Consider the following 42,209-nt stretch of genomic DNA (forward strand, 5'->3'; position numbering starts at 1 on the left):
AGGCGACGGCCACCACGAAGTAGACCCACTCAACAGACCGGGGTCGGTCCCATTACATGAGCCGACCCCGGGAACATTCCGTGAGCGCCCACAGCAGCTCGGAATCGGACCCGACAGCGCGGCGGCCCTGCTGATCACTGCAGGCGACAACCCAGAACGGCTGGGCAGCAAGGCATCCTTCGCCGCCCTGTGCGGTGTCAGTCCCGTCGAGAAGTCCTCAGGGAAAAGCCAACGCCGTCGGCTCAATCGCGGCGGAGACAGGCAGGCCAACGCCGCACTGCACCGCATCGTGGTCACCCGCATGAGACAAGACGAGCGCACCCGTCTCTACCTCGAGCGACGCACCGCCGAAGGAAAGGGAAAACGTGAGGTCATGCGCTGCCTCAAACGCTGCGCAGCCCGCGAGCTATGCCACCTGATCCGCGCCGACATGATCACGCGCCACCAGCAGCCCGATGCTTCAGCGACCCTGATGACGGCAGCTTGACGAACATAGGGGCATCAAACACCGAAGGCACGGGGTGGTCCAGGTGATCACCGATCCCGGAGGCTGGCTGTTGTGGCTCTCACCCGCACTGCCGGGCCGGCCTCACGACCTGACCGCTGCCCGCACCCACCGCATCTGCGAGCACCAGGGCGTCCCCATCCTCGCCGACCTCGCCTACCAGGGCGGCGGCCACTGGGTGACCACAGGCATCAAACGCAAGCCCCTGCGAGAACCTCTCCCTCACCAAGGCGACCGTCAATCGAGCCCTGGCTGCCGCACGGGCACCGGTCGAGCGCGGCGTCGCGCGCCTGAAGCCCTGGCGCATCTTCCGCAGATCCCGATGCACTCCAAACCGCATGACGTCAATCGCCAAGGCCATCCTCACCCTTGAGCGGCAACGCTGAAGAAGCTCATTGAATTCGCGATCCGCAGCCCACCTAGCCGTCGACCGCGATCATCCTCACTCTGGCCTTGCCTCGCCCCTGGACGAGGGGGCGGCGTTTTGGCTTGGAGATACGCGCTGATCGCCGCGTCCCTCGAGTCACCATCCACACGCTGTGGCAAGGGGCACACGGTTGAGGAGTGTGGCTCCGGCGGCAGCCGCATACGCGGACGCCAGCGCAGCCAAGCGCACCCAGAACACGCTGAAGGCATCCGTGATTACGCACCGATGGCGATGAACGACCGAGTCCCCGGTCAGCACCGCCGAGACGGCTGCGCACAGCAACGCGAGGGCCGGATACCGCAGTCCTCGCGCATCGCGGGGACAAGTCACCAGAATCGCGAAACGTCTCAGGTCGGCGACGTCACTTGAGGCGAGAGAATCGGTCTCATGAATCGGCGAAGCGGAACGGTCTCAATCGCGCGATGCCGCGAGCGTGCCCCGCACCGAACAGTCGGTCTCTGTGCGGGGTACGCCGAAACGTCATGTATGGCTGATGACATTCATGAGTGCCGGGGAGAACATGCCCTCGAGATCCTCGCGGTGCCGCACATGCAGCTTCCGGTAGATGCGTGTCAAATGCTGTTCCACCGTGCTGGAGGTGATGTATAGGCGCTTGGAAATCTCTCGGTTCGTGTGCCCTTGGACCGCCAGGAGGGCAACGCGTTGCTCGGCCGAGCTCAGTGCAGCGAACTCCTCGTGGTGCTCGTCGGTGCTCTTCCTCTGGGTGACCTCGGAGATCGCGTCCATGGTGATGCGTTCCTGGAGCATGCCTGCCTTGCACTGCTGTGCCAAGCGCTGGGCTCGCCTCAGCGTCGTCCGGGCGAGGCCCAGCTCTGTGGTCTCCCGGTAGGCGCAGGCGAGTTCGGACAGGGTGTAGGCCAAATCCAGCCAATGGTTGGTGTGCTCCAACATGTCAGCCGAGTTCTTCAGGAGCGGAATCCGCTGGTCGGGTTCGCTGGTCATCGCGAGCAGGCGAAGCGTCACCCCGCGCGCCGGCGTTTCTCTTCCGAGGAGCTGGCCGTCGTACTCGAGCAGAATCTTCCGGGCTTCATCCACCCGCCCGCTGCGCAGGTATGCCTCGGCGAGTGCACATTGCCAGCGTGCGGACAGGTGGAAATCGGTCTCATGGCAGGTCTGTAGGTACCGGCAGTTCTCGAACTCGGCAATCGCGGCGTGAACGCGGTTCATGGCCATGTGGTGCCGCCCACGAGCGAGTGAGTACAGCAATCCGCCGATTCCCTGTAGAGATGACGGGGGAACCTGACAGTCGAGAACTGCTGCCGCTTCCTCGTGCCTGCCCATCTCCGTGAGTGTTTCCACCTGGAGTGCCGCGAGGAACGCGACGTGCCCGCCCCACTCCTCCCAGCGCTTGTGCGCGAGCGCCTCACCGAGCAGCCTGTGCGCAGCACCCAGATCGCCGAGCTGGAAGGACACCTTGGCCTTGACATAGGACAGCACGGCCTTCCACGTCGGCGACGGGTGGGCGTCAAGAGAGTGGGAGAGCCTGGCACACCATTCCTGAGCCTTGGACAGCGAGTTTGTCGTCAGCAGAAGCAGGGAGGCCACGAGGAAGGGTTCGGGCCCCGATGACTTCACCCGGATGGTCTCGAGTATCTGCTCCGCCGCGAAGACTGCTCCGGCCGGGTCGCTCTGTTTGAGGAGATCGGGAACCTTGTCCAGGGCCACACGGAGCCACGGCACCTGGCTGCTCACCCTGAAGGCATGGGACTCGTCCGTACCCCGGAAGACCAATTGGGCGTGCTGCCGCGGTACACCATGCCAGACGCAGTACAAGATCCGCGCGAGGAGCACTTCCGCCCAAGCATCCGCCTGCGGCGGCACATCTCGGATCAGGTCCATCAACTCGCCGGCCCGGTCCGAGAACCCGTGCAGGGTCAGCGCCCGGGTCAGAAAGGCCATGTCGGACACCTGAAGGGCGCCGCGACGTGCGGCGGCAACGAGCGGCGGCATCAAGGAGGCAGCCAGTGCGGGGTTGGTCAGCCATTCCGTGCGCAGGAGGAGCATGTCGATCGCTGAGCGCTCGGCAGCCGTCGTGTCGGAGGACTGCGCGACCCGTAGCAGCGCTTTTGCGGCGTCATGGTTGCCCTTCTCCAGTGTGCGGCCGACGAGTTCCATCACCAGGGGCAGGTCCCACGGCGCGCGGATCCTTCCCGCAGCTGTCAGATGTGCCGCGATGTGCTCCACGGCAACGCCGTCGTCGAACAGGACGCGGGCCGCGTTGAGGTGCAGGTCTGCTCGCTCGATGAACGCCGGGTCGTCGATGAGTGCCTGCCCTACGTGATGCCGAAGGTGATCGCCTTCTGTCATGCCAAGTTCCTGCAGGGCCCGCAGGACCCGGTCGGCCTGAAACGGGTCCCCGTCGAGCAGTCGACTCAACCGATATGGAGAACAGAGTCGGCCGAGTACGGCGGCTGCCCGTGCGCCCTTCGTGAACCCGGGCAGTTCCACGCCCTTTACCTGGGCACGGACAGTCTCGTGGAAGTTCGCGCCGACGGCCCATTCGTCGCGGCCCTGAACGGCCGCGTCACGGTAGTTCGACAGCAGGAGTTGTACCAGAGTGATGTTGCCTCCGCTGATCGTGTACAGCTTTCTGCCGATCTCACTGGTCGGCGTGTCCGTGCGGCGGTCGTCGAGCCCGGCCGTCATCTGCCCGACGTAGTCGGTGATTTCCTCCAGCGACAGCGGGCCCAGTCGGGCCACTCTGGTGTACGGCAGCCGACGAATGTCCGTGACGAAGTCGTCGCAGTAGGAGACGGTCTGACCCGTACGGTAGGTCAGGACAAGCCTGATGTGCGTACCCCTCAACCGCCGTGCCAGGAAACGCAGTGCATCCTGTGAGGCCAGGTCGGTGTGATTGATGTCGTCGACCGCCAGGAGGAGGGGGCGCTGCTCGGCCATCTTGACAAGGCAGCGGTACAAATCGTGGTGGCCTAGAGGAGCGCGCCATGGGTTGTAGAATCCGCTATCCCGGTTCAGAGCCCTGCTGCCCGGATGCGTAATCAAGTCGTCCGCTCCGTCCGCTTGGCGAAGAAGTTGCGTCAGGACCCCGTACGAGGAGAGATGTTCGCCCGGCCAGCCGGTTGCGCCCAGAACCCGTGCCCCGGAAGCGGAAGTTCTTTCACTGATTGCGGAGAGCAGGGCTGTCTTGGCCGTGTAATGCGGTCCTTCGATAAGTAGAACACCATCGCCTCCGGGCCATTTTTCCAATTCGGAGACAAGTACGTTGCGGGGAAGTTTCGTGCCAGCGTCTGTAGTCACGTGTGGGGGTTCTTTCTCGCAGGTGACATGCAAAGGCGGTCAGGGGTATGCCGGTCGCACCGCAGGTGGTCAAGTAACACCCTGGCCTGGGGGGGCAGGCCAACTGTGGTTTGGTCAGCAACACTTCTTCACAATGGTCCGGTGGCGGGCCGTGCTGCAATGCCCCGACAGGCGGGCGGTTTTGTGATGGCTCTTGTGCTGTTTCGCTCGAAAGCTACACGCTCGGGGATGGGCCGGGGGTGGGGTGCGCATGCTTCGCCAGGGGCCCCGGAAACCCGAGATCGTGACGGGCTTGTCTTCATGCATCATCTTCATTGGCTTCAGTGTTCGTCAAGTGTAAGTTTCAAGTAGGTCGCCAAATGTACTCAGTGAGCGTTTTCAGCTCGGGCCCTCCCGCTGTGACCAGCCCGAGAGGCCTCGTGTTGCGTTCACCCCGGATCGTTGGAAGTCGTTCCTGAGGCCAGAGAACCCGCTTCATAGCCAGGTGTCCGGCAAAGCATCGCTAGGGTTGCGTGCCGCGCGCCCATTTGTCTGCGGGCTGGGTCAGTCACGCGGCCAGCGGCGAGGGCTGACCCGCCGACGGCCGATTTCGCGGGGTGAGCCGGTTCGAGGCTCTGCTTGTTTCGCCTCATTCGAAAACCATCAATTCTCGGCGTCGGCGTATATACGGCACCCTGGGAGCTCCGCGTGCGCAGGCTCCACCTCCGCTACCTGTCCGCGGGGTTCCGTGAGCGCGCATGGGGATGCTGCCTCCTTGGCGCACGTGACTTGTGGTAGCGCGGGTGCCCGGGAAGGTCCGAGAGGGTCGCGCACAGTAGTACGACAGGGCCGGCCCAGACTCGGCATCGCTGACGCGCTGTGTGTGCGTGTGGCGGTGAATGGCGGCCAGTAGCGCCGCCCTTGGTAGAACAGACTGACGGTTCGTCAGCCCCCGGCCGTCGGGTACGGCAGCCCGATCGGCCCCGCTTCGACTTGACGGACAGGGCGCGGCACGCCACACCGACGAGATGACGGTCCTCGTCCTCCTCCTATTGATTGATCATTGTTGCCAATTTGACGCGTGATGAAATGTTCAATTTGCGATATATGTTCCGTAGGTGGAAATTCACGGTGTGGGGTGATATGGACATTTGCTGGGCCGTCTCTCGGTTCGTCATTCCCACGGCGACGAGCCGGGCGATGGCGCGCTCGGTTTCCGTGAGAGCAGTCCAACCGGTCAGGCTCCGCTCGGCGTAGTTCCAGTGGCGGCGGCGCACGCCGTGCTCGCGCAGGCGGTGCCGGACTCGGGCAGCTTCCCTCGACGCCCCGGCGCGTATGTACGTCTCGGCGGCCGCTTCGAGATCCGGTATGGCCGTCTGCCACTCCTCGGCGGTCTGGCCCAGGTCTTCCTGCGCCTGGGCCACGGACCAGGTGTCCTCGTGGTGTTCTGCGGCGCTGCGGAGCGCGTCGGCATCGCCCTCCAGCAGTCCTCGGGAATGCCTGGCAGTCACGGTGAGGAGCGGGCAGTCGGTGTTGTCCTTCGCGAGCCGCTCCGCCGCGAGCACCACCTGGACGGCGAAATCGCGGCGGTGGGCGGCCAGCGCGGTGCGTACCAGCCAGGGCGCGGCGTAAGGGGCGTGCAGCAGCATGCTCGACCGGCTCATGCCTGCGGCCAGCAGCTCTTCAGCCAACTCCACGGAGGCCTGGGGACCGTCATTGGCCTCCGTGACCATGAGTAGGGCCCATAGTGCGGCGGGCGCCACAGCCGGGTTGGGCGGGATCGCTCCCAGCGGGGTACAGAGGGCGGCATGCTCGATGGCGGCCTTCATGTCCGTGCGTCGTAGGGCGACCACAGCCAAAACCGCGTGGGCCAGCGGCGAGAGGGCGCCGGTTCCGTGGCGGTGCGCCAGGGCGAGCGCCGCCGTGGCGGCCGCCTTGGCGGTCTCTGGGTCCCCTCGCTCTAGGGCGAGCAGGGCACGCAGTGCCTCCGACAGCGAGTGCCAGTTTGGGCGCCCGTCGGCGTCGATCCAGGTCGTTAACGTACGCAGCTCGGCCTGGGCCTCGTCGAACCTACGCATGCTCACCAGACACTGGATGCGAGTCGCCCGGGAGATCGATTCGTGCAGTCGGCCGGATTTGATCGGCACAGCACAGAAGTCGTTGACCGATCGAAAGGTCTCCAGCGCCTCAGTCACTCGGCCGTCATACCAGGACCGGAAGCCAGACAGGAGCCGGGTCGAGAGGGAGCCGACGGCCCCGACGGCCTCCCCGGTGCCCGCCCATGGCATGGCAAAAATTGTGTCCCACGAGTCGAAGAACTTCTGAAGCAAGGCAATCCCGTTGGGAGCGCCCGATGGACCGTCCTGGTCGTTGGCGATCTGCTGGGCCTCCAGGAGCACGCTCGCCGCGTCGCCACTGCAGATGTGCACACACATGAGCATGGTGTGGAGGGTCTGCGCCGATTCCTGGCTCAGCGGGCGCTTGAGTCCGTCTTTCAGGCACGTGGCCGCCTCGGTCATCCGCCCCTCGAAGGACAGTCCGCCGGCTTGGACACACAGCATCTGGACGTAGCTCTTCTCGTCCAGGAGTGGCAGCTGTAGCACCGCCGTGGCGAAAGTCAGGGCGCTGCGGATGTCGGTGCCCGCGTGTCGCGTCACAGCTTCCGGCAGGCTGGCGGCCGCGCTGCGGTCCCCGCCCCAGGCCGCGCGTAGCAGGCAGTCGGAGCCGAAGGCGTCCGCTCCGCCGGAGAGGAGGATCTGATGGCCGACATCCCTGAGGATGGCGGTCTGTATAGGACCGGGCACGCTCTCCCGGACGGTCTGCCATATGAGCAGGTCGCTGAACTCCGAACGGGAGGCGTCTTTGACCAGTACTTCCGCTTCCTGCGCCTCCCGAATGGCGGGGAGAAGGCTGAGCGAGGTCTGGCCGAGGACCTGGGAGAGAGCTTCCAGGTCGAAAGACCTCCCGATCACTGCGGCGATGTCCAGGATCCGGCGAGTGCCGTCGGACAGACCCGTGAGCCGCTCCCCCGCGAGGCCCCGGATTTCCAGGGGCAGCAGCTGGTGGGGGGAGGGCACTGCGGCGCCGTCCGGTCCGCAGACGATCCCGGCCTCCAGCAGGCCGTTCAGGATGGGCAGCAAACGGCCGGGTATGCCCCGGGCGTGGCCGCAGATGTTCAGGATCTCCAACCCCGGTGTTATTCCCAGCAGGTCGGTGGCGAGTTGCTCAACCGCCTCCTGAGGAAGCGGCAGCAGACGGCATGAAACGACCCCATCCAGTTCCTGGACGTGGTGTGGGGACACCGGGTTGATCGCGGGAGGTTTGACGGTGACGTTGCTCGGGAGACTCAGCACCATGACGAGGGGACGGCGTAGGCGTCGCGCGACGTTTCGGAAGATACTCCACCCCGTCCTGACCGAGGCGCACCAGTCGACGTCGTCCATGGTGATCACGGCCAGTCCTGCCGGCCTGCGGGCCGGGGCGTAGAACTCGACCCAGTCCGACCAACGGTGGGCGAATTCCTTGAGGTTTCCGGCGGACAGATCCTCGAGGAAATAGCGGAGCGAAATGCCAGACAGCCCCGCACCGTTGATCTGCACAACTTCTAGCCCATCATTCGCAGACAGTCGTGAGGCCGTACCCAGAAGTCTAGACTTTCCCATGCCCCGGTCACCGGTGACGATCATCAATTCCGCTTGTGCGGGACTCGCACGAGCTTTTAGATTCTCTAGAATTCCAAGTTCTTTATTGCGTCCGTACAGTCCAGCCATCGAAATCTCCTTGCGCCCCAGGGGCGGAATCGCGTTTCAGGTCGTTCGTATGGGCGAAGCGCGGCCTTCCTTTTGTCGGCACGGCGCGTGATCGGATTCCGGCCAGTCTGTGGGCGGGGGCCGGATCTAACGCAACAGGACGGCGAGGACCAGGCCGAGCACCGGCGACACTGGGGCCGGTCTGAGGACAGAAAACCGTTTTCTAGCCAACAGTTTCACCAGAAGAGCATCACCATATCCGGCGCGGTCGGCAGCACGCTGCCCCATGAAGGAGTGGGTCGAGCGGTTGATTGCGCTGATGGGTTACCCGTCCTGCGTGCGCGTGGCCGCGACGTCGGCCGGCTAGTCCGGTCCGAACGCTTGGACGACGCTCCACACCACAAACATGGAGAGGACGCGGAGGAGAATCTACGCCGCGACGGTCCGGTTGCTTGGGAGGGCGAGGCAGCGCTCGAACTCGAACGGTGGGCCCGTAGCGGCGGTGGGTTACATCGTCATCAGCGGGAAGGCGACCATCCGTTGGGCATGTTTCCGCTCGGCCGGCGACTCGTTCATCGGGCTGTGGAACCGCAGTGCCATCAGCGCCAGAGGGCCGTAGACGGTGCCGAACCGTTCGGCCGCCTCCCGGGCCAGGCACTCGCTGATCAGTGTGGTGCCCTCTGCGTCGGGCCCGAGGTCGACGACCGGGTTGTCGAGCATGGGGCGCGTGGGTGCGGAGGGTCGGCCGGTGCGGGCGGTGAGTCGGGTTGACGAGAGCCCGGTCGATGCCCGGGACGGGTGTTGCGGACCGCTCGGGACCGTGCCTTGCTGTCATCGAGCAAACCCCCTGAGAGATACCGGATTCGTGCCGCCCCGTCGCTTCGGGCCGACCGGACGCAGTTCTCATCAGGAACGGCACCCACTGCGAACGTGATCGCCGCGCCTGGGCCTGATGCTCAATATCGCATCCACGCTACGTCGCCGCACCGCTCAAATGATCATTACTCGCTGGTAGGTCAATGGTGCGAAGTCTGTAGTACCGGCTTGTGCGGCGTTAGTCGGCCGTGGCGTCTACCGCACACTACTCGGTCGCGCGGTGTGCCTCAGGTATCTTGACCGACCCCTGACTCGCCAAGCACGGCATCAACGAGCAGGCCGTCGCCTGGCCCGATGGCACGCCGCTCTGGTTCTCCCACGTGACGCCGGTCCGGACCCACGACCTGACCGCCGCCGGCCCGGGAACTCGCCGCCGGCGATGATGCCGGTCCCCGACAACCTGGTCGTCGAGTATCCCTGTGCGGACACGCCACGCTCGCTGCGGCTTACGTCCTGACTCACACGGGGCGAGACGTGGACACCGTTCGGTTTGGGCAGGACGACTTCGTTTTGCGGCACTGCCTCTAGAGATCGTCTTTAAAGGTGATCAGGTGATGAGAGATCATGCTGGCCATGGTGCGTCGTCATGAGCTTTCGGATGCCGAGTGGGCTGCGTTGTCGCGGTTGTTGCCGAGTTCGGGGACTGCGGGGCGGCCCCGTTCGGACGACCGGCTGGTTCTGAACGGCATTGTGTGGAAGCTGCGAACCGGATCAGCCTGGCGTGATGTGCCGGAACGCTATGGCTCCTGGCAGACCTTGTACACGCGTTTTCGCAGGTGGGCACTGGACGGGACGTTCTCGCGCATGCTGCGTGCCGTCCAGGCGCACAAGGACGCGGCCGGGGACATCGACTGGCTGGTGTCGGTCGACTCCACCATCGTTCGGGCCCACCAGCATGCCGCCGGCGGCAAAAGGGGGCAGTCGACCGGGACGAAGCGGGTGATCACGCCCTTGGCCGATCCCGGGGTGGACTGAGTACGAAAGTCCACCTGGCCTGCGACGGGCGCGGCCGCCCTCTCGGCTTCGTCTTATCGGGCGGCAACGCCAACGACTGCACCCGCCTCGAGCAGGTGATGAACTCGATCAGCGTGCCCAGAGTCGGGCCCGGGCGTCCACGCACCCGGCCCGACCATGTGGTCGCCGACAAGGGCTACAGCTCCCGAAAGATCCGCGCCTACCTGCGACGACGCGGCATCCCGCACACGATCCCCGAACGCGTCGACCAGATCCTGGGCCGACTGAACCGCGGCACACGCGGCGGACGGCCGCCCGGCTTCGACCGCTGCGTCTACCGCCGCCGCAACGTCGTCGAGCGCTGCTTCAACCGCCTCAAGCAGTGGCGCGGACTGGCCACCCGCTATGACAAGACCCGCGAGTCCTACCAGGCGGCCGTCACCATCGCCTCGATCCTGCTCTGGATCTGACCTTTGAAGACGATCTCTAGGGCCTGTCTGATAATTGATCTTGTGGTGGGTCGTGGTGAGTTGACGGATGCGGCGTGGGAACGGATAGCGCCGTTGTTGCCGGGTGTTGACGGTCGTGGGCGGCCGTGGAGGGATCACCGGCAGGTGATCAACGGGGTGTTGTGGCGGTTGCGGACTGGTGCTCCGTGGCGTGACCTGCCGGAACGCTACGGGCCGTGGCAGACGGCCTATGAACGGTTCGCCCGCTGGGAAGCGGACGGCACCTGGGCCCGTCTGCTCGAGCAGGTCCAGGTCCGCGACGACTCCGTCGGAGCCGTGCAGTGGACGGTGTCGGTTGACTCCACGATCAGCCGGGCCCATCAGCACGCCGCCGGCGCCCGCAAAAGGGGGCGGAGCCGGGGGACGAGGAAGATCCGGAACGCCCGTCGGCTGGCCAGGCGCTCGGCCGCTCCCGCGGCGGGCTGACCACGAAGATCCATCTCGCCTGTGACGGCCGGGGTTTGCCCCTGGCCGTCGTCGTCACGCCCGGCAACGTCAACGACTCCACCGTCTTTGACACGGTCATGGACGAGCTGAGAGTGCCCCGGACCGGCGCCGGGCGCCCCCGCCGCAGGCCCGACGCGGTCATCGCGGACAAGGCGTACTCGACCCGGGCGATCCGCCAGGTCCTGCGCGGGCGAGGCATCCGGACGGTGATCCCGGAACGGGCGGACCAGAAGGCCAACCGCCTGCGGCGAGGGAAGGCCGGCGGCAGACCGCCAGCCTTCGACCGCGAGCTCTATAAGGCCCGCAACGTGGTCGAACGCTGCTTCAACCGCCTCAAGCAGTTCCGCGCGATCGCCACCCGCTTCGACAAACTCGCCGCCCGCTACAAGGCCGGAGTCCACCTCGCCTCACTCATCCTCTGGCTCCGCGAGTCCATCCAAGATCCTTTGTCAGACAGGACCTAGACGCCCTCAAGGAAGCGGCCGTACGCGGCGGCAACGTGTTCGCCGTCCTCATGGACGCCTCGCGTCTGCTCGCTGGAGCGGATCACCGAGGCCTTCTTCGAGGTCGGCGGCCAGTACCGCCGCAACGTCTGACGTCACACCCGGCAGCCACGCGCGCTTTCCCGTACAGATCGGATCTCGAGTGAAAACCATCACCCGTCTCGGCGTAGTCGGCTCTGGCCTCTTGGGCGCTGGCATCGCCGAAGTCGTCGCCCGCCACGGCTTTGGCGTCCGCGTCGCCGAAGGCACACCCGACGCCGCAACGGCAGGCCGCCGCCGTATCACTGCCTCACTCGACCGAGGCGTGCGGCGCGGCAAGCTCACCGAGGAGCAGCGGGACCAGGCGCTGGCCAGGCTCTCCTTCACCAACGATCGAGGCGAGATGGCCGACCGTCAGTTCGTCGTCGAAGCCGTGGCCGAGAACCGCGACATCAAGACCGACGTTCTGCGTGCCCTGGACAAGGTGGTTGCGTCACCCAGCTCACGGGTACGGCGTGAGCTGCCCAGTGGCAGGGCGCCGATCGCGGCGGGATGGTCCACGATCGACAGGACCGGCCGAACTTGGCGGCGAGCTTGTCGAACACGGCGCGCAGTTTCGGTTCGCTGTTGGGCAGCGGCTTGTCGAAGACCTTCTTGCCGGCCGAGGTCAGTCCGTGGCCGTGGTGGGCGGTGTTCCGATGTCCAGGCCGAGGAAGACGTCCACGCCGCCGGTGTTGAACATCGCGCTCTCAACTCCTTTTGCGCGGCTGGCATGGGCATCGGTGTCGTACGCGCGCATCCACGTCATGCAGACCTGCCGTCCGCGAACTGTCCGGCATTGCGCCGGACCGGACGGTGGCCGGACCTCTGACTTGTTGAATCGGACCCAGACGCATGGTCTGCAGCCGTAGCGTCTAGGATCCAGACCGGCACAGGCTCGCGTGACCTCATGCCGCCCCAACTCGGGCTGGCTCATGATGAGTTTGCCGCCGCCGGTCGATGCCCGCGCGGTGTGGCTTGATCCTCCTGCAAGGGCGAGTGATTTGCCGCCACATCTTCAAGATCCTTGAACACGCTCACCCACCGGAACCGACTTGGAGACGCCGAAGAACTCGCTCAAGCAGGTTGACGCGACATAGCAGCCTCGGGGGCCGGGCACAACAAGCTGCCATGAGTCGCCGAACCTCCGTCATATGCCTTGTCGGGACCGGCCCATCCCTCACCCTGACGACTCCATGAGTCAAGCTCTGGTCACAAAGGCGATCCCGATCCGGCCCGCTCCTCGGTATCGAGGTGGTGGATCATGTGGACGGCGTCGGCGGGATCGATGCGGACGCCGACCTCCTTGTGCTTCGTTCGTTCAGCACCTGGAGGATGTGCCGGTAGGGTCGGCCGACGGCGCGGGTCATGCCGAGCTCGCAGGCGCGGTTGCACGAGACGTGCAGGGTGGCCCCGGACTCCCGGACCTCGGCGGCCTGGCGGCGGGTCGCGCTGTCGGTGAGTTCCGGGCGCAGGAGCCCACGGTCGCCGGCGAACGCGCAGCATCCCCATGAAGGGGGGATGAAGACGCGTGCGCTGAGAGCGTCGGCGATGATCTTCAGACTGTCGTCAGTGTGCATGCGGACCGACGAACAGGTCGGGTGCAGGGCAAGCACGTCCGAGGTTCGCTCGATGTCTACCTGCGGCAGGATGGCGCGTGCGGTGAACTCGGTGGCGTCCTCGAGACGCATGCCGGGCGGCAGTGTTTTGCGAACTCCCTCGGTACACGACGACGCGTCGACAACGACCGGGACGGCGCCCTCGTCGCTGGCTCGCCGGAGCGCGGCGTGGAGACGGCGGCTCATCACCTCGGCGCCGTCGGTGAGTCCTTTGGAGGACCACGGCATTCCACAGCACAGGCCAGCCACCTCGTCGGGCACGGCCACCCGGATGTCGGCTTTCGCGCACAGCGCCAGGAACGCGTCCGCCGTGGACACCTCCTCGGCGCTGCCGAACATCGCCCCTGTACAGCTGGGCAGGAACACGATGTCGGGAAGGGGTGTCGGCCTGCCGGACCTCGCGCGGCCGCCGCGGGGCAGCTCGGGTGACCACTGCGGTACGGCCTCCGTCGGCAGGACCTTGCGCGCGGCACCGGTAGCCGCCGCGGACACGGTCGGCAGTCGGTGGGCGGCGGTGAGCCCTGCCGCCGCGGCTTTCGTCGCGCCGGCCCAGTGGCGGGCGGCCGTGCGGCCGATCGCCTGGACGGTCTTGCCGCGGCCTTCGGCGCGCAGCCGGCGGACGAGCGCGCCGGTGTCGATGTCGACCGGACAGGCTGTCTGGCACATTCCGTCCGCCGCACAGGTCTGCACGCCCGAGTACTCGTAGGCGCGGGAGAGTTCCGTGGCGGTCGCATCGTCGCCGGACTGTCGCGCGGCGGCGATGGCGCGGCGGGTGACGATGCGTTGCCGCGGGGTCAGGGTGAGGTCCTTGCTGGGACAGACGGGTTCACAGAAGCCGCACTCGACGCAGCGGTCGGCTTCGGCTTCGATCGGTGAGGTCGTTTTCAGGTGTCGCAGGTGGATGGCAGGGTCGTCGGTGAGCAGGACGCCGGGGTTGAGGATCCGGCGGGGGTCGCACAGGCTCTTGATCTGCCGCATCACGTCGTAGAGTTCGGCGCCGTACTGGCGTTGGACGTATGCCGCCATGACCCGGCCGGTGCCGTGCTCGGCCTTGAGTGTGCCGCCGCGTCCCAGCACCAGTTCGACCATGTCCTCGGTGAAGGCCGCGTACCGGTCCACCCCGGCGGAGTCCTGGAACTCGGCGCTGAGCAGGAAATGGACGTTGCCGTCCTTGGCGTGCCCGAAAATAACGCTGTCGTCGTACCCGTGCTTGCCGAAGAGTCGGGTCAGTTCCGCGCAGGTGTCCGCAAGGGCGGGGGGAGGGACGGCGATGTCCTCCAGGAGAGCGGTCGTCCCGGCCGCCCGGGCGCCGGCGACGGCTGCGAAGAGTCCCTTTCGGATCTTCCACAACGCGGCCCGTGTCGCGGGGTCCGTCGTGAGCTCGTCGCCCCCGCCCGAGGTCCATTCGAAGCGTGCTTCCGCCTCCTGGAGGAAGTTCTGTAGCTGCGGGACCGTAGGCGCCTGGTATTCGACGAGGAGCGCGGCCTGTCGGGAGATGGGCAGGGCGCGCAGGCGTTCGGTCGCGTCCTTGTCGGCGGCGGCGACACGCAGCGACTGGGCATCGAGCAACTCGATCGTCGCGGCGCCGCTGTCGATGAGCGCGGGCAGCACCGAGGCGGCCGACACCAGATCAGGCAGAACCAGCAATCCGGTACCGGTGTGGGGAAGTACCGGCACGGTCATGAAAGTCGCCGAGGCGATGAAGGCGAGTGTGCCTTCGCTGCCCACGATGAGGTGGGCGAGGATGTCTGCGGCCGTGTCGAAGTCGAGGAAGGCGTTGACCGCGTAGCCCATGGTGTTCTTGATGGCGAACAGTTCCCTGATCCGGGCCACCAGAGCCGGGTTTCCTCGGACCTGGTCACGGAGCAGCAGCAGTCCCCGATGCAGATCCGGCTCGAGCGCGTGCAGGCGGGCGTCGGCGTCGGCGTCGCCGGTGTCGACGAGGGTGCCGCTGGGCAGGACGAACCGCAGCGAACGAAGGGTGCGGTACGGGTTGGCGTGCGTGCCGCAGGTCATCCCGCTGGAGTTGTTCGCGACGATGCCGCCGATGGTGCAGGCGGACTCACTGGCTGGATCCGGGCCGAGCTTCGTGCCGTAGGGTCGCAGAGCGGCGTTGACGGCGCTGACGGTGGCTCCCGGCTCCACCCGCACGGCGCGGCCGTCGTCGAGCACCTCGATACCCCGGAAGCCTCGGCGGGTGTCGACCAGAACGGAGTCGGTCACCGCCTGTCCGGACAGGCTGGTCCCGCCGGCGCGAAACGTCAGGGCGACATCGGCCCGGCCGGCGGCGGTCATCAGCCCGGCGACGTCCTGCGTGCTCCCGGCGACCACGACGGCCTGTGGCGTGAGCAGGTAATGGGAGGCGTCATTCGCCTGGGCGACCCGGTCCAACAGGCTGTCGCTGGCGCCGCCTCCCTGCCACCCGTGCGCGCGGAGGCGATCGAGGGACTTCACTGCGTCACCTCCTCGACCAGCAGCTCGAAGGTGACGGCGACGATGTTCTCTTCATCGAGGAACTCTCCGCGGTGGACATTCCCGAACCTGTCGATCGCCATCCCGCTGATCCAGGAGAACGGTGCGGCGGGATCGCGCAGGTCGAAGCGGCCGATGAGAGAGGCTTCGGTGGCCGGCCCGTCGACGATGAACGCACCACCGTCGCGCCGGAGGACGGCACCGACCAGGCTGCCTACGCTGCCCGCGATCGACGCACGCTCGAAACCGTTCTCCCGCATCACGTCGCGGACGGCAGTGGCAAGCCGGACCCCCGGTGCGACACGGGACATGGCCGCCCGCACCGCCCCGCGCCCGTTCACGCCGCCGGGCTTGGCCGGACGGGGCGTGAAGACGGGCAACCGGGTCTCGGCGTCGGTGTCGCTGATGAGTTCGGCCTGTCCCAGGGCATGCACGACAGCGTGGACGGGGCCAGGACCGATGACGGTCTCCGGCCACACATGCCCGCCTCTGACCTCGCCGTACGCATCGAACCAGGCGGCGTGACAGTGGGCGAAACGCTGCCCGTGCCTGAACCCGACCGTGGCCGACCCGGTGATCAGACGCGCGGGTGCCACGGCTTCCCTGGTGGAGCTGAAGGTCACCGCGGTCGTGCCATCGTGGCACAACGCGGGGACGCAGTAGCTGACCCGGGACAGTGACCCGTCGAGCAGCTCGACCTGACCGGAGCTCGCACCCAGGGCCTCGATCTCGTGGGCCATCGCGTCGACGAGGCGCGCCCCGGCGGGCAGGGTCACCCGGGCCGGTGTGCTGGTGGTCGGCACGGAGACGCGGCGCTGCGCCGCGACGGCTCCGGGATGACGGAGGGGCTGTGCCCAGCGACCCGACGTCATGACGGCCAGCCCTGCTCGATCAGCAGCTCGCGGACCGTACGGCGCACGATCTTGCCGTACCCGGACCGTGGCAGCTGGTCCCAGAACACGACATGCCGCGGCACCTTGTAGCGTGCCATGCGGTCGGTCAGCCACTGCCGGACCTCCTCACCGGTCACGGACGAGCCGTCGGCGAGGACACACACGGCCACACCGACCTCACCCCATGTCGCGTCCGGCATGCCGAGCACGATCGCCTCGCTGAGCGCCGGGTGGCTGAGGATCTTCTCCTCGATCTCCCGGGGGTGGATGTTGGATCCACCGGAGATGTACATGTCGGACAGTCGGCCGGTGATGTAGAGGAAGCCCTGCTCGTCGAGCATCCCGACATCGCCCGTGTGGAACCAGCCGTCGCGGAAGGCGGCCTCGTTGGCCTCCGGGTTGTTGAGGTATCCCCGGAACACGGCCGGCCCCGCGGCACAGATTTCCCCACTCTCGCCCGGTGCGACCTCGTTGCCCTCCGCGTCCTGGATGCTGATCTGCATCCCGGTGCGCGGGTAGCCGCAGGTGCTGTACGCGACATTCGCCGGGGGCTCGTGGTCGTGCCGGTGCGGCGGCAGGACGGTGATGTTGCCCGTCACCTCGGCCAGCCCGTAGTACTGCACGAGGACCTCTCCCAGCGTCGCCCGAGCGTGCTGCTGATCCCGACGGGGCATCGGGGCACCGGCGTAGACGACATGACGCAGCGACGAGTGGTCGCGCTCACGCACCGAGTCGTGTTCGGTGAGGCGCTTGAGGATGGTCGGGACGGTGAAGAGGTTGGCGATCCGCTCGGATTCCACCAGCTCCCACACCTCGGCGGGATCCAGGCTCGTCGAGACCGGGATGACGGTGGCAGCCCCGCGCGCGACCTGGGGCAGCAGGTGCACGCCAGCGCCGTGCGACAACGGAGCCACGACCAGGGACCGGTCGGCCTCGGTCATGCCCGGCATCAGATCGGCGATGTGGTTGGTGATCACGTAGCCGAGCTGGTCGTGGGTGAGCACCGCCGCCTTCGGGGAGCCGCTGGTGCCCGAGGTGAAGAAGTACCACGCGGCGTCGCCGGCCCAGACCCCGTGATCCGGCACTTCCCGCTCCGGGTCGTTCAGCGAGCCGAACTCCTCCAGCCACAAGGTCACCAGCCCAGGACCGACCACCGCTTCGACCGCGCTCACGTGCGAAGCGGCCGACTTGTGCGCGATCATCACGACGGGCTCGCACACCGAGGCGATGGGCACGAGTTCGCTGTCGTGCGAACGCGCGTTGACCGGTGCGAGCACCGCCCCGACTCGCCACACGGCGAACATGGCCTGCACGTACTCCGGCTGGTTCGGGCCGTCCAGAATCACGCACTGGCCGGGCCGCACTCCGAGATCGAGCAGGCGAGCGGCCAGCGCCGAGACCCGCCGGTCCAGCTCCCGCCACGTCCAGCGCGTTCGACCGTGCACCAGCGCGCAGGCATCGGGGGAACGGCGGGCGGTCTGCGTCAGCAGGTGGGCGAGATTGACCGCCCGGTGCCGCGGTGCTGCGGCCTCGCAGGCGAATTCCGCGTTGTCTCGTGCGTCGGCGATGGTCATCGTGCCCGCTCCAGGACGGTGGCGTAGTTGGCGACGGCGGCACCGCCCATGTTGAACACAGCCGCACGGTCGACGGTCGACAGCTGCAGCTCTCCGGCTTCGCCGACGAGCTGCATGGCAGCCATGACGTGTTGGGACACGCCGGTGGCGCCCAGCGGATGTCCCTTCGCCTTCAGGCCGCCGGACACATTGACGGGCAACGTCCCGTCACGCTCGGTGGCACCGCTTGCCAGTACCTCGGCGGCCTTACCGGGCGCGGCGATACCGAACGCCTCGTACTGCAGCAGTTCGGCAATCGTGAAGCAGTCATGGGTTTCGAGCAGATCAAGCTCCGTCAGCCGGGTTCCGGCCTCGTCCAGCGCACCGTGGAACGCCGCGGCAGCGCCGACCAGGGCGAGGGGATCGGGCCTCGCGGCGACCGCCAGGTGGTCGTTGGCTTGCCCACGGCCACGCACCGTGACCGCACGGGCCGCCGTGCGCGCGAGGTCGGCGTCGGCGACGATCAGGGCGGCCGCGCCGTCGGACACCATCGAGCAGTCCGTGCGCAACAGCCGTCCCACTACGCGCGGGTTCCGGTCCGACTCAGTGGCACAGAAGTCGAATCCCAGATCCTTGCGCATGTGCGCCAAGGGGTTGGCCACACCATTGCGGTGATTCTTCGCCGCAATCCGCGCCATGGCGTCGTGCGGGTCGCCGTACCGCTCGGCGTAACGGTCGGCCAGTCCAGAGAAGACTCCCGCGAAACTGCCCGCCGCCTCCTCGGTACGCCGGTGCGAACCACTCAGCAGGATGTCGTTGATCTCTGATCCCGGTATCGACGTCATCTTCTCGGCGCCCACCACGAGCACGGCACGCGCACGGCCGGCCTCGATCCGGTCCAGGGCCGCGAACAGGGCCGCCGACCCGGTGGCACACGCGTTCTCCACCCGGGCCGCAGGCACGGACGCCAGAGCGGGCGCGCCGGCACCGACCAGCGCGGCCTCGAAACCCTGCTTCGAAAAGCCGTTGTTGAACACTCCGACAAAGATGGCGTCGATGTCGCCGGGTTCCAGCCCGGCGTCCTCGACAGCCGCGCCACTGACCGCGGCGATCAAGCGTTCGATGTCATGGTCCGGATGGCGGCCGAACGCGGTATGGGCCCATCCGATCAACTGCGGTGGCTTGGTCATCGAGAACCTTCATCTTTGAAGTCGGCGGGGCATCGCCCGAGACGCCCCGGTCGGCCCACCATGCCGCGCGGACGGGGCGCTGGGCACCGCCACGGGACGAGGAAACAAGATGGCTTTTCCTCTCTCTGTAGAATAATCGTGTGTCCGACAACGAGATCCAGCCCATCGTCGACCAGCTCGCCCAGAGGCTGCAGCGGTCCGTCGTGATCAACGATCCGGCCGTACGCATGCTCTACAGCAGCGCCCACTTCGACGATGAGGACCAGGTCCGTGTCCAGGCGATCCTGCACCGCGACGCCGGTCCCAAAGCCATTGGTCACGTCCTCGCCCAGGGGGTGTCGACCTGGACCACCGCCGGTGTCATCCCTCCCTACGAGGAGATCGGGATGAAGGCCCGCGTCGCGGTACCCATCCGATGGCGCGGCGATCTGCTCGGCCTGCTGCTGGTGATGGACGCCGAAGGGTCCCTCACCAGCTCCGAGTTCGCGACGATCAACGAAACGGCACGGATCGTCGCACCGATGCTGGCGGGCCAACGCCTGGGTGACGAAAGCGCGGCCACCCGCGAACGAACCGTCTGGGACCTGGTCAGCAAGGAACCCACCGTGCGCCGCCGCGCACTGGCCGACCTCGGCCCGGGCGGCGAGCCAAACCGGTTCACGCACGTCACAGCCATCGACGTGGGGGTGGTACCTGTCGCGGAGACAGTGAGCGCCTCCCATGTCGAGATGGCACTGCGCGACGCCGTGACCTTCAGCCGCCCGCCGGGATCGACGGCCGAACTGCACGCGGTCACCACCGACGGTGCGTTGCTGCTCCTCGGCGGCCCCAACCCCCTCGCCGACAACGTCAGCCGCGGCCACGCGCAACGGATCGTCGAGCGTGTGCAGGACATGGCCGCCGGCCGCTTCACACCGGTGGCCGGTGTCGGATCCGCAGCTGAGGGCCTCGACCGCGCCGTGGAGACAGCGGACCAGGCCCGACTGGCCCGCCGCGCCGCCTCCTCGGTACTGGGCACGGAAGTCGCAGTCTGGGCCGACGTCGGACCCTACGGCCCACTGCTGCGCATCCCCTCCGACGAACTCACCGGGAGTGCGCTGCCGGTCGAGCTCCGCCGCCTCCTCGACATCGACCGCGGCAGCCAGCTCACCGAGACCCTGCGCGCCTACCTGGACAACGCGTGCTCAGGTCCCGCGACCTCGCACGTGCTGAACATCCATCGCACCACCCTCTACTACCGTCTCGGCCGCATCAGCGAGCTCACCGGCCTCGACCTGGCAGACGGCCGCACCCGGCTCGTGCTCCACATTGGCCTCACGATGATGGACCTCATGCCGGCCGGGGTTCGACAGTAAGAGGAAAATCGGCGTTCGCATTCCAACGTCCCGCTGTAGTGGCCCACGCCCGTAGAGGCGCATCCTGCTCCGGACCGACCACTCAGCCATTCAGGGATGTGACATGAACACCGTTCGCCCTACCACCGAGGCGACGCGAGCCGGAACCGACCCGTTCGACCTCACAGGGCGAGTCGCGTTGGTCACCGGAGCCGCCCGTGGAATCGGCCGGTCGATAGCCGTGGAACTGGCCCGGCGAGGCGCCCATGTCGTGGTCGCCGACATGCGCGACCCGAGCGAGACCGTGGACCTACTACGTACCGGCTTCCCCGCCGGGACCCATGAAGGCAAGGCGGTCGACGTACGCGCACGCGAGCAGGTCGAGAACGTAGTAGCCGGCACCGTCGAACATTTCGGGCGCCTGGACATCCTCGTCAACAACGCCGGGACAGCCACCCGGGCAAGTCTGACGGGGATCACCGACGACGAATGGTTCCGCGACATCGACACCAACCTCCGCGGCACCTTCCTGTTCTGCCGCGCCGCCATCAGCCCCTGGATGAGCGAGCAGCGCGCCGGCGCGATCATCAACATCAGCTCGATCAGCGGCATCATGGGCGGTGCCTCCTCGGGCAGTGAGGACCAGGTACGCTCCGGGCCCGCGTACGCGGCCTCCAAGGGCGGCGTCATCGCCCTCACCAAATGGCTCGCCAAAGAGGTGGGCGCCCTGGGAATCACCGTCAACTCGGTGGCACCTGGTCCCATCGCCACGACGCTCACCGAAAACGTGGCATACGACTTCAGCCAACAGATCCTCCCGCGTATGGGCAAGCCCGAGGAGATCGGCGCGGCCGTGGCCTACCTCGCCTCGCCCGCGGCCGCGTACGTCACCGGGCAGGTGCTGCGCGTGTGCGGCGGCGCAGCGCTCGGATAACGCCTCCCGCTCAGTCCCCCCTCAATTGAGCCCGCAAGGGAGCCAGCCCAGTGCATCAGGAAAATCCGAAGAAACCCTCCGACGCAGTCCAGGCACGCATCGTCCGTAAGGTCCCCCTCCGACTGATCCCGTTTCTTGCGGTCGCCCACCATCGAAGGCTTGCCCACGGTGGCACTCGGAATCGCCGCGTGGTTCTACCTCACCGACCGACCCCGCCAAGCCCAATGGCTCACTCCCGACGAACGCGAATGGCTGGACACGATTCGCCGCTCCCTACATCACCGGCTGGCTCCCGGACCTGACCGGCACAATAATCTCCGCCTCAGCGATCGTGCTGCTGACCCTCCGCAGGCGGTTCCGCCCCCGAACGGCGGACGAGGTGCAGCCCGGGGGCGTGTCCTCGGCCCTTCGGGCGGCCCCGCTGTCATCGCTTCCGAAGTACTCGTGATCGAGGACCACCCCGCTTCACGAGGTGCCTGACCGTTCCATCCGTTTCTCCCCAGGGCCTCCAGATCGGCGCCGCGTCACCCGGCGGCGCATTCGACCGGACTCCTGGCACCCTGGCGGCGCGCCCGCCGCCCATAGCAAAGGCAGGACAACCCACCATGAGCGGAACCGGACTGATGTTCACCGCCTCCGACGGCGTGCGAATTTGCTACGACGACGAGGGATCCGGTGCACCGGTACTGCTCGTCCATGGCTACTCCGCCAGCCGCGAATACTGGCCCTTCCAGCGGCGCGCGCTGCTCGACGCCGGCTACCGCGTGATCAACATCGATCAACGAAACCACGGCGACTCGGACCGGGCCGCATTCGGTCAGCGGATGTCTCGACACGGCTTGGACCTGCGAGAGCTGATGGACGGTCTGCAGCTGACCGACGTCAACCTGGTCGGTCACTCGATGGGTGTATCGGTGTCGCTGGCCCTGTTCAGCCTTTTCGGCACGCGCGATGTGAGCCGCTTCGTCGCTGTCGACCAGTCGCCGAAAATCGTCAACGACGAGACGTGGAAGTGGGGAGTGCTCGGCGTCGAATGGCCTCATGCGTGGGAGCAGGCCAACATGCGTCACCCGTGGGGCGAGCTGGACCGTGAGCCGGACATGCCGGAGGCGGCCGCACGTGAACTCGCCAAGTTGACGCACCATCATGACAACTACCCGCACGAGCAGGTCACCCAGCTGCTGCTGGACCACTTCGTCGCGGACTGGCGGGACGTGCTGCCGCGGATCGACATTCCCACCTGGGTCGTCACTGGCCGACTCAACCCGTACTACCACGCTGAGGGAATGGAGTGGTTCGCCCAGCAGGTCCAGCGCGGGAGCTACTCGATGTTCGAGAACAGCGGTCACGAGCCGCACATGAACGAGCCCGACCTTTTCAACGAGCGGCTGCTCCAGTTCCTGGAGACCACTCCGTGAGGCGGCACCACCGCATGGTTCCCTCGCCTGGCTCCCGCTTGGCGTTGCGGTCACCGACATCGAGATCCCGTTCGGAGAGAGGTCTGATGAGCATCGTTGGTTGGACATACACATCGCTTGACTTCGAGGTGCTGTTCCCTGAGGCGGACCGCATCGAGGCGGGTGGGGTGCGGTGAGCACGGTGCACGAACTCAGCGGCCGCGTGGCCGTGGTATTCGGAGCGGGGTCATCGGGTGCCGGACTCAGCAACGGCGAGGCAGCCGCCCGGGCGTACGCTGCGGCCGGAGCACTCGTCGCCGTGGTGGATCTGGTCGCCGATGAGGCCGATCGGGTTGCCAAGAAGATCACCGCTACCGGCGGCACCGCCCTCGCCGTCACCGCCGATGTCACCGACGAGGACCAGGTCGCGGCCGCGGTGCGCACAGTGGTGGCGGAACTCGGTGTGCCGCATGTTCTCCACAACAACGTGGGCGTCGCGCGCACCGGTTCCGTGCTCGAGCTCGGGCTGGACGGCTGGGAGGCGGGCTTGCGCGTCAATCTGACCAGCGCCTACCTCACGACACGTCATGTGCTGCCATCGATGCTCGACGCCGGGAGGGGTGTCATCACCAACGTCTCGTCCGTCGCGAGCATTCGGGACACCGGCTACGTCTACCCGGTCTACAGCGGGGCGAAGGCCGCGGTGAATCAACTGACCGTGTCGTTGGCTCTCACCTACGCCGCCCGCGGCATCCGCGCGAATGCCGTATTGCCCGGCCTTATTGACACCCCTTTGGTCACCCAGCAGATCACTGACGATCCAGAAGCTCTTGAGGCCCGTCACGCTGCCAGTCCGACCGGACGCATGGGCAGCCCCTGGGATGTCGCGCATGCGGCTGTGTTCCTGGCCAGCGACGCGGCGGCCTATGTCAACGGCGTCTGCCTCCCAGTCGATGGCGGCCTGTCGGCGCGGTGCCGGTGAGGTGAGAAGGCCGGTGGGGTCGCCCCGCTCAGGAGAGTGCTGCGGCCGTCCCCCGGCCGGGGCTGAGGGGATGGCGACCATCCTTGCGTTAGCCGGACCTCCAGTACCGGCCCTCATGCCACGGCACCTATGGTCCTGTCATCCGGCCGGAGCCCGACCCCTTCCGCACACCTGTCGCGCAGGCGCTCCCTCAGGTCAGGACGCGACCGCCTCTGTCGCGGTCTGAGTAAACGCCCAGTGGGAGTGCAGGATGCGCCACTCACCGTCGATCAGCCGGTAGGCCTCTGTGGCGTTCCATGCACGGAGCTGCCGCTCTTTGCCGTTGTCGTCGAGCACGTACGTGTCGAGGTTGTAGGCCAGGACCGCGAAATCACCACTGTCGTTGACGTTCACCACGGGGTTGCGGTACTCGTTCCGCACGATGTGCGGGTTCGAGTAGAGCGACTCGATGTGAGCGATGACCGTGTCACGACCCACGATCAGTTCCTTCAGAACACGATCGAAGCAACTGATCTCCTCGGCGTAGTTGTCGAGGTACCCCCGGTTGGCGCCGACGCTCCACCTCTCGTTGAAGGACTTCTCCAGCTCAAGAACGGCCTCGCCGATCGCTTCCTGACGCTCATTCCGTTTTCCCTTCATGGATGCTGTGGCCGGCCGCATCGGCGCCGCGCATGTGGGCACTCCTGGTGCTGAGCGGCGCCGACGGACCGGCTGTGCGGGCCTCACCGGCCACTATTTCCCGAGGATGGGTATTTCGGTTCGTACGAGACGGACAAGGGGTGGTCAGCAGGGGACAGTGGGAAGTGGGCAGGCCCAGGCGTCAGTCCTCCTCGCGGGCGCGCCTGCCCTGCTGCACGGCCGACAGATCACCCGAACCGGATTGAGCTGCACTTTCTGCCGCCGTACTCGCCGTCGCGCTAAACGCCGAGATGGTCATGTTTTGCCGAGGGCCCAACTGCGCTCGCAGGCCAAGGAATTGGGCCGGGGAACGCTCGGCGGGAAAGCCGCAGGCTCACGGGCGCGCCGCGATCAGCGGACTGATGCACCCCGTCTGGACGACGGTTCCCTTCTGGTTCGAGATGCGGAATCGGCGCCCGAGCACGCCAGCCGTGCCGCTGCTCGTTCTGCGCGTCGATACGATCTCGATGTCACATGTGATGCTGTCGCCGGCGAATACGGGCGCCTGGAACTTCCAGTCCTCGACGGCCAGGAGCGCGATCGAGGTGCCTTCGAAGACACTGAGTGTCGACGCGAGGCCCATCGCTGCCGAGATGCCGAGCATCCCGTGGGCGATCGTCGTGCCGAACCGGCTCTGCTTCGCGAACTCCTTGTCGGTGTGCGCTGGGTTGGTGTCCCAGGTCAGGTTGGCGAAGGAGATGATGTCGGACTCGGTGATCGTGCGTCCTTGGGTGCGAAAGACGTCACCGACCTGGAAGTCTTCCAGGTAGTAGCCCATCAGGCGGCTCCGCACATTACGACGACCCGACCGCGCCGGGTCCCCTCGATCAGGTCACGTAGAGCGTCGGGAGCCTGGGCGAGGGTGCAGGTGGCGGACGGTAGGGACCGCAGGCTGCCGTCCTGGAAGAGGGGATCCAGCCGGTGAGCGATCTCGAGGCCGTAGGACGGATCGTTCTCGGTGACGAACTCACGCCACGCGGCTCCTGCGACCGTGATGTTGCGAAGGAGGAGACGGTTGAACGCCACCTCCGGGATCTCGCCCGAGGCGAATCCGACCGAGATGAGTCGTCCCTCTGGTGCGAGCAGCCGAAGGTTCTCCCTGGTCTGTGCACCGCCGACAGGGTCGATGATCACATCGCCGCCGGTTCGACCGACGGCTGCGCGTACGCGTTCGGGCCAGTCGTCCGCGCGGCTGATCCATGTGTGGCGTCCGCCGGTCGGGGGCCAGTTGGCGGGCGGGCCGTCTCCCCGGCCGACGGAGACCACTTCGGCCCCCAGCGCCAGGGCCAGTTGTGCTGCGGCGTTTCCCAGTCCGCCGCAGGCGCCGTGCACGATCACCCGTTCACCACGTTGCAATCGCGCTCTGCGGACAAGGGCGAAGTAGGCGGTATGGAAGTTGACGATGCTCGCTGCCGCGGCGGTGGGCTCCAGACCCGCCGGTGCGGGGTAGACCCACGCTTCAGGCACCGCCACCACTTCCGCACACCCGCCGTACGCGCCCGTCAGGGCGACGACTGCCTGACCTTCGGACCACGACGAGTCGTCCGGTGCCGATCGCACCGTGCCGTACACCTCCATACCGGGGACGAACGGAAGGTGGGGCTTGAGCTGGTACAGCCCTCGTGCGACGAGAGCGTCAGGGAAACCGAGGGCGGCCGCCGTCACGTCCACGAGGACTGGGCGACTTGGTGAGGGAGCTGGGATCATGCGCTCGGCCACGGTGATGGCGGCGTGATCGTCGAAGGCTCCCACCATCAGTGCTCTGATCATTGCCTTCACCTTTCAGGGGTGTGGTCGACATCCGGACGACCTGCGGCTTCACTCTCGGGGGCTGGACCCGTGCCGAACATGGTCGACGAAACGCTACAGAGGACGGGTCCGTTATTAGGTACGAACGTATCATTTTACGTACCCAACCCACGTCGAGGGTCGGAGTGGCGGGGGAGGAGCGCACCCGCACGCCTGGCTAGAAGGCCGAAGTCGTCAGGGCCCTGCGAGCCGGGATCGATCTCAACAGTGCGGCCGACGCCCTCCGCCCCGTCGTCGACCGGAGGTTGGCTGACTCGCGCGCGGGTGCTGCCCGGCCCCTGCCTCAGATGTCGGCCGCCGTCGTGCGTGCCGGTGGTCCTCCTCCGCCGGACCCTTCGGAAATGTTCAGTCAGGCTCAAGGAACTTTGGTAATCGGGCCGATGGTCCTGTCTGTCGGTGGCGGCCAGACTCGCTCGGGAACGCCGTTGGCGGCGATGGACCACGAACGAAAGCTGGTGGCGATGAGCCTGTTGAAAGCGACAGCCGGCGCGACGGGGCTTTACTTTGACGACTTCTCCCTGGGCCAGACCTGGGTGACGCCGGCCCGCACGATCACCGAGGCGGACCTGGTGGCGTTCTCCGGGATCTCCGGCGACTTCAACCCGCTGCACACCGATGAGGAGTTCTCGAAGAAGACCCAGTTCGGTGGGCGCATCTTCCAGGGCCCCGGAGTGTTCGCCGTGGCGACCGGCCTGGAATCCCGTCTGGGCATCAAGGACGGCACCGCGATCGCGTTCCTCGGTATGAACTGGAACCTCAGGGCGCCGGTGCGGATCGGCGACACTATCAGGGTCCACCAGCAGGTCGCCGAGCTGCGGCCGTCTTCGTCCAAGCCGGACCGCGGTGTGGTCATCTTCGATGTGCAGGTGGTCAACCAGCGGGACGAGGTGTGCCAGGACGGACAGTGGGTCGTCATGTTCCAGAGGCAGCAGTGACCGACACGCCGACGACAGGCGAGGGCCACCGCCAGTGCCTGGCCGGGAAGCCGCGCGCCGTGGGGAGCGCGTCGTGACCTTCGTCCACACACACCGCGTCCGTTACCACGAGACGGACGCCCAGTCGTACCTCTTCAACAGCCGCTACCTGGAGATCGCCGACGTCGCCATGACGGAGTTCTTCCGCCATCTGGGCTTCAGTTACGGCGACCTCAACGCCAAGGGCGTGGATCCGTCGGTGGTGAGCGTTCAGCTCTCGTTCCAGGCGCCGGCGTTCTTCGACGATGTCCTCGACTTCCATGTGACATGCCCGCGGGTCGGCCGAACCAGCTTCGCGCTCGAGCACACCGTCATGAGGGACGGCACACAGCTGGCGAAAATCCTCATTGCTTACGTGAACGTCGATGCCGCACAGGCGGCGGCACGGCCCCTCCCAGCGGCGATCGCCGACGTCCTCTCCCGCGACGTGGCCTCAGCCGATTCGTGAGAGGACGCAAGGACGTGGGTGATCTTCGGCATGGCTCCCATGGGCTCGCCGACCAGGCGCCGACTAACGTGAAGGTGCGGCTGGAACGTCATACGACCGGCACCACCTTGTGGCGCGGAAGGGAGGCCGACATGGAGGGTGTGCGGGCTCTTGACGCGACGGGCCGCCACGTCGGCTCCCCTTGGCTGAAGCGTGGCCGAAGGCCTGTCGCACCGGCCCGGAGCAGAACCTCGACCGGTGCGGACCGGAGTGACGCGAACACGACGGTCCCGGGCTGCATGTCCGCGTCCGGCGCGCCCGGGCGCACCGTCCGGATCCGACACAACCTCTTGGGGGAGTTCCCGTGCCATTGACCCTGCCTCCCGGAAAACGCCTGGCCGTGTCGATCGGTGCCGACTTCGACGCACACAGCGTTTGGATGGGCACCTTCAAGTCGGCCTCGCAGAGCCACCTCTCGCGCGGCGAGTTCGGCGCTCTCGTCGGCGTTCCCCGGCTCCTTGACCTCTTCGCCGCTCACGGCATCCGCACTACTTGGTGCACGCCCACGCACACCATCCAGACGTTCCGTGCCCAGTGCGACCTGATCCTCGAGCACGGCCACGAGATCGCCGCCCACGGCGTCTACCACGAACAGATCACCCGGCTGGAGCCGGCCGAGGAACGCCGTCTGCTGGAACTGCAGGTCAAGCAGCACGAACAGCTCCTCGGCGCCAGGCCACGCGGCTACCGTTCCCCGGCCTGGGACATCACCGACCAGACGCTCGACCTCCTGGAGGAGTACGGCTTCGACTGGGACTCGTCACTGATGGGCCGCGACTTCGAGCCCTACCACCCACGCGTGGTCACCACGCTCGACCACGAGAACGGCAACACCTTCGGCCCGCCCAGCCGCCTGCTGGAGATCCCCGTTTCCTGGTACCTCGACGACTTCCCTCCGCTGGAGAATCTCCCGCGTAGCGTCGGCATGCAGTCGACGGACGTGGTGCTCCAGCGGTGGACCGACCAGTTCACCTTCGCCTACGAGCGCTGCCCCGGCGGCGTCTTCGCCCTGACCGTGCATCCCCAGACGATCGCGCGGGCGCACCATTTCATGATGCTCGAGAAGTTCCTCGAAAACGTCGCCGGACGGGACGAGGTCTGGTTCGCGCCTCTTTCGGACATAGCAGACTGCTGGTCCGACCCGGCCGCTGTCTGATCCCGCCCCGCGCAACACGCGTGTGCTGGGGGACGGACACCGCGCACCGCGTCGAAGACCCAGTCACCGGTGACGTGTGCCAGACCTGTCGCACCTGCCCGACGCGCCCGACCTGACGGCCGTCCGCGGCCCCTGCTGGCTGCCTGGCGACGACTACCTGAACCTCAAGGTCTGGACGCCCGACCCCGGCGCCGCCGGCCTGCAGGTCATGGTCTTCGTCCGCGGCGGCTCCTTCACCGGCGGGACCGGCGCGGCCCCCGGTTTCCTGCACCTGCCCGACGCCCCCGACAACTGCTGCCCGCGCGATCAACTGGCTCGCTGTCGTTTACGGGGGCACGTCACGGCCTTCGGTGGCGACCCGGACAACGTCACGGTGTTCGGCGAGTCCGCCGGCACTGAGCGTGGGCGCGCTGCTGGCTGCCGCGCCCGCGGAGCTGCTCCGCCGGGCGGTCAGCCAGAGCGGCGGCGCCTCGCACGCGTTGAGCCGGAGTCAGGCGCGGCTCGTCACCGCCGCACTCGCCGACCGACTCGGCGTGCCCGGCACCGCGGCGGGCCTCGCCGGAATCCCAGACGAGAAGCTCGTCGCCGCCCTGGCAGGGTTGGCGGCCGCCCCCCGGGACCTGGCGGTCGACGGGCTGCGCGATCCGATGATGGGCATGAGCAAGGTCGGCCCCGTCGTCGACGGCGACCTGCTGCGCGCCCAGCCGGTGGACGCCGTCGCCGCGGGTGCGGCGGCCGGTGTCGACCTCCTGGTCGGCAGCAACAGCGACGAGATGAACCTGTACCTGGTGATGATGCCTGCCGCGCCGGTGACCGATGACGCCCTGGCGCGCCACGGTGGCGGCGCTGCACCCCGACCCGGAGCGGCTCGTCGCCGCGTACCGGGAGGCCGGGCGCGGCGCCGGCCCCGGCGAACTGCTCTCGGCGATCGGCACCGACTAGGTTCGCCGTCCCCACTGCACGTCGCCGCGCACGCCGCGGTGTCCGGCGGCCGCACCTGGCGGTACGAGTTCACCTGGCGCTCGCCCGTCGCGGACGGCTGCCTCGGCGCCTGCCACGGGCTGGAGCTGCCCTTCGTGTTCGACGCCGTAGGCCGCGGCGACTACGGCGCGTTCGGCGTCTGTGAGGAGGACGAGGCGGTTCGCGCGCTCGCCCAGGACGCGCAGGCCGCGTGGGTCTCGTTCGGGCGCGACGGCTACCCCCGCTGGCTCTGCTACACGCCGGGGAGCCCGACCGTTCAGTACGTCGGCCCGGAGTGGCGGACCACGCGGCGGGCCGACGGCCCCGAGCGGAGCCTGTGGGAAGGGGTCCGTTGAGCGAGGCGCACCCGCACCCGGCGGCCGGACCGTGGACGAACTACGTTTCTGCGCCTCGCAGTTGTCCGCATCGTTTATCCGCGACAACGGCGGGGTCACGGGTGGCGAAGCCGTCCGCCGGGAAGGGGGTCACGAATGGACGCACCGCGCCGCGAGATGGACGCAGACCTGTACGCCGTCGCCGAACTCTACGGGCCGTATCAGTACGCACGTCGCCGCGCGCGCAGCTCCTCGTCGTCAGGCTCGCATCTCCGCCGCCAACTTGGCGTAGAGGTCGGGGCGCTGGAACTTGAGGCCCGGCGCTTCGGGGTTGGCGCGCGAGGCCATCAGCAGGTCGTGGTCCAGCTCTACGACGAGCATCTCGTCGCCCTCGGTCGAGCGCGTGATGCCCATGATTCCGTCGTTGCGTCCCACCGTCTTGTCGACGGGGCCGGTGACAAGAGCCTGACCAACGGCATACATGGGCGCGTCCGTCGGCAGGCCGTTGTTGCCGACGAGAGGGGAGTGGACCACGTACAGCTGATTCTCGATCGCCCGGGCCTCACAGCCGGTGCGCACCCGGTGGACACCCCGCCGGTTCCAGGTCAGCGACGGGCAAAGGATCATGTCGACGCCCTGGTGCGCCAGATAACGGCTTAGTTCGGGGAACTGGATGTCGGCGCAGACGAGCACGCCGACCGTGAAGGGACCGACCCGGGTGACGAGCAGCCCGTCACCGCCACGGGCGCCGAGGTCGTGCTCCTGCGGAGTGAGGTGCAGCTTGTCCTGAGTCTCGACGCGTCCGTCCGGGTGCACGACGTACGCGGTGTTGCGGAGGGTTCCGTCCTCGGCGAGACGGTTGTGGCTGCCGCCCACGAGCACGATGTCGTACCGGGACGCCAGCTGTCGCAAGCCCTCGATCAGGGGTTCCAGCAGAGGCGGAAGCTCGTTCCAGTAGTCGGAGCTGATCGTCGCTGTCGTCACGACATGGCCGTCGATGCCGGCCAGGAGGCCGGTGCTGGCGAGTTCGGGGAAGAGAATGAGTTCGGCCCCCTGCTCGGCAGCCTGCCGGACGCTGTCCTCGACGTGTGTGAGGAATCCTTCGAGGCTGCGCTCGGCCCGCAGTTGGAACTGCGTCGTGGCCACCTTGAGTGTCGACATGGTCAAGGACTCCTCAGTTTTATCGGCATGGACGCCACCGTTTGGTGGGCCGCCCGTTCGTTGGGCGTTCTGGGGGCTGGTCGACCGTCAGGAACGCGTGGGCAGGGCGGCGAAGGGTTCGGCTGGGCAAGACCTCGCGCTCGTCGGACAGGGAGCGCTTACCTGCTGGACGTTGGTCATCCCGTCGCCGGGCTCGATGGCGGCGGCTCAGGCGGATGCCGTCTGTCGACCCTTCTGTTGGAGCCACGCTAGGCGGCTTGCTGTCCGAGGAGCCAGTAGGAGCATCACGAGAGCCAGGGCCTCCCGCTGTGAGAATTCCCGGCGCAGGGGCCGAAGGCGCCGAGGGCAGGACCATCGGACAGCTGAGACGTGGAGAACCCGCCCACCGACAAGTGAACGCCGGCCGGCGACGGACCCGTCAGTCATTCGCGCCCCGAACGTCTCGCTCCGCTGCCGGATCGATGAGTTCGGCGATGTGCAGACCCCGTCTGCCGGGGGCGAGTTGCTTCACCTGTATGGTGCAGCTGAAGCCGTCCGCGAGGACGGGGACGCCCGGACCGGTGCTCGCGAGGGCGGGTGCCAGGGCCTGCTGTGCGACCTTCATCGAGATGTCGTAGTGCTCGGCCTCGAAACCGAAGTTCCCGGCGACGCCGCAGCATCCTGTGGCCTCGACGACGTCGTCCACCCCGAGTGCCGCGAGTGCCTTGCGCTGGACGGCGGCGCCGAAGGTCGAGTATTCGTGGCAGTGCGTCTGCACGGTCACCGAGGAGGGCACCGCCGGTGGATCCCACCCGCCGTCGGCCCATTCCTTGACCGCTTCCGCGAAACTGCGGATCCGAGAGGACACCCGCTGGGCGGCCTCTGTGCCCAGGAGCTCGGGTGCTTCCTTCTTGAGCGCTGCCGCGCAGCTCGGTTCGATGACGACGATAGGAGTGTCCGTGCCGTCGTCGAGTTTCGTGACGGTACGCGAAAGAGTCTTCCTGGCGGTGTCGAGCTGGCCCGTCGAGATCCAGGTCAGCCCGCAACATGCGTCGGTCTCACATGTCACCTGTCGGCCCGTGTCGGCGGCGACCCGCGCGGCGGCACCAGCCACCTCGGGCCGGAAGCCCTTCGTGAAGGAGTCCACGAACAGGACCACGTCGGCAGGTCCCGAACCGTTCAAGGGCGCGAGCTGCTCGCGGAGCATCCGGCGTGACGCGAAGCGAGGCAGGGCCCGTTCCGTCGTCAAGCCCCCGAGCCTGGCGACGGCTTTGCTCAGTGGGGTGGCGAGGACCGCGTTGACCAGCGGGCTGATGTACGCCGTGAGCTTGAGCCATCGCGGCAGCCAGCCCAGCGAGAAGTGCGACATGGGCCGTCTGCGCGCCTCGTAATAGTGCGAGAAGAACTCGGCCTTGTAGGTCGCCATGTCAACGCCCGCGGGGCAGTCGTGTGAGCAGGCCTTGCATGCCAGGCAGAGGTCGAGAGCCGCGCGGACGTCCTCCGACTGCCACCCCTCGTCGATGCTCCGCGACCCCCGGACCATGTCCTGGAGCACCCGGGACCGGCCGCGGGTGGAGTCCTTCTCGTCGCCTGTCGCTCTGAAGCTCGGGCACATCACGCCACCGGAGTCGGAACGGCACCGTCCGACGCCGATGCACGCCTGCACGGCGTGGACCCACGGATCCGTCCTCGCGTCGTGTGCCTCGACGGGGCTGAGGGCGAAGTGGGTGCGCCACTCGCGGTCGGGGATTCCGGCGAGTGCCAGGTTCGCGTCGATCGGGTCCGGTTCCGTGATCGACCCTGGATTGAGCAGCCCTGATCCGTCCCAGTACCGGCGGTAGGCCTCGAAGGCGGCGATCACCGGAGGGGTGTACATGACCGGGAGGAACTCGGACCTGGCCCGCCCGTCGCCGTGTTCTCCGGAGAGCGAGCCTCCGTGCCGGACGACCAGTGCGGCGGCCGCCGCGGTGAACTCCCGGTACACCTTCCTGCCTGCTTCGGTTCGGAGGTCGTAGGTGATGCGGATGTGCATGCATCCGGCCCCGAAGTGCCCGTACATGATGCCCGTCAGTCCGTGCTCGTCCAGCAGCACCCGGAAGTCGGCCAGGTAGTCGGCGAGGCTGCCGGGGGGTACGGCGGAGTCCTCCCATCCCGGCCAGGACTCCCCACCGCTCGCCGGCCGCGAGGACAGTCCGGCGCCGTCCTCGCGGACACGCCACAGGGTCGCCCGCTCGGCGGGGTGGGGAACAGCGCGGCCGTCCACGAGGCGCCCGTCGGCCTTCAATCGCTCCAGCAGCCTGGCTGCATCAGCGCTGACCTCTTCGGGCTGCTCCCCGTCCAGGTCGACGTAGAGGAACGCCTTGCCTTCCGGCAGGCCGAGCACGGAGTCCGCGCCGCGGCGCAGCCGCATCGTGTCCACGATGGCCTGGTCGATGCCTTCGACGGCGGCAGGTCCGAACTCGAGGATGGTGGGGATGTCCCGCGCGGCGTCGACTACATCGGCATAGCCCAGGCACACGAGAAGCGGGTTCGAGGCCTTCGGGACGAGCTTCATCCGCGCCCGCACCACGACGGCGCAGGTCCCCTCGGAGCCGACGAGGGCGCGGGCGACGTTGAAGCCCTTCTCGGGCAGAAGGTGCGAGAGGTGGTAGCCCGACACCTGCCGTTGGATCCGGCCCAGTTCGGTTCGCAACGGCCCGAGGTTGGCCTGGGCGAGCCCCTTGAGCTTTTCGCCGAGGGTGGAGGCTCTGGCGACCGAGTGTGCGTCCCCGGGATCGGTGGCGCGCACTCCGCCGGCGAAGGCCGTGAGCCGTGCGCCGTCGGACGTCACGACATCCAGCTCGACCACGTGATCCGACGTCCGCCCGTATCGCACCGAGTGATTTCCGCACGCGTCGTTCCCGACCGCGCCTCCGACAGTGGCCCGGGTCTTCGAGGACGGGTCGGGAGCGAAGGTCAGCACCCCGCCCGTGACGTGCTCTGCCTCACGGCTGAGCACGGAGAGTACGACGCCGGGATCGACATCGGCGACACCGGCGGCGTCGTCGATCGTGTGGATCCGATTCATGTGGCGGGAGAAGTCCAGGACTATGCCGGGGCCGATCGCATTGCCGGCCATCGACGTACCCCCGCCCCGGCTGACCACGGGCGTACCGGTTACGGCGCAGGCCTCCACGACAGCGACGACATCGTCGACGCTGCTTGGGAACACGACGGCAACCGGCGGCACGCGGTAGTTGGACGCGTCGTAGGAGTACGCGGCACGCCGGAGCAAGGACGTCTCCACGGGTATGCCGACGGCCTTGATCCTTGAAATGACCTCCAGAGGGACAGTCACGTCGGAGCCCCTCCTTCCTGTCCGGGGCGCGGTGGACGCCAGCGGTGGAGCGACCGGACACAGAGGACGGCCACTCGCAGGAACGCTACCGAGGCGGGCGTCACCGTCCGTCCAGAATGATTGCCAGCCGGATCAAAGATTTCTGTGAGATCCACAAAGGTCTCTGCGCAGCGGGTGCATCCAGCCGCGGGCCGGGGCTCACCGGAGAGCCGTCATCCCGTTGTGGCGGGGCGTCCGGGCGCCGGCGGACCCGCGAAGCACTGCGCGATCTCGAGCCACTGCCGCGCGACGTCTCCGTGCGCCACCAGCGAGGTGTCGCGGTGGTTTCTCCGCTGGGTGACGACCAGCGCGAACTCGAGCGCGTCTCCGCTGATGGCAGCATCGGTTCGGGTGTCGGCCCCCCCCCGGGACCAGGCCACCCCGCTCGGCAGGCGCAGCTCCAGTCGCGGCACCGCATCCGGGACAGGGAGACCGCGGTGGGCGAAGCTGAAACCGAAGGTGGCGAACCCGAGATGGCACACATGCCGAACCCGGTCGGTGGCCTCCGGCGTGATGTCCAGACCGTCCGCGATGTCCTGGCCGTGTGCCCAGTACTCCATGACTCGTGCGGTCGTCAGAGTCGCGGGGCTCATCGGCGGACCGAACCACGGAACCTTCTGGCCACGCTGTGACAGCCGCAAGGCGGTGATCAAGCCCGTGAACTGCTCGGCCCAGTCCGCTCGCAGGGCGCCCACGGACAGCGCGCGGCGCACTGTGATGTGGGCATCGAGGAGAGAAGCGAGCCCTTCATCGGTGAGCGGGCGCGCGCGTTCGAACTCGTTGGGGTGGGCCAGGGCATCGGCAGCCAGCCGGTCGCAGCCCGCGAGATGCGCGACGCCGGCGCCGACGTCCCAGCCCTCAGCCGGGGTGGCGGCGCGCAGGTCGGTTCCGGGAACAACGAGCGCCCGCAGGGAGTCGTACTCCGCGACCAGGTCGTCCAGCAGCTCACCGGGCACCCCACCGACGGTTTCTGGCATGTCCCTCTCCTCGTTCCTGATCGCCCGGTACACGACGCGGACCAGGCCAGGGGCAGCCCGCACCGCTCAAGGAGCCGGAGCCGACCCCGCCGCTACGTTAGTTAATGGTCGTTAACAAACGCCAGGTGTGGGGAGTCACAGACCTGACAGACGTCGGCCTGCGGTCGAGGTCACACGGTCAGCGGGATCTCCGCCCATATGGTCTTGCCGGCGGGGGTCGGGCGGCTGCCCCAGCGCTGCGTGAGCTGCGCGACGATCAGCAGGCCTCGTCCCCCCTCGTCGAAGGTCCTCGCACGTCGAAGGTGAGGGGCGGTGCTGCCGGCGTCACTCACTTCGCAGATGAGTTCGGTGCCGCGGATCAGCCGGAGGAGCACCGGCTGGCGACCGTACCGTAGGGCGTTGGTGACCAGCTCACTGACGACCAGTTCAGCAACGAACTCCAGGTCCTGCAGATGCCAGTCCTTCAGTGTTCCGATCGCCCATTTGCGTGCCTGGGCGACTGTGGCGGGCTCGGGGCCCGGTTGCCACTCGGCCACTTGGTCGCTGCCGAGGGCCTTTGTGCGGGCGAGTAGCACGGCGGCGTCGTCGGTGCGGCGTTCGGGGAGCAGCCGCCGCACCAGCATGTCGCAAGCGGCCTGCAGGCCGCGCGTCGGCGCGGAGAGGACCTCGTGGAACACCGTGCGCTCGGCTTCGGTGTCATGCTCCGTCCCCTCCAGCAGGCCGTCGGTGTAGAACGCGAGCACGCTCCCCTCCGGGAGCTCGAACTCCGCTACTTCAAACGGCAGTCCGCCCAGACCCAGTGGTGGTCCGGCCGGCACGTCCAGAAAGCTCGCCGTGCCGTCCGGGGTCATCAGGACGGGAAGGGGATGGCCGGCGCGAGCCATCGAGCAGCGGCCCGACACCGGGTCGTACACCGCGTACAGGCAGGTGGCACCCACCTCCGCCAGGCCTGACTCAGGGGCGGCGGCTTTCCCCTCCGCCGCGTCCCGGTCCAGGCGCAACACGAGATCGTCGAGTTGGGTCAGCAGCTCGTCCGGGGGCATGTCCACATCTGCGAGAGTGCGCACGGCGGTACAGAGCCGCCCCATGGTCGCCGAGGCCTGGATGCCGTGCCCGACGACATCGCCCACCACGAGTGCCACTCTCATCCCGGACAGCGGAATCACGTCGAACCAGTCGCCTCCGATGCCGACGTCCGGCTCGGCGGGCAGATAACGAGAGGCGACCTCGATGGCGCTCGCGACCTGGCGGGGGGCGCGCTCCGGTAGCAGAGTGCGTTGCAGGGTCAGAGCGGTGGCGCGCTCGCGGGCGTAGCGGCGGGCGTTGTCGAAGCACACTGCGGCTCGGCTCGCCAGCTCCTCGGCCAGGAGGAGATCCTCCTCGTCGAACGGTTCCCGGGTGCGGTGGCGGCTCAGGTTCGTCACACCGAGGGTCAGGCCCCGGGCCCGCAGCGGCACGCTGAGAATCGAGTGGATCCCGTACTTCTGTATCGAGGCTGCCCGTGCGGGGTTGCCGGCCGCCCATTGCTCGAGGTTTTCCGCGTCCACGTGGCTGATCAAGGGACGGCCGGCGGCCAGTGCTTGTCCCGTCGGTGACCGAACGTGGTAGGTGAGCGGTGCCCCGACGTTCACCACGGATTCGGGACAGCCCGGCAGCACCGAGCCCTGGGCGACCCGTCGGAAGACGAGCAGCTCGCCGTCGCGGCTTCGCCGGGCCTCCTCACCGATGAGCACGCGGTCCAGGACCTCGACCACAACGAAGTCGGCGAAGTGCTCGATGACCACCTGTGCCAGTTCCTCGGCGGTACGGGTGAGGTCGAGCGTGGTGCCGATCCGCTCGCTCGCCTCGTTCAGGACGCTCAGCCGACGGCGCGCCCGCTGCCGTTCGGCCGGGTCGGCGGCGGTCGTGGGGGCGCCCATTCGCCGGCCTGCCGCGTCCCAGCGCGGCTCGGGCTCCACGACGGCGATCCAGACGAACTGGCCGGAGCGGTCCTGCAAGGGGCGCGTATGCAAAAGGACCGGCGCTGTGCTGCCGTCCCGTTGCCGAAGGACGGCCTCGCCGGTCCAATCCGCGCCCTGCTCCCAACATCGGACAAGTGCCTCGGGGACGGGCTCGGCGAACAGGTCCCAGATGCGGTGCCCCACGATGTCCGCCGGCTCGAAGCCCAGCAGGCCACGACTGCCGGGATCCCATGCGTCCAGCTCGCCGGAAGCCGCCACCACAGCGACAGCGCAAGTGTCTCCTGACGCCGGCATGGCGAAACGGAGCAGTTCCGTGGGTTTCATGGCGACTCACCGTCCGGGACGCCACCTCGTCCCACCACCAGGTACGCGCGGGGCATGACGCCGTACACATCCCAGCATGCCCCCCGCCCGCAGCATTCGCACAGGGGGACGGGACCACGAAGAACCGCCAGCCGCTGAGGCCGTCCGTCTCGGTCGAATCGTTCATCATCGCGAGGACGAGTGCGGGGTCACACCGTCGGAGACGTTCGTCGGACCCGGCTGTACGGTTTCTGGAAGGGCGGTGGATATCCCAAAGGCTGCGTCAGCGCCTCGTGAGGATTCCACTACTGGCGCGGCGAAGAGTTGCTTAGAGTCCGCAGCCAGGGACGAAGGCCGAGCTGACCTCGCCTGAATCACCGCACTTGCGGGGCGTGGACGTGAGAGATATCGAGCTCCGGGACTTCCCCGCCCCGCCGCCCGCCGAATGTGCCTCCGCACGACGTGAAGGGTTTGATCCGTGATCAGAACCGCATTGACCGATGTCGTCGGCATCTCCCACCCCATCTGCTCTGCTGGGATGGCACGCGTGGCCCAGGCGGATCTGGTGGTGGCCGTGAGCAACGCCGGCGGCATGGGCTGCCTGGGTGGCGTGAGCTACATGCCGGACGCGCTGCGTGCCGAGATCGAGAAGATCAAGAAGGGAACGGACAAGCCCTTCGCCGTCAACCTTCTGCTGCCGGGGTCGCTGACGACCGAGGACGAGCAGCAGTGGGCTCCCGTGCGGGATCTGTGGCAGTCACTCAGTACCGAGGAGCGCACGAAGCTCGCGGGAGTGGAGTCCCTGCTGACGTCGGGTGCCGTGGCTGATCAGGTGGAGATCGTCCTGGACGCCGCGCCGGCCGCGGTGGTGCTGACGTTCGCGACGCCGGACTGGTTCATCCGGGAGTGCAAGGAGCGGGGCATCAAGGTATTCGCCCTGGTCGGGTCGGTGGGCAAGGCCAGGGAGGCGAGCGCCGCCGGGGTCGACTTCATCGTCGCGCAGGGCTTCGAAGCGGGCGGCCACACCGGGTACACGTCGACGCTGACGCTCGTACCCGCCGTGATCGACGAGGTCGAGCAGCCCGTCCTGGCGGCGGGCGGCATCGCGGACGGCCGGGGCCTGGCCGCGGCACTCACGCTCGGCGCCGCCGGAGTGTGGGTGGGAACCCGCTTCATCGCGAGCCCGGAAGCGTACGGGCACGACGCCTTCAAGCAGCGGGTGATCGACGGCAGGTTCCAGGACACGACGATCACTTACTCCTACAGTGGCAAGCGGATGCGCGCCTTCGCCAACGACTGGACGAGCGCGTGGGAGACCTCCGGCGAGCAGACTGCCGGCTTCCCTGGCCAGTACGCCGTCGCGGGTACCCGCGTCGAGACGGGCTACCAGGACGGCGACCTGGAGTTCGGCATGATGCCGGCCGGCCAGACCGTGCAGTTGGTACACGAGATCACGCCGGCCGCCCGGATCGTCGAGGAGATGGCCGCGCAGGCCGAACGGATCCTGCGGCAAGTCACTCCACGAGACTGAGTACGACGCGAGCTGGCGCGGCCGGGCCGGACCAGCGAACCACGAACGCGGCAGCGACCGCGTCCTCACGGCACCGGGCACCGGGCACAAGCGACACCGGGCACGAACGCCGCAACCGGGAAGGACCCCCGATGACACGCACACAGGAGTACACGGATTACCTGGCGGCCTTCCAGCCAGTCGCAGCACTGTACGCGGAGCGCCCGGCGATCGTCGACGGTGACTTGACGGTGACGTTCGGCGAACTGTGGTCCATGGTGGAGCAACGCGCCGAGAGCCTGCGGAGCGCGGGTCTGGAACGCGGCGACCGGGTCGCCCTCGTCGCGGAGAACTCGGCGTACTACCTGGCGTCGGCGCTCGCGGTATGGCGTGCCGGGGGAGTGCTGGTGACGGTGTACCCGTCGGCGGGAGCGTCCGATCTGCAGTACTCGGTGGAGCTCGGCGACCCCGCGCTCATCCTCACCGACGGCCGGGTCGACCTGTCCGTGCTCGACGAGCAGGGTCCGGCCGCCCCGACGGCGTCGATCGTCGACTTCGACGTCACACAGGTGCGGCGCGACGCGGAACCGACCCCCGCGCCGGTCGCCGACAAACTGGCGATGATCTGCTTCTCGTCAGGGACGACAAGCCGCCCCAAGGCGATCATGGTCACGCCGCACACCATCCACAACTGTGCCGAGACGTATGCCGAGGTGTGGCACCTCGGTCCCGCTGATGTGACGGCCGTAGCGCTGCCGATGGCCTGGATGTACGGACTGGTCAGTACCTCCCTGTCCACACTGCTGCGCGGAGGGACGGTGGTCGTGCTGCGGCGCGCGCGTCCCGAGCTGATCGCCGAGGCCGTCATGACGCACGGCGTCACCTTCCTCCCGGGCGTCACCACCATGTTCGTCAAGCTCGTCGAGTACATGGCCTCGGACACGGACCGCATATGGTTTCCGACGCTGCGGCTGTGCATAGCGGGTGGCGAGCCGCGCAACGAGACGGTCTTCGAGCGGTGGCGCGCCGTGACCGGCTGCGCGGTACTGGACGCATACTGTGCCTCCGAGTGTCTCCCGCTGGTCACCTACGACCCCCTGCGGGACCCGGTCCCCCTGCCGGGCTCGGCCGGCAAACTTGTGCCGCGCGCCCTGCTGCGTGTCGTCGACGCCGACGGCCATGACGTGGCACCGGGCGAGGTCGGGGAGGCACTGTCGAGCGGTCCCGGCGTGATGCTCGGCTACTGGCGCGACGAGGAGCAGACCAGGGCCGCGCTGACCGAGGACGGCTGGTACCGCACCCAAGACCTCGTCCGGGTCGACGAGGACGGCTATGTCCACGTCGTGGGGCGACTCTCCGACCTGATCATCCGCGGGGGCACCAACATCTCGCCGGCCGAGGTCGAACGTGTGCTGCGCGAGCACCCGGGGATCGGCGACGTCGCCGTGGTCGGACTTCCCGACGCGGTGTACGGCCAGGAAGTCGTCGCCGCGATCGTCCCCGGGCCCGGTGGCACCGTGAACGACGCGGAGCTCTCCTCGTTCGCCCGGGAACGACTGGCGCCCTACAAGGTGCCCACCAGCTTCGTGACGATCGACGCCCTGCCCGTCAGCGAGACGACCGGCAAGGTCAGCCGCAAGCACGTCGCCGCGTCGCTGCTCGCCGAACGGGCCCACCAGCGCTGACCACCGCTCTCCAGCTGGATTTTGCTGTCTGACCTGGTCTTTCGCCGGGTAGCGGGAGTGTAGCGGGACTTCGGTCGTGCGGGGGCGGTCTCACGCAGACCGCCCCTCGATCGTGCGACAACGCCGCAGGTAGTGACAGCGGCGGGCGACTGCTTGACGTCGGCGGCGCCAGTTCGACCAGCTCAGCGCGTGGTGTCGTCCGCGGTGTCCGCTCAGTTACGGGGGGCGGGCGCGACAAGCTGCCAGGAGTCGACGAACCTCCGCCACTGTGAGCCCGACGGTCCCGACTGTCGCATCTGTTCCGCCCCCTTTTCCCAGGGCTGGTGTGCCGTATCGGACAGGAAGGCGTGCGCGAGCATGGCCAAGGTGATGCCGATACCAGCCCATGTAGCGGCGGACTTCGTACTGATCCAGGCCGCATTCGTTCTTCGCGTCCTGGAAGAACTCCTGGATCGCCCAACGTGTGCCGGCGACCCGCACCAGCTCCTGGACGGTGACTTGAAGCGGTGCATAGGCGATCTCGTCGGGCCTGTTGATGCTGCGCCGGGCAGTGCCCATCGGATTCGATGGGGACCCCGCCCTGATAGTCGAACTCGGCGACGGCCGGCAGCCGCACTGCTGCCCAGTGGTAGACGCGGGGCCCCTTCGCGCAGCTGCCGCATGAGAATTTCTCCCACGCCTCGTCCGGTGCCTGCGCGAACAGCCCCTCGGTCCGTGAACAGCCGACGCTGAACTGCGACTTGGGCACAGCCAGGACGTAGCCGACATCGGCCTCCTCCAGCATGCGGCGCAACCGCTATGCCTGGCCGTAGGCGCAGTCCGCGGTCACCCAGGTGTCGGCGTGCACCCGAATGTGCACAGGCAGGTACAGCCGGACGTGCACAGTCTTCGCGTCTCTTTCGGTTGGTGAAAACGGCACCGGGGCCCGGGGCTCGGGGTGTGTCAGAGCAGGGGCCGCCGGTGCAGCGTTCCGTTTGTCCAAGCCTGGTAGTGCTGTGCGGGCCGGTGAGCCAGGTCGTGAGTGTCAGCGTTTAATGCGGCTGCGGACAGCGAGGACGGCGAGCGCGAGCAGAGTGGGTTCGAGGAGGCGGGAGGCCATCTCGATGTAGGTGCCAGAGGTGGTGAGGTTCTGTCCGGAGGAGTGGAAGACCACGGAGTTGACCACGACACGGGTGGCTTTCTCCGCGCGGTCGGCGGTCAGGCGCTGGTGCCAGGTGCCTGACAAGTGCGGGTCGGGA

26 protein-coding genes and 6 pseudogenes are annotated in these 42,209 nt (G+C 67.7%); 16 read left to right on the forward strand and 16 right to left on the reverse strand.

Annotated elements, in window-relative coordinates; genetic code table 11:
• Positions 1-487: IS110 family transposase (locus tag ABZ855_RS45495; RefSeq protein WP_360819023.1), on the forward strand; the 487-nt coding region annotated here is incomplete at its 5' end.
• Positions 488-503: 16 nt separating this feature from the next.
• Positions 504-891: pseudogene (locus ABZ855_RS45500) on the forward strand (transposase family protein); the annotation flags it as partial.
• Between the two features lie 521 nt (positions 892-1,412).
• On the opposite strand, the gene ABZ855_RS45505 reads toward ABZ855_RS45500, so the two are convergent.
• The 3 genes from ABZ855_RS45505 to ABZ855_RS45515 all read right to left on the reverse strand — a co-directional run bounded on the left by ABZ855_RS45505 (position 1,413) and on the right by ABZ855_RS45515 (position 8,659).
• A complete protein-coding gene (locus ABZ855_RS45505) occupies positions 1,413-4,211 on the reverse strand; it encodes a LuxR C-terminal-related transcriptional regulator (protein ID WP_360819026.1) in 2,799 nt (932 codons plus the stop codon).
• Between the two features lie 1,028 nt (positions 4,212-5,239).
• Positions 5,240-7,789 (reverse strand): LuxR C-terminal-related transcriptional regulator, encoded by a 2,550-nt coding sequence (locus tag ABZ855_RS45510; RefSeq protein WP_360819029.1) that lies wholly within the window; start codon positions 7,787-7,789, stop codon positions 5,240-5,242.
• Between the two features lie 657 nt (positions 7,790-8,446).
• On the reverse strand, positions 8,447-8,659 hold the full coding sequence (locus ABZ855_RS45515; RefSeq protein WP_360819032.1) for a hypothetical protein: 213 nt from the start codon (positions 8,657-8,659) through the stop codon (positions 8,447-8,449).
• 413 nt (positions 8,660-9,072) lie between these two features.
• On the opposite strand from ABZ855_RS45515, the pseudogene ABZ855_RS45520 reads away from it, so the two are divergent.
• The 4 genes and pseudogenes from ABZ855_RS45520 to ABZ855_RS45535 form a co-directional block, all read left to right on the forward strand.
• Positions 9,073-9,171 (forward strand): annotated as a pseudogene (locus ABZ855_RS45520) (IS5/IS1182 family transposase); the annotation flags it as partial.
• A gap of 220 nt (positions 9,172-9,391) precedes the next feature.
• A protein-coding gene (locus tag ABZ855_RS45525) for an IS5 family transposase (RefSeq protein ID WP_360819095.1) occupies positions 9,392-10,239 on the forward strand; the annotation gives its coding sequence in 2 pieces (ribosomal slippage) (positions 9,392-9,755 and positions 9,755-10,239; 849 coding nt in all).
• Between the two features lie 42 nt (positions 10,240-10,281).
• Positions 10,282-11,189, forward strand: a protein-coding gene (locus ABZ855_RS45530) for an IS5 family transposase (RefSeq protein WP_360819035.1) whose coding sequence is annotated in 2 segments (ribosomal slippage) — positions 10,282-10,621 and positions 10,621-11,189 — 909 coding nt in all. Because the reading frame shifts where the segments join, the coding sequence is not laid out codon by codon here.
• A gap of 181 nt (positions 11,190-11,370) precedes the next feature.
• Positions 11,371-11,700, forward strand: a pseudogene (locus ABZ855_RS45535) (3-hydroxyacyl-CoA dehydrogenase NAD-binding domain-containing protein); the annotation flags it as partial.
• A gap of 32 nt (positions 11,701-11,732) precedes the next feature.
• Here the strand turns inward: ABZ855_RS45535 and ABZ855_RS45540 are convergent.
• The 5 genes and pseudogenes from ABZ855_RS45540 to ABZ855_RS45560 all read right to left on the reverse strand — a co-directional run.
• Positions 11,733-11,949 (reverse strand): annotated as a pseudogene (locus ABZ855_RS45540) (transposase); the annotation flags it as partial.
• Between the two features lie 559 nt (positions 11,950-12,508).
• Entirely contained in the window at positions 12,509-15,319 is a 2,811-nt protein-coding gene (locus ABZ855_RS45545) for an FAD-binding and (Fe-S)-binding domain-containing protein (protein ID WP_360819036.1), read from the reverse strand.
• Positions 15,316-16,209 (reverse strand): hypothetical protein, encoded by an 894-nt coding sequence (locus tag ABZ855_RS45550; RefSeq protein ID WP_360819039.1) that lies wholly within the window; start codon positions 16,207-16,209, stop codon positions 15,316-15,318. Before ABZ855_RS45550 ends, ABZ855_RS45545 begins: the two co-directional genes overlap by 4 nt.
• Entirely contained in the window at positions 16,206-17,804 is a 1,599-nt protein-coding gene (locus tag ABZ855_RS45555) for an AMP-binding protein (RefSeq protein WP_360819042.1), read from the reverse strand. The genes ABZ855_RS45550 and ABZ855_RS45555 overlap by 4 nt, the downstream gene beginning before the upstream one ends.
• Entirely contained in the window at positions 17,801-18,973 is a 1,173-nt protein-coding gene (locus ABZ855_RS45560; RefSeq protein WP_360819045.1) for a thiolase domain-containing protein, read from the reverse strand. The genes ABZ855_RS45555 and ABZ855_RS45560 overlap by 4 nt, the downstream gene beginning before the upstream one ends.
• A gap of 140 nt (positions 18,974-19,113) precedes the next feature.
• Between ABZ855_RS45560 and ABZ855_RS45565 the strand changes: the two genes are divergently transcribed.
• From ABZ855_RS45565 to ABZ855_RS45580, 4 genes are all read left to right on the forward strand, one after another.
• Positions 19,114-20,328 (forward strand): helix-turn-helix domain-containing protein, encoded by a 1,215-nt coding sequence (locus ABZ855_RS45565; protein ID WP_360819048.1) that lies wholly within the window; start codon positions 19,114-19,116, stop codon positions 20,326-20,328.
• A 103-nt stretch (positions 20,329-20,431) separates the two neighbouring features.
• Positions 20,432-21,241 (forward strand): SDR family oxidoreductase, encoded by an 810-nt coding sequence (locus tag ABZ855_RS45570; RefSeq protein ID WP_360819050.1) that lies wholly within the window; start codon positions 20,432-20,434, stop codon positions 21,239-21,241.
• Positions 21,242-21,846: 605 nt separating this feature from the next.
• Positions 21,847-22,659, forward strand: coding sequence for an alpha/beta hydrolase (locus tag ABZ855_RS45575; RefSeq protein ID WP_360819053.1), 813 nt, complete (start codon positions 21,847-21,849; stop codon positions 22,657-22,659).
• Positions 22,660-22,831: 172 nt separating this feature from the next.
• Positions 22,832-23,620 (forward strand): SDR family oxidoreductase, encoded by a 789-nt coding sequence (locus ABZ855_RS45580; RefSeq protein ID WP_360819056.1) that lies wholly within the window; start codon positions 22,832-22,834, stop codon positions 23,618-23,620.
• 195 nt (positions 23,621-23,815) lie between these two features.
• Here the strand turns inward: ABZ855_RS45580 and ABZ855_RS45585 are convergent, their stop codons facing one another.
• From ABZ855_RS45585 to ABZ855_RS45595, 3 genes are all read right to left on the reverse strand, one after another.
• Entirely contained in the window at positions 23,816-24,259 is a 444-nt protein-coding gene (locus tag ABZ855_RS45585) for a nuclear transport factor 2 family protein (RefSeq protein WP_360819059.1), read from the reverse strand.
• A gap of 373 nt (positions 24,260-24,632) precedes the next feature.
• Complete coding sequence (locus ABZ855_RS45590) at positions 24,633-25,076, reverse strand: MaoC/PaaZ C-terminal domain-containing protein (protein ID WP_360819062.1); 444 nt, start codon at positions 25,074-25,076, stop codon at positions 24,633-24,635.
• The gene (locus ABZ855_RS45595; protein ID WP_360819065.1) at positions 25,076-26,068 is read right to left on the reverse strand and encodes an NADPH:quinone oxidoreductase family protein; all 993 of its coding nucleotides are present in this window, start codon (positions 26,066-26,068) and stop codon (positions 25,076-25,078) included. Before ABZ855_RS45595 ends, ABZ855_RS45590 begins: the two co-directional genes overlap by 1 nt.
• A gap of 326 nt (positions 26,069-26,394) precedes the next feature.
• On the opposite strand from ABZ855_RS45595, the gene ABZ855_RS45600 reads away from it, so the two are divergent.
• From ABZ855_RS45600 to ABZ855_RS45615, 4 genes and pseudogenes are all read left to right on the forward strand, one after another.
• Entirely contained in the window at positions 26,395-27,042 is a 648-nt protein-coding gene (locus ABZ855_RS45600; RefSeq protein ID WP_360819068.1) for a MaoC/PaaZ C-terminal domain-containing protein, read from the forward strand.
• Between the two features lie 73 nt (positions 27,043-27,115).
• Positions 27,116-27,529: a thioesterase family protein gene (locus tag ABZ855_RS45605; RefSeq protein ID WP_360819071.1), complete on the forward strand. Its 414-nt coding sequence runs from the start codon at positions 27,116-27,118 to the stop codon at positions 27,527-27,529.
• Between the two features lie 343 nt (positions 27,530-27,872).
• Entirely contained in the window at positions 27,873-28,724 is an 852-nt protein-coding gene (locus ABZ855_RS45610) for a polysaccharide deacetylase (protein ID WP_360819074.1), read from the forward strand.
• 208 nt (positions 28,725-28,932) lie between these two features.
• A pseudogene (locus tag ABZ855_RS45615) lies at positions 28,933-30,040 on the forward strand (carboxylesterase family protein).
• Positions 30,041-30,277: 237 nt separating this feature from the next.
• Here ABZ855_RS45615 and ABZ855_RS45620 read toward each other — a convergent pair.
• The 4 genes from ABZ855_RS45620 to ABZ855_RS45635 all read right to left on the reverse strand — a co-directional run bounded on the left by ABZ855_RS45620 (position 30,278) and on the right by ABZ855_RS45635 (position 37,797).
• Positions 30,278-31,180: a nitrilase-related carbon-nitrogen hydrolase gene (locus tag ABZ855_RS45620; RefSeq protein WP_360819078.1), complete on the reverse strand. Its 903-nt coding sequence runs from the start codon at positions 31,178-31,180 to the stop codon at positions 30,278-30,280.
• Between the two features lie 418 nt (positions 31,181-31,598).
• On the reverse strand, positions 31,599-34,496 hold the full coding sequence (locus tag ABZ855_RS45625) for an FAD-binding and (Fe-S)-binding domain-containing protein (protein ID WP_360819081.1): 2,898 nt from the start codon (positions 34,494-34,496) through the stop codon (positions 31,599-31,601).
• Positions 34,497-34,708: 212 nt separating this feature from the next.
• Positions 34,709-35,512 carry a TIGR03084 family metal-binding protein gene (locus tag ABZ855_RS45630; protein ID WP_360819084.1) on the reverse strand — a complete coding sequence of 268 codons (804 nt, stop codon included), beginning with the start codon at positions 35,510-35,512 and terminating at the stop codon, positions 34,709-34,711.
• A 170-nt stretch (positions 35,513-35,682) separates the two neighbouring features.
• Positions 35,683-37,797, reverse strand: coding sequence for a SpoIIE family protein phosphatase (locus ABZ855_RS45635; RefSeq protein ID WP_360819087.1), 2,115 nt, complete (start codon positions 37,795-37,797; stop codon positions 35,683-35,685).
• 457 nt (positions 37,798-38,254) lie between these two features.
• Between ABZ855_RS45635 and ABZ855_RS45640 the strand changes: the two genes are divergently transcribed.
• Positions 38,255-39,307, forward strand: coding sequence for a nitronate monooxygenase (locus tag ABZ855_RS45640; RefSeq protein WP_360819090.1), 1,053 nt, complete (start codon positions 38,255-38,257; stop codon positions 39,305-39,307).
• A 131-nt stretch (positions 39,308-39,438) separates the two neighbouring features.
• The gene (locus tag ABZ855_RS45645; protein WP_360819093.1) at positions 39,439-40,971 is read left to right on the forward strand and encodes a class I adenylate-forming enzyme family protein; all 1,533 of its coding nucleotides are present in this window, start codon (positions 39,439-39,441) and stop codon (positions 40,969-40,971) included.
• Positions 40,972-41,995: 1,024 nt separating this feature from the next.
• Here ABZ855_RS45645 and ABZ855_RS45650 read toward each other — a convergent pair.
• A pseudogene (locus ABZ855_RS45650) lies at positions 41,996-42,209 on the reverse strand (pentapeptide repeat-containing protein); the annotation flags it as partial.

It is taken from the genome of Streptomyces sp. NPDC047042, from assembly GCF_040644035.1.
In the GTDB taxonomy this organism is placed as follows: domain Bacteria; phylum Actinomycetota; class Actinomycetes; order Streptomycetales; family Streptomycetaceae; genus Streptomyces.

What these genes read in the sequence shown, in the direction of transcription:
- ABZ855_RS45600 (WP_360819068.1), top strand. Translation starts at nt 26,395, where the DNA reads ATGTCGGCCGCCGTCGTGCGTGCCGGTGGTCCTCCTCCGCCGGACCCT.
- ABZ855_RS45585 (WP_360819059.1), bottom strand. Translation starts at nt 24,259, where the DNA reads ATGAAGGGAAAACGGAATGAGCGTCAGGAAGCGATCGGCGAGGCCGTT.
- ABZ855_RS45620 (WP_360819078.1), bottom strand. Translation starts at nt 31,180, where the DNA reads ATGTCGACACTCAAGGTGGCCACGACGCAGTTCCAACTGCGGGCCGAG.
- ABZ855_RS45630 (WP_360819084.1), bottom strand. Translation starts at nt 35,512, where the DNA reads ATGCCAGAAACCGTCGGTGGGGTGCCCGGTGAGCTGCTGGACGACCTG.
- ABZ855_RS45555 (WP_360819042.1), bottom strand. Translation starts at nt 17,804, where the DNA reads ATGACCATCGCCGACGCACGAGACAACGCGGAATTCGCCTGCGAGGCC.
- ABZ855_RS45590 (WP_360819062.1), bottom strand. Translation starts at nt 25,076, where the DNA reads ATGGGCTACTACCTGGAAGACTTCCAGGTCGGTGACGTCTTTCGCACC.
- ABZ855_RS45515 (WP_360819032.1), bottom strand. Translation starts at nt 8,659, where the DNA reads ATGCTCGACAACCCGGTCGTCGACCTCGGGCCCGACGCAGAGGGCACC.
- ABZ855_RS45570 (WP_360819050.1), top strand. Translation starts at nt 20,432, where the DNA reads ATGAACACCGTTCGCCCTACCACCGAGGCGACGCGAGCCGGAACCGAC.
- ABZ855_RS45550 (WP_360819039.1), bottom strand. Translation starts at nt 16,209, where the DNA reads ATGACGTCGGGTCGCTGGGCACAGCCCCTCCGTCATCCCGGAGCCGTC.
- ABZ855_RS45560 (WP_360819045.1), bottom strand. Translation starts at nt 18,973, where the DNA reads ATGACCAAGCCACCGCAGTTGATCGGATGGGCCCATACCGCGTTCGGC.
- ABZ855_RS45635 (WP_360819087.1), bottom strand. Translation starts at nt 37,797, where the DNA reads ATGAAACCCACGGAACTGCTCCGTTTCGCCATGCCGGCGTCAGGAGAC.
- ABZ855_RS45595 (WP_360819065.1), bottom strand. Translation starts at nt 26,068, where the DNA reads ATGATCAGAGCACTGATGGTGGGAGCCTTCGACGATCACGCCGCCATC.
- ABZ855_RS45575 (WP_360819053.1), top strand. Translation starts at nt 21,847, where the DNA reads ATGAGCGGAACCGGACTGATGTTCACCGCCTCCGACGGCGTGCGAATT.
- ABZ855_RS45645 (WP_360819093.1), top strand. Translation starts at nt 39,439, where the DNA reads ATGACACGCACACAGGAGTACACGGATTACCTGGCGGCCTTCCAGCCA.